Consider the following 41,315-nt stretch of genomic DNA (forward strand, 5'->3'; position numbering starts at 1 on the left):
CTCCTCGACCGACATGCCGGCTCTCCCCTGCGGCAGGCGCGACGCCGCCGTGGACAGGGAACCCGCAGGGAGTAGGGAAAGTTCGCGGGGGAGGGTCTCAGCCGCCCTGGGCGTTGCGCCGCAGCCGCACCAGGGCCCGGTCGAGGGCGCCGAGGAAGGCGGAGCGGTCCTTTGCCGAGAACGGCTTCGGGCCGCCGGTCACGGCGCCGGCCTCGCGCAGGGACTGCATCAGGTCGCGGGTGGCGAGCGCCATGCCGACGGAGGAATCGGTGAAGGCCTTGCCGGTGGGCGCGAGCACGCTGGCGCCCGCCTTCACGCAGCGGCTCGCCAGGGGCACGTCGGCGGTGACGACGACCGCCTGCGGCCCGGCCCGCTCGGCGATCCAGTCGTCGGCGGCGTCGAGCTTGTCGGAGACGATCACCCGCTCGATCCACGGCTCGCGGGGGATGGTGATGAAGCTGTTTGCCACCACCACCACGTGCGCGCCGTGCCGCCCGGCGACGCGGTAGACCTCGTCCTTGACCGGGCAGGCATCGGCGTCGACGTAGATGGTGATCGCCGCCATGGCGTCAGCGGCCGGGATTGAGGAACAGGCTGTCAAATTCCGGCGGCGCGTAGTCCCGGCCGGTGATGTCGGTGATGACGACGTGGTCGTGACCGTCGGCCTCGAGTTCCTGCGCCTTTTCCAGGGCGCCCTCCGGCGAGGTGCGCTGGTGCGAGAGCGGGCCGTTGGCGGTGTGGGCGGTCACGACGAGGTGCATTGTCATCCTGGGTTGGGGACACCCGGGCTTGTCGCACGATCCGGTGCGACGAGGCGAGGGCCCGGGCTGATCCGTCGGGCGGGGGAGGGGAGGGCGGCGGCCCGGCGCTCGAAGGGAGGGCTTGATGCCGGACCGCCGCCGGCACCGCCCCGGCATCGGCCGGCGCGGCCCGGCCAGGGTCGCGGATGAGGGTTAACGGTGTGTTGACGCGGGCGCCGCGCCTCCCCGATCCAGGAGGAGGGCGCCACGCTCCTGTCGCGCAGGCCCCGGGCCTCACGCCGCCGCGGCGGCCACCCCGTGCCCGGCCCTGGCTATGGCGGCCTCGTAGAGCGTGACGTAGCGGGCGGCGATGCTCGACCAGCGATACTCGGACACGTCCTCGCTGCCGGGGGTGATCGTGCCGGCGGCCAGGCGGTCGTAGGCGTCCCGGATCGTCGTGGCCGCCGTCGCGGCGTCGGCGAAATCGCAGAGGGACACCAGGGGATGGCGGCGGCCGAGCCACGCGAAGGCGTCGTTCGGATGGGCCACCGGGATGAGCCCGGCGCTCAGCGCCTCGATGAGCGCGAGGCCGAACCCCTCGTATTCCGAGGCCGAGACGAACAGGCTCGATTGCCCGATCAGCTCGCGGATCGCCGGCACGTCGAGGCCAAGATGCAGCGTGACCGAATCGGTGAGCCCGAGCCGGTCGATCTCGGCGGTGAGCGCCTCGGCGCTGACGTCGTAGGGCACCCCGCAGATCCGCAGGCGCCAGCCCGGGCCGAGCGCCCGCATGGTGGCCAGCACCCGGTCCAGGCGCTTGTTGTGCGAGAAGCGGCCGAGGGTGAGGAGGGCGCGGCGGGGCTCCGGCGAGGCGGCGCCGGCGAACTTGTCGAGGTCGACCCCGTTCGGGATCACCGTGACGCCGCCCGGCGTGATCGGGCCGAACATCCGCGCGTCGCTCTCGCTGCAGGCGACGACCGCGTCATAGGCGCGCACGCTCATCCGGGTCGGGCCGGCGAACCACAGCGCCTTCAGCCGCGCATGCGCGGGGGTGTGGAAGAAGCCTCCCTGCGTCGTCGCCACGATCGGCCGGCGGTGGAAGGGCTTGGCCAGCGCGAAGGCGTCGAAGAAGAAGTCGATGGCGTGGATGTGGACGAGGTCGGCGTCGTCGAGGTGGCGGAACACCGAGGGGGCGATCGGGTAGCGCGAGGAGCCGACATAGGGGATCCGCTCGATGTCGATCCCCTCCAGGCGCTCCCGGGCCGGCAGCCGCAGGTCGGGCTTCGAGAACAGCCGGTCGAGGGTCACCACCCGCACCTTGTGGCCGAGGCGGGTCTGCTCGCGGGCGAGGTTGGCGGCGACGTCCTCGAGCCCGCCGCGATTGGGCAGGAACTGGCGGATCACGTGCAGGATCGAGAGGGGGGCAGCAGGGTTCGGCATGGCGCTCACGGCTCGCAGGACGGCTTGGCCTTGGCGGCGGCCTGGATCGCGGCCACGACCGGGGCGGTCGGCCCGGCGGGGTCGAGCCGCAGCGGATAGTCCGGCGCCCACAGGTCGCCGGCGGCCCAGACGGTCCAGCCGACCCAGGCTCGCGGGTTCGCGTTGAGGTGGCGCAGGATCGCCCCCAGGCGCTCGGCGCAGCCGCGGTTGCCGGGTGCGCCGATCTCGCCCAGGAAGGCGCGGCGCCGGTTCTCGGCGAGCCAGCCGGTCAGGCGCTCCACCGCCTGGAGGGCGTCGGCGCCGCGGCTGCACTCGGCATGGGTGCCGGAATAGTCGGCGTCGAGGTACTGGTGCACCTCGTAGGCGAAGTTGTTGCCGGGATCGATCGTGCCGAGCATGATCGCGGCGTTGTTGCCGGTCGGCAGGTCGGCGGTCCAGCTATGCGCGCCGGTCCACCCTGAGCCCGGCACCAGCACGAGCTGCCTTGCCCCCGTCTCGCGGATCGCCGCGATGGCCGCGTTGGCGGCGATGAGCCAGCGCTCGGCCGGGATGTCGTGCGGCTCGTTCATCAGCCCGAACGCCACCGAGGCATCGCCCCGGAAGTGGCGCGCCAGGCGGCGCCAGATGTCGGCGAAGGCCTCCGGCGTCACCATCTCGGTGCCGATGCGCGCCTTGCCGTAATAGGCGTAGTTGTGCAGGTCGATCACCGTGCGCATCCCGGCTTGCGTCGCGGCCGAGACCGCGGCTTCGAGGCGGGCGAGCTCGTCCGGGTCGAGGGGCTGGCGTAGGGCCGGCTGCAGCCGCTCCCAGCGGATCGGCAGCCGCATCGTCGTCATGCCGAGACCCGCGAAGCGGCCGATCGTCGTCGCCGAGGGATACAGGTAGTCGAAGCCGTAGCGGCCCGGCACGGTGCCAAACTCGGCCCCGCTGATGTTGACGCCGCGCAGGCAGGTGGGGGCTGCCGCGGCGGGGGAGGGGGGAAGCGCCAGGATCAGGCAGGCGAGGGCGAGGAGGCGGCGCATCTCATTCCGCCGCGTGCGCCGGAGCTTGAGGCATGGCTTGCGCCGGCGCCCAGGCCCGGCGGGTGAAGAAGGCGGTCGCGCGGCTGTCGATGTCCCAGTGCGCCCGCACCCAGCGGGCGAGCACCACGTTGATGACGATCGTCCAGCCGACATTCGCCACCGCGACGCCCATGACGCCGAACGGCACCGCCACGAGGCAGAGCAGGACCGCGTAGAGGGAGTACAGAATCGCGTTGCAAACGAGGATGTAGCGCTCGCCGCCGCCGATCGTCAGCAGCGTCGGACCCGGGCCGAAGAAGGCACCCACCACCGCCGACAGGCTGAGCACCATCAGCACGTCGGTGTGGGCGGCGAAATCCGGCTTGAACAGGCCGAGCGCGAAGGGCGCGCCGACCGCCATCACGAGGGCGCCCGCCGACGAGATCGCGAAGCTCGCGAGCGACAGCCGGCCGATCAGGCGCTGCGCCCCCTCCCGGTCGCGGACCTGGAAGTGGCTCGCGATCATCGGCATGCTGACCGTGTCGATCGCCGCGCTCGGCAGGTTGATGAGCGTGGCGTAGCGCAGGGCCACGAAGTAGAACGCCGCCTGCTCCATGCCGAGGGCCGCGCCGACGATCACGGTCTCGAGGAAGGCGGCGGCCGCCACGATCACGTTGTTGGCGGTAAACAGCAGGCTCTCGCCGCGCCAGGCCGGCGCCTTATGCGGGTGCCGGAGACCCCCGCGCCAGGAATCCCAGCCGTGCAGCCCGGCGAGGTGGCGGGCCTGGTAGAGCGTCATCGCCAGCAGCAGCCCGAGCACGATCTCCATCGCGACCGTCGCGCCGGTGAGGAGGCCCGCATAGGCCGCGCCCGAGAGCAGCACCGAGCAGGCGCCGCGCCACACCACCTCGCGGGGCAGCAGCGCGAGCCAGATCCGGCCGTGGACGCGAAAGTAGTTCTGCAAATACTCCGAGAGCGCGAACACCCCCGCGAAGGCGCAGGCGAGGTGGAGCCGGTGATAGGGGTCTGGCAGGGATTCCTCGGCGACGAAGACCACCAGGCTCGCGGCCCCCATCAGCAGGATCGCGGCGGTGACCCAGCCGAGGTTGTAGCGCACCAGGGCGTCGTTGTGCGGCGCCACCCCGTCGCGGGCCCGGTAGTGCTTCAGCACAAGGTTCTGCTGGCCGAGCGCCGCGATCAGCCCGAGCCCGCTGCCGAAAGTGAACAGGAAGACGTAGACGCCGTACTCGTAGGTGGTGAGAAAGCGGCTGGCGACGAGCAGCATCACGAAGCCGAGCACCGCGCTCGCGATGCGGGCGACGAAGGCCGAGGCGAATTGCTGCGTGCGGCCCGACCGGCGCAGCCGCGCGACGAGTGTCAGCATCGTGTCGGTCGCCTCTTACTGGGCGCGGGACGCCACGCGCCCGCCGCTCCGGACCCTTCACGTAGCAGCCATCCCCTATCGGGACTTTAACGCGATCTCCCACGCCTGCGCCGGACACCGAGAATTCAGCGCCGCATCGCGCACGGAATGGTAAGCTTAGCCATTCGCAACGACTCCGATACGTGATTGTCGATATTAGTACAAGCTGTCGTTAACCCTGCACTGAATTAAGACTGCATCTCCGGTGGGGGAAGCTGCATTCACTTTGCGCGGGGTCCGGCCGGCCGGTAATTCTTCACGGATACCGGCAATGGTCTTGCCTCGACACGGATCACTCACCCCCAAACGGAAGCGTCCCATGCTTGACCGCGCCCTCGACCTGGTGCCCGGAGCCGCGAGCGTCGACCGTCTCGACCTCGAAGGCGTCAGCGTCAGCGACCTCACCCGCGACGAGCTGTTCGGCCGCCTGCGCGACGTCCTCGACCGGCGCGGCCAGCTCTGCCTCGGCTTCTGCAACGCCAACATGCTGCTCAAGGCCCTGAGCACGCCGGCCTACGCCGCGGCCCTGCGCAGCTTCACGCTCGTCAGCGACGGGCTCGGCATCGACCTGTGCTCGGGCCTGTTCCGCGGCCGCTTCTTCCGCCAGAACCTCAACGGCACCGACCTGATCCCGGCCTTCCTCGACGCCGAGACGGCGCCGCGCACGCTGTACCTGCTCGGGGCGAAGCCCGGCATCGCCGAGGCCGCGGCGGACAACCTGGAGCGCCGCTACCCCCAGCACCGGGTCGTCGGCGTGCGCGACGGCTACTTCCCGGCCGCGGAGACGGCCGCGGTGATCGCCGAGATCAACGCCGCCTCGCCCGACATCCTGCTCGTCGCCCTCGGCAATCCCGGCCAGGAGATCTTCATCGCCGAGAACGCGCACCGCATCGACGCGCGGCTGCTGATGGGGGTCGGCGCCCTCCTCGACTACGCCGCCGGCGCCTCGGTCCGCGCGCCCGCGGCGTTCCGCCTCGTGCGGCTCGAATGGATGTTCCGCCTGCTGCGCGAGCCGCGCCGCCTCGGGCGCCGCTACACCGTCGACGTCGTGGTGTTCATGGCGACGATCCTCCGCCTGCGGCTGGCCGGCGGCACGCGCGGCCGCCCGGTCCGCATCGCCCGTTCGTGAGCCGGGACCGCGCAAGCGTAGCCGATAATAGAGAGGCTGTTCCCTCGTAGACGATTCGGCAAGCTTGAAGTCCTAGAACGATCGACGACGGCAACGGCTTCGGGCGCGGATCGTCAGACCGGGCGAGGGAAGAGTTCAGATGCTGACCGACGGCGCAAGCAGGGAGCCGTTCGCGGCGGAGCCGGTCCCGGTCGTGCTCGGCGACGCGTTCGGCTGGTTCAGCCCCGGCGCGCGCCGGCGCGGCGTGCTGCTCTGCGGCACCTTCGGGTTCGAGCAATGGTGCGCCTACCGCTCCTGGCGCGAGCTCGCCGCGATGATCGCCGGCACCGGCTGCCCGACCCTGCGTTTCGACTATCCGGGCCAGGGCGATTCGCGCGATCCGGCGGGCCCGGAGATCCCGGCGGCGCTCGACGCGATCCGGTCCGGCATCGCCTACCTGCGCGATCAGGCGGGGGCGGAGGAGATCGTGGTGGTGGGCCTGCGCCTCGGCGCGACCCTCGCTGCGCTCGCGGGCGCGGACATCGACCGGCTGGTGATGCTGGCGCCGTTCGCCACCGGCAAGGCCTATCGCCGCGAGATGGCGATGCAGGCGCGGCTCATCGACGTGATGCCCGACCGCACGCCGATGCCGCAGGAGCCCGACTCGCTGATGGTCGGCAGCTTCCTCCTCGGGCCGCAGACCCTCGCCGACCTCGCTCGGCTCGACCTCGCGGCGGCGGAGCGCGCCCCGGCGCCGCGGATCCTGATGCTCGGGCCCAAGGTCGAGGCCCTTGCCGAGCGCTACCGCGCGCTCGGCAGCAGCGTCGAGACCGGACCGCTGCCCGACCTGACCCAGCTCGTCTCCGATCCCCTCTTCCCCCGCCTGCCGGCCGAGACCTTCGCGCGGGTGCGCGACTTCGCCGTGGCGCAGGCGCCCGCACCCCTCGCCGCCTCGGCGGCTCCCCCGCCCGCCCCGTGCCGGCTCGCCGACGCGGACTGGCAGGAGGAGATGTCGCGCTTCGGTCCCGGCCTCGTCGGCATCCTGTGCCGGCCGCGGGGGGCGTGGGGCGGCGGCACCGTGCTGATGGTCAATTCCGGGCGCAACCCGCGCGCCGGCCACGGCCGGCAGACGACGCGGCTCGCCCGGCGGCTCGCCGCCTCCGGCATCGCCTCGTTCCGCTTCGACCTGCGTGGCGTCGGCGACAGCGCCGAGCGCCCGGACGGCGCCCCGCCGCTCTACACGGTCGACGCGGTCGTCGACGTCGAGGCCGCGCTGACCCATCTCGCGGCGCGCCAGCACACACCTTGCGTCGCCCTCGGCGTGTGCAGCGGCGCCTTCGTGGCCTTCCAGGCGATCTGCCGCGACGAGCGCCTGTCCGCGGCGGTCCTGGTCAACCTGTACTGCTTCGACGTGGCGTCCGGCACCGACGTCGAGACGATGATCCGCGATTCCTTCCGCGGCGAAGTGAGCTACGCCGAGCGGGCGCGGCGGGGCGACCTGTGGCGCCGGATCGCCAGCGGCGAACTCTCCCTCGGCCGGATCCTGCGGGCGGTCGGGCGCGACGCCCGGGCCCGGCTCGCGGCCTGGACGGCGCGCATCCCGGGCCTCGCGCCCGGCGGCGAGACGGTGGCCCGGCGGGTGGCGCGGCTGCGCCGCCGCGGCGCACGGATCCACGCGGTCTACAGCCGGGGCGACCGGGGCGTCGCCACGCTCGCCACCCATCTCGGCCAGTCGCCCGAGGGCGTCGCGCGCAAGCTCGGCTATCCGGTCACGGTCCTGGACGGCGTCGACCACAACCTGAGCCGGGCCGCCGACCAGGAGCGGCTGTTCTCGATCGTGAGGGAGGCCGTCGAGGACGCGCGGCGCGCCCGCCACCCGGAGCCCGAGGCCGGCCCGGCGGCGCGCGCACGCAACCTCCCCGATCCGTCCGGCCGGTCCTCCGTCGCGGCGGTGCAGGCATGAGCGGGGCCGCCACCGCCGGCGGTCCTAGCGCGGGGCGCGCGACCCTCGTCGTGACGGGAAAGCCGGGCGCGCGCTGCGGCGTCGCCGACTACACCGAGAAGCTGCGCGCGATCATCGGCGAGCGCGGCCTCGACGTCCGGGTCGAGCGCCTGCCGACCTGGTCGGTCCGGGGCCTGCTGAGCGTCTGGCGCCGAGGTCTCGGCCAGCGCTCGGTCCTGCACGTGCAGTACCCGTCGATGAACCTCGGCAAGTCGCCGGCCGTCGCCCTCGCCCCCCTCCTCGTCGGCGGCGCGCGCCTCTACCTCACCCTGCACGAGTTCACGATCTTCAACCGGGTCCGGAAGGCCTATTTCCTGACCTTCGCCCTGTCGCGGGCCACGGTGATCTTCTCCAACGAGTTCGAGCGGCGCGCCTTCGAGGCGTTCTTCCCCTTTCGCCGCTGCCGCACCCTGGTGGTGCCGATCGGCTCGAACATCGCGGTCGGCCGGCTGGACGTCCCCTCCGAGGCGCGCGAGCCGACGCTGGTCTATTTCGGCCAGATCGGCCCGGACAAGGGCCTCGAGGATTTTTTGGCGGTGGCGGAGCGGCTGCGGGCCGAGGGTGAGGGGCTTGCCATCGCGGTCATCGGCTCGCCGTCGAGCCCCGATTGCCCGGTATTCCGGGAGGTCTCCGCGCGGGCCGGGCGCCTCGGCCTCCGGCTCGTCCTCGACGCCGAGCCGGAGCAGGTCTCCGCCGAGCTGTCCCGGGCCCGCGTCGCCCTCCTGCCGTTCCCCGACGGGGTGAGCGAGAAGCGCGGATCGGCGCTCGCCTGCCTGGAGCACGGGCTCGCGGTCGTCACCACCCACTCGGCCAAGACGCCGGACTGGCTCGAGGCCGCGACCGTGCCCCACGTCTCGGTCGAGGCCACCGCCGCGGCCATCCGCGCGCTCGTCTCCGCGGATGGCCATCGCGCGGCGCTCGCCGGGCGCGATCCGGACGCCCTGCGCGCCCGCACCTGGCCGAGCATCGCCGAGCGGCACCTGGCGCTGTACGGGCTCGGGTGACTCGGGCTTCCGCTCGATCCCCGTTCCGACGGATCAAGCGGAAGGGGCGCAGCGTCGCTCACGACCGCACAGCAATCGCGAAGCTCTCCAAGTCTCTGTTTTGCCGCCTTTTCTTCGACGAACCGGTGCCCGCTTCGTCGGACAATGCTCTAGCCCGCGCGGGAGAGGGACGCGGCTTCGTCCGCGTGGCCGGCCCGGTGCAGGAAGTCCGGGATCGCCTCGCCGAACACCCGGTCCGCCGCCGCCCGGTCGTCGGCCGCCACCGCCGCCGCCAGGCGGTCGAGCCAGGCGGCGAGCTGGGCGCGGTCGGCGAAGATCGGCTTTGCCGCCATCACCCCGTCGATGCCCTCCAGGTTCACCATCGGCTCGTCGCGGGCGAACAGGATCTCGTTCAGGCGCTCGCCCGGGCGGGCGCCGGTGACGACGACGTCGATGTCCTCGCCGGGCTCGAAGCCGGCCAGGCGAATCATCCGCTCGGCGAGGTCGCGGATGCGCACGGGCTGGCCCATCTTGAGCACGTAGACGGCGGCGCGCTGGTCGCCGGCGCCCGCGGCGCGGGCCTCGCGGTCGGCGTGGGAGGCGGCGGTGAGCACGAGGTCGGCGGCCTCGCGCACGGTCATGAAGTAGCGCACCATGTCGGGGTGGGTGAGCGTAACGGGACCGCCGCGGGCGATCTGCGCCTTGAACACCGGCACCACCGAGCCGACCGAGCCGAGCACGTTGCCGAAGCGCACCGCGACGAGGCGGGTCTCCTCCGGCCTGCGGCCGGCATCGAGGGCCTGGGCGTACATCTCGGCGAAGCGCTTGGTGACGCCGAGCTGCGACACCGGCTCGATCGCCTTGTCGGTCGAGATCATCACCAAGGCCTTGGCGCCGGCCGCCAGCGTCGCGTCGGCGACGTTGACCGAGCCGAAGACGTTGGTCTTGATGCCCTCGCTCCAGTCCCGCTCCAGGTAGGGCACCTGCTTCAGCGCCGCGGCGTGGAAGACGTAGTCGGGCCGGAAGTCCTTGAGCACCCGGATCATCCGGTCGCGGTCGCGGATGTCGGCGATGACGCCGCTCACCCCCTCCTGGCCGGAGAGCCCGGGGCGGCTGAGCACCCCGTGCAGGGCGGGCTCGGAACTCTCCAGCACCAGGACGGCGCTCGCCCCGAAGGCGATCGCCCGCGCGCAGATCTCCGAGCCGATCGAGCCGCCGCCGCCGGTGACCACCACCCGCTGCCCGGTGAGGAAGTGCTCCAGCCGCGGCCGGTCGATGGCGACCGTCGGGCGCAGCAGCAGGTCCTCGATCTCGATCGGGGCGAGCTCCGCCCCGCGGCCGGCGTCCCCCAAGCTCGTGACGCGGGCGAGCGGCAGGCCGAGGCGGCGCGCCCGCGCGATCAGCGCCTCGGGCTCGGCCTCGGGCGCGAGCGCGCTCGGGGTCGCGACGAGGCGGCGGATCGGAACGCCGCGGGCGCCCAGGGCCGCCACCACCTCGTCGAGGTCGGAGACGGATCCCAGCACCTTCACGCCGCGCATGGTCTGGCCCTGCTCCTCGGCGCGGGGCGAGAGGATGCCCTTCGGGTCGAGCTTGCGCACCGCGCCCGATTCGATGGCGCGCAGCACCACCTCGATGTCGTGGCCGCGCCCGATCAGCAGGGTCGGCGTGCTGGCACCACGCGCCGCGCTCTGGCGCGAGCGGCTGTACTTCAGGTAGCGGAACGCCAGCCTCGGGCCCCCGAGCAGGAAGACCTGGAGGACGAAATACAGCCCGATGGCGATCTTGCCGAAGAAGTAGATGCCGAACGCGACCGGCGAGACCAGCACGTAGTCGAGCACCAGCAGCAGCAGCGTGAGCACGGCCACGGCGCGCACGATGTTGGCCAGATCCGGCAGCGAGGCGAAGCGCCACTTGGTCCGGTAGAGCCCGAAGGCACGGTAGACCAGGCCGGCGCAGGCCACGAAGGGCGGCAGCAGCACCGGCAGGTGGGCGAGCCGTTCGGCGAGCAGAGGCCCGTCGAACCGGATCACGAAGGTGAGGAGCACGGCGAGGGCCGTCGCCACGAGGTCGTGGACGATGATCGTCGCGGTCTTGAGGATCTGTCTGCGCATCGGGAGCCGGGCGCGGTATCGGCCGGGGCTTCCGCGGTGTCAACGCGGGCGGTCGCCCCGGTTTCTCGCCCGGCGGGATTTGCCAAACGCCGCCGCTCCGCCATCTGGGCATACAGACAGGGAGCATCGCGGGTGCGCGATGCGCAAGAGGGAGATCCCCGCGCCGCATGCCCAGCCTCGCCTTCTACGGCTCCAGCCTGCTCTCCGCCTACTGGAACGGCGCCGCCACCTACTATCGCGGCCTGATCCGCGACCTCGCCGGCCGGGGCTGGCACACGACCTTCTACGAGCCCGACGCCTTCGAGCGCCAGCAGCACCGCGACATCGACCCGCCGGACTGGGCGCGCTCGGTCGTCTACCCCGCTACCGACACGGCGGCGCGGGCGGTGATCGCCGAGGCGGCCAAGGCCGACGTGGTGGTCAAGGCCTCCGGCGTTGGCGTCTTCGACGACCTCCTGCTCGTCGAGCTGGCGCGGACGGCCCGGCCGGACGCGGTGCGGCTGTTCTGGGACGTCGACGCGCCGGCGACGCTCGCCGAGATCGGCGCCGCCCCCGACCACCCGATGCGGCGGGTCCTGCCCGATCTCGATCTCGTGCTGACCTACGGCGGCGGGCCGCCGGTGGTCGAGGCGTATCGCGGCTTCGGGGCCAGGGCCTGCGTGCCGATCTACAACGCGCTCGATCCCGACACCCACCACCCGGTGCCGGCGGAACCGCGGTTCGCCGCCGACCTCGCCTTCCTGGGCAACCGGCTGCCGGACCGCGAGGCGCGGGTCGAGGAGTTCTTCCTGAACCCCGCCGCGAGCCTGGCCCAGCGGCGCTTCCTCATCGGCGGCAACGGCTGGGAGTGGCGGGCACTGCCCGACAACGTGCGCCGCGTCGGCCACGTGCCGACCGCCGACCACAACGCCTTCAACACCTCGCCCCGCGCCGTGCTCAACATCGCCCGCGACTCGATGGCGGCCACCGGCTGGTCGCCGGCGACCCGGGTGTTCGAGGCCGCCGGCGCCGGCGCCTGCCTCATCACCGACGCCTGGACCGGCCTCGAGATGTTCCTCGCCGAGGGAAGCGAGGTGCTGGTCGCCCGCGACGGAGGCGACGTCGCCGCCCATGTCGAGGCGCTGACGGAGGAGCGGGCGCGGGCGATCGGCGCGGCGGCGCGCCGACGCATCCTGTCCGAGCACACCTACGCGCGCCGGGGCGCCGAGGTCGATCGCCTGCTGCGGCAGGCCCTCGCCGCCCGCCGGGGGGCGCTCGCGTGAGCCGGCCCCTCGACCTCGTGGTCTTGGGCCTCAGCCTGTCCTCGTCCTGGGGCAACGGCCACGCCACCACCTACCGGGCGCTGCTCGGCGCCTTCGCCGCCCGCGGCCACCGGGTCACCTTCCTGGAGCGCGACGTGCCCTGGTACGCCGCCCACCGCGACCTCGCCGATCCGGGCTATTGCGACCTCGTGCTCTACCGCGACCTCTCCGCGCTCGCCGACCTGACGCCGCGGCTCGAGGCGGCCGACGCCGTGATGGTCGGCTCCTACGTGCCGGACGGCGTCGCGGTCGGGCAGATGGCGATCCGAGCCGCCCACCGGGCGGGCCATGTCGCGGCCTTCTACGACATCGACACCCCGGTGACCCTGGCCAAGCTCGCCCGCGGCGACCACGAGTACCTGACGCCGGAACTGATCCGCGCCTACGACCTCTACCTCTCCTTCACCGGCGGCCCGACGCTCGCGCGGCTGGAGCGCGAGCACGGCGCCCCGATGGCCCGCGCGCTGTACTGCTCGGTCGATCCGGAGCGCTACGCCCCGGTGCCGGCGCCCTTGCGCTACGACCTCAGCTATCTCGGCACCTACAGCCGCGACCGGCAGCCGACCCTGGAGCGGCTCCTGATCGAACCGGCCCGCCGGGCGCCGCACCTCGCCTTCGCGGTCGCCGGGCCGCAATACCCGGACGGGATCGACTGGCCGGACAACGTCGCGCGCCTCGACCACGTCGCGCCGGCCGACCACCCGGCCTTCTACGCCGCCAGCCGCTACACCCTGAACGTCACCCGCGCCGACATGATCGCCGCCGGCTACAGCCCGAGCGTGCGCCTGTTCGAGGCCGCCGCCTGCGGCACGCCGCTGATCTCGGATTCCTGGGACGGGCTCGACACCGTGCTCACCCCCGGCCGCGAGATACTGGTGGCGGAGGGCCCAGAAGCGGTGCTGGGGATCCTGGAAGGACGGGACGAGGCCGCCCGGACGGCCCAGGCCGAGGCAGCCCGGGCCCGGGTGCTCGCCCGCCACACCGCCGCCTGCCGGGCGGCGGAACTCGAGGCCGCCCTGCGCGAGGCGGGGGCGGGAGGCTGACCCGCGCCGGTCCTCGGGCGAATCCCTCCCGCGCGTTGCGGCGCCGCCCGGCCCTGGGGTAAGCCGGCCCCAGCCTCGCGCGGGAGCCCCTTGCCATGCAGACCTTCGACTCGGACGGCGTCTCGATCGCCTATATCGACGTTCCTCCCAAGGAGGGCGCGGCCGAGCCGATCCTGCTGATCCACGGCTTCGCCTCGAACCACCTCGTCAACTGGGTCAACACCTCCTGGGTGCGCAGCCTGACCTCGGCCGGGCGACGGGTGATCGCCCTCGACAACCGCGGCCACGGCCGCAGCGGCAAGCTCTACGACCCGGAGGCCTACGGCTCCGACCTGATGGCCGAGGATGCCCGCCGGCTCCTCGACCACCTGGGGATCCCCCGCGCCGACGTGATGGGCTACTCGATGGGCGCGCGGATCACCGCCTTCCTGGCGCTCGCCCATCCCGACCGCGTCCGCTCGGCCCTGCTCGGAGGATTGGGCATCCACCTCGTCGAGGGCAGGGGGCTGCCCGCCGGCATCTCGGAGGCGATGGAGGCCCCGTCCCGCGACGCCGTCACCGAGCCGACGGCGCGGATGTTCCGGGTCTTCGCCGAATCGACCGGCAGCGACCTCAAGGCGCTCGCCGCCTGCATGCGCGGCTCGCGCCAGACCCTGTCGCGGGCGGAAGTCGCGCAGATCGAGGTCCCGGTCCTGGTGGCGGTCGGCACCACCGACACCGTGGCGGGCTCAGGCCCGGCGCTCGCCGACCTGATCCCGGAGGCCAAGGCCCTCGACATCCCCAACCGCGACCACAACCTCGCGGTCGGCGACAAGGTGCACAAGGCCGGCGTGCTGGAGTTCCTGGACAGCCGGCCCTGACCATCGGCCGGGCCGCGGGCGATCCGTGCTCTCGCCGGACAGCCCTGCGCCCGCGGAGAGGGGAGAAGGCTCGCGCCGCGCCCCGATACCTCCGCATCACGCCGGACCGGATTGCCAAACAATCGGTCGTGCGCAAATAAATCATGTCAACCGCGCATCCCGGAAGAGGGAGCGCGCCTCCAGGGAGGACGCCATGTCGACCGACGCCAACAAGGACCTCGCGCGCGCCTACTTCACCGCCTTCCTCGAACGCGACGAGGCGTGGTGGCAGCGGCACGTCGCGCCCGGGTTCGTGCGCCACGATCCCGGCCTGGACTTCGCGGTGCGCGGCCCCGAGGGCGTGGCCCGGCTCGGCGAGGTGCTGCATGGCGGCGTCACCGAGATGAAGCTGCCGATCGAGGACGTGATCGCCGAGGGCGACCGGGTCCTGGTCCGCCTGCGCTTCCAGGGCCGCCACACCGGCGACCTGATGGGGCTCAAGCCCAGCGGCAGGAGCATCGACATCGCGGTGATGGACCTCTTCCGCATCGTCGACGGGTGCCTCGTCGAGCACTGGGCGCTCCTCGACAATCTCGGCCTGCTGAAGCAGGTCGGCGCCCTCCCGGCCTGACCCACTCACATCGCACCGGGAGAGCCCAGCATGTCCGCCCCCCAGATCATCCTGCACCACTACGCCTTCTCGCCCTACGCCGAGAAGGTCCGCCTCGCCCTCGGGCTGAAAGGGCTCGACTGGGGCTCGGTCGACGTCGCGATGATGCCGCCGCGCCCGCTCCTCGATCCGCTCGCCGGCGGCTACCGGCGCATCCCGGTGCTGCAGGTCGGCGCCGACATCTACTGCGACACCCACGCGATCCTGCCGGCGCTGGAGCGGCTGCAACCCGAACCCAGCCTGTATCCGGCCCTCGGGCCGGCGCTGACGGAAGCCCTCACCTACGGCCTCGAACGGGACCTGTGGCTCGCCGTCATCGGCATCACGGTGCACTTCGCCGGCGACCTACCGGAGGCCTTTTTGCGCGACCGCAAGGACGACTACCTCTACGTCGACATCAGCCACGCCGCGATGGAGCCGGACTTCGCCCGCAACGCCCAGCGGGTCGCGGCCTGGACCTCCTGGCTCACGCAGGCGCTGGCGGACGGCCGCCGCTTCCTCGCCGGGGAGGAGGCCGGGGCGGCGGACCTGGCGCATTACCACCTGCTCTGGCTGATGCGCGGCGGCGAGCGGGCCGCGTCGGTCGACCGCTTGCTCGGGCTCGAACCCCTCCACGCCTGGATCGCGCGGGTCGCCGGCCTCGGCCACGGCCGGCGGCGGGAGACGAGCGCCGAGGCGGCCCTGGAGGCGGCGCGCGCCGCCGAGCCCGCCCCGGTCGAGGCGGTCAACGCGGTGCCCGACCTCGTCGCGGCGGCCCCGGGCGATCGCGTGACGGTGACGCCGGACGACTTCGCCCGGGTGCCGGTCGAGGGCCGGCTCGTCGCCGTGGACGCGGGCGGGATCGTCATCCGCCGCGACGACCCGCAGGTCGGGGCGTTGCACCTGCACTTCCCGCGGGCGGGGTTCGTGGTGGCGAAGGGCTGAACGGTTCCGGGTCGATCAACGACCCGGTTGATTAGGCCAGACCGGAGCCCTCCCTGTCATTCCGGGGCCGCGCAGCGGAGCCCGGAATCCAGGCACGCAGCACGTCGAGGTCGGAGCGGGACGTGATCCGCTTTGTCCTGAGCGTTCGGCGGTTCTGGATTTCGGGTTACGCTACGCGGCCCCGGACTGACAGGGCGGGTGTCGCGATCGTCTGAGCTAGGCTGACAGGCCTTCCCGACTTGCGGTTTCCGACCTCCGGGCCGGCGCGCCCGCCCCCCGAGACCCCGTGACGCGGTGAACGCGAATTTAGTGGCCGCAGCGGAAGCGGCGCCTATCTGCGTCGGCGCACCGTATGATCGTGTCGAGTTCGGGATGAAGGGTCGCTCGTCCAAGTCGCCGTCGTGGATCGATCCGTCCACAGCCGGAGGTCGCCGCCTCATCCATATACCCAGCACGAGTATAGTGCATCAATCCGGATCGATGAATGCTGCCTGAGCGGCGCGCCTCGCGCGGCCGGACGGCGGATGCTTGCCCATCACGATCGCGGCGCGCGATCGGCACAGGAGGATCGACGACGTGGAAACCTATAAAGACGTCCTGTCGGGCAAGTGCCCCTTCGGCGGCGACCGCGTCGGCGGTGCGCAGGCCACCCCGCCGACCCTCGAGAACTGGTACCCCGACCGCCTGCGCGTCGAGACGCTGCACCAGAACGGCCCGCAGGCGAACCCGCTCGGGGCCGAGTTCGATTACCGTGCGGCCTTCGCGTCGCTCGACTACGAGGCGCTGAAGAGCGACATCAAGCAGTTCCTGACGAGCTCGGTGTCGTGGTGGCCGTCCGATTACGGCAATTACGGCCCGCAGATGATCCGCATGGCCTGGCACTCCGCCGGCACCTACCGCATCGCCGACGGGCGCGGCGGCGCCGGCCAGGGCCTGCAGCGCTTCGCCCCGATCAGCAGCTGGTGGGACAACGGCAACACCGACAAGTCCCGCCGCCTGCTCTGGCCGATCAAGCAGAAGTACGGCAGCGCCCTGTCCTGGGCCGACCTGATGGTGCTGACCGGCAACGTCGCCCTCGAGATCATGAACTTCCCGACCTACGGCTTCGCCGGCGGCCGCGAGGATGCCTGGGAAGCCGACAACGCGACCTACTGGGGCCCGGAGCTGTGGGACCCGACCAACGTCAAGTCGTTCGACGAGATGGTGAACCGCGACAAGCGCTGGCGGGGCAAGAACGGCGAGGCGGAGTACGACCTCGAGAACCCGCTCGCCGCATCGCACCAGTCGCTGATCTACGTCAACCCGGAAGGGCCCTACGCCAACGGCGATCCGATGGGCTCGGCCCGCGACATCCGGGTCACCTTCACCCGCATGGCGATGAACGACGAGGAGACGGTGGCGCTGATCGCCGGCGGCCACGCCTTCGGCAAGAGCCACGGCATGGTCAAGGCCGACCGGATCGGCCCGCCGCCGGAGATCGCCCCGATCGAGGCGATGGGCCTCGGCTGGCACAACCCGGAGGGCTCGGGCGCGGCCGAGCACACGATGACCAACGGCATCGAAGGCTCGTGGACGCAGGATCCGACGACCTGGGACAACAGCTACCTCGAGAACCTGTTCAAGTTCGAGTGGAAGCAGACCCGCAGCCCCGCCGGCGCCCTGCAATGGGAGCCGGTCGACCCTGACGCGCCGAAGACGCCCGACGCCCACCTCCCGGGCCAGTCCCACCCGCTGATGATGATGACGAGCGACATCGCGCTCAAGACCGATCCGGTCTACCGCGCGATCTGCGAGAAGTTCCTGTCGGACTTCGACTACTTCACGCTGCAATTCTCCAAGGCGTGGTACAAGCTCACCCACCGCGACATGGGCCCGAAGGAGCGCTACGTCGGGCCGGAGACCAAGATCGAGGACGACCTGCTCTGGCAGGACCCGATCCCGCCGGTCGACCACCCGCTGGTGGACGAAGCCGACATCGCCGCCCTGAAGGCGGAGATCCTGGGCAGCGGCCTGTCGGTCTCCGACCTCGCCTTCACGGCGTTCTCGTCGGTCTCGACCTACCGCAACAGCGACAAGCGCGGCGGCGCCAACGGCGCGCGGCTGGCGCTCGCCCCGCAATCGGGCTGGGCCGTCAACCGGCGCACCCTGCCGGTGATCGAGGCCCTGCGCGGCATCATGGCGGGCTTCAACGGCAAGGCCGCCGGGGGCAAGAAGGTGTCGCTGGCCGACCTGATCGTGCTCGCCGGCTGCGCCGCGGTCGAGCAGGCGGCGAAGGACGCCGGTACGTCCGTGACGGTGCCCTTCGTCCCCGGCCGGATGGACACGACGCCGGAGCTCACCGACGAGGAGAGCTTCGAGTGGTTGAAGCCCGTCGTCGACGGCTTCCGCAACTACGTCGACCCGTCCTTCGCCGAGATCACCCAAGGCCGCGTCGCCCCCGAGCAGGTCTTCCTCGACCGGGCCAACCTGCTGGCGCTCACGGCGCCCGAATGGGTGGCGCTGACCGGGGGCGTGCGGGCGCTCAACCTGAACCATGACGGCGGACGCCACGGCGTCTTCACCGACCGCGTCGGCACCTTGACCAACGACTTCTTCACCGTGCTCACCAGCATGGACTACGAGTGGAAGAAGACGGACGCGGCCGGCCTCGCCTTCACCCTCGACGACCGCCAGACCGGCGAGACCAAGTTCACGGCGACGCGCTGCGACCTGATCTTCGGATCGAACGCGCAGCTCCGGGCGGTCGCCGAGATCTATGCCGGCCACGACGGGCAGGAGCGGTTCGTGCACGACTTCGTCAAGGTCTGGCACAAGCTGATGATGCTCGACCGCTACGACGTGAAGCGCAACGAGGCGGGGATGACCAAGGCGGCGTAGACGCGGCGCTGCATCTGCTGAAAGACGTTCCCTCTCCTACGGGAGAGGGAACGCTGCGACTTGCAAGGCCTGGTCGGACCCGCTCCTGGGATTGAAGCTCTCGATGTCATACTGGGCTCCGCTCTCGCGGCCCCGGGATGACGCGAAGGGTGTTCATACCAATTGGCGAGGTCAGGCCGGTCCCTGGTGATCTTGATGTCGGCATGCGCGAGTAAAATCGCGCCCTCAACCCCCCATCATCTTCGGAATCGCCCCGCGCAACCGCGAGTAACCCCGGTTCGACAGGGGCCAGGCCCGCTCGTCCCAGTCCCGGCGGACGCGATGGCAGCCCGGCGGCAGGGCGTCGGCCGACGGCCCCACCGGCGCCCACGCCGTCACCACCGGCAGATCGCCCGCCCAACCCTCCCGCACCGGCCCGGCCGGGCAGCCGAAATGCGCGGCGGCCCGCTCCAGCGCGTCCGCCATCGCCGCCGCATCCGCGGCGCGCACCGGCTCCGCCGCCTCCTCCGCCGAGGCGACGAGGCCGCCCACTCGCGTCACCCGGGCCCCGCCGAGGGACAGGCTCTCCGGGCTGAGGTCGTCGAGGTGGAGGAGCAGGGCGACCGGGCCGTCGGGGACGGAATCGGCCGGTGCCAGCGGCACCTCCCGGGGCGGCGTCTCCTCCTCCAGGGACGCGGCCCCCTCGTTCAGGCCGGAGGGATCGTGGCGCCCGTCCGTGAAGTCGCGGATGTTGTCGCGCCGCGCGACGTAATGCTTGCCCCGGGTGTGCAGCCCCGCGACCCAGCGCCAGGACAGGGTGTTGCTCGCCGGGTCGCCGTCGAGGAGGTGACGCAGGAAGAACGCCGCGCCGAGCTCCCAGGGCAGGCCTAAGGTGAAGATCCAGATCGAGGCGAACCACATCCGGGCGTGATTGTGCAGCCAGTTCTCCTCGACGAGCTGCAACGCCCAATCGTCTAAGCCGTCGATCCCGGTCCGCCCGCCGATTGCCCGCTCGTAGGTCCGGCGCAGGCCGGGCTCGGCGGAAAGCCGCGCGTTCCCTGCGTCGCGCCCGGCGGGGTAGCGCGCCCACACCTCGGGATGGGTCTCGAGATGGCCCTTGAAGTAGGTGCGCCAGAAGACTTCCGACACGAACTTCTCCGCGCCGCGCTCGCCGAAGGCCCGTCGGGCTGCCTGGGCGACCTCCTCCTCGGTGACGAGCCGGCGGCGGAGATAGGGCGACAGCGCCGAGGTCGTCGGCGCATCCCGGCCGCGGTCGGTGTTGCGGGCGGCGGCGTAGTCCGCGCCGGGGCCGGCCAGGAAGGCGGCGAGCGCGTCGAGGCCGGCGGCGCGGGTCAGGGAGGGGAAGTCGGGCATGACCCGGATCTAGGCCGGCCGCGCGCGGGGGCAGCGGCGACGACGGCCTCGTCCGGGCCCTGAGCCGATCGGTCGCGGCGCTTACGGCTCCCCCGGCAGGGCCGAGGCCTCCAGGCGCCGGGCGCTGCGGCCGAGCAGGGCCTCGCGCAGCCGCAGGGCGTCGCCGCGGGCAAGGACCCCGGCGAGGCGGTGGCGCAGGTCGGCGCAGTCGCCGGCAGGGGAGGGCGGCGGCGCCGTCGCGACGGGTGCCAGCGGTGCCGGCCCGGCGAGCGCCCGGTCGAGGAGGGCGCGCATCCGCGCGACGCCGCCCCGGCGGCCCGGCAACGCCTCGGCGGCAGCGAGCAGGTCGCCGTCCCGGCCGATCGCGCGGCAGCTCTCCTCGCCCGCGCTCGCCGCCATCGCGTCGAGGACGAGCCGGCCGAGGGCCGCGAGGGTCGCGTCGTCGGCTCCCGCGAAGGCCGCGCGCAAAGCCCCCAGAGCCTCGGCCCGGATCAGGTCGAGCCCGTCGCTCTCGCTGCGCCCCTGCCGGTAGGAGTCGCGGTAGCGGGCAGCGATGCCGTCGAGCACGCCCGGCCGGGGGCCCGCGAAGGCGGCGAGGAGGTCGACGGCGCGCAGCACCGCCGCCCGGGCACCGCCCGGCGAATCGTCGTCGTCGAGGGTCGAATCCGGCAGGTCGCCCGGCCCGACCAGCCCGGTGACGACCCCGGCGGCGCGCAGGCGGGCCGGATCGGGAATCCAGACGTCGCGCGAGGGCGTGGCGAGGGCCTGCGCGACGAAGGCGGGCTCCAGGCCCGCGGCGAGGTAGAGGCCGCGCTCGTCGCCGGCATCGACCGCGATCATCTGCCCGAACAGCCCGGGCTCGTAGGGGGCGTGGAAGCCGAGGCGGCTGTCGGCCACGATCAGCCGCTCGCGCCCGCGCACGAAGGCGAGGGTGCAGGCCGAGACGCAGTAATCCGGCACGTAGGTGGACAAACCCCGCGCGGCGACGAGTTCGCCGATCGCCGCCCCCTCGTCGACGAGGCCGCCGTCGCTGGTCAGGTGCAGCCGCGTCACGCCCGGATTCGCGTCGAGCAGGCGGCGCAGGCGCTCGGCGGTGCCGTCGTTGAGGTCGCCCCACAGCCGCACGTCGCGCCCGCCCGGGCCGAGGGTGACGCGGGCCGGCGGCCCGTCGGGGCTCGTGTCGAGGACCGCCTCGAGGTTGCGCGACAGGCCCCCGAAGGCCGGGGTCAGGGCGCCAGCCATTCCGGCGAGCCCGAGGCACGCCGCGACGACGCCGGCGCCGGCCCAGGTTCGAGCCCAAGTTCCAGCCCAAGTTCCAGCCCAAGTTCCCGCCCAAGTTCGCACGCTTGCGCGGCCTCGCCGCACACCCGCTCCCCTCATTCCGGTCCCCCATGCCTGGCCGGGCTTTTGCCCTTTGTCCTGGACCCCACTCAGCCACATCGCCGGGGCGATGCGAAGACGTCGAGGTATGGACAAGGGTCAGCAAGATCCGGGCCGAACTGGGGCCGGAGCATGGTTCGTTTCGCCAATGGGTCCGGGCGTGGAAACAGTTCTCAAGAGGGAGGCGGCGCGGGAGAAACTTGCGCTCAGGCCCGCGCCACCGTGTCGCGGCGGCGGAATTGCCTCAATCTTTGAGCGGATCGTGGCCCCAGTTCATGAGGGAGTAGCGCCAGCGCGAGGTCTTGGCGTCCTCCTTCGGCCCTCCTTGCGCGAGGTGGCGCTTCACGTAGGCTGCGACCTTGCGCATGTCGGCGTAGTCGTCGTCGGTGAGATCGGCCTTCTTCGTGTGCTTGATCTCGACGATCCGGCGGCCCTGGTGATGGCCGACCGATTCGCCGCCCTTCGCGCTCTCCTTCTTGGCGCCGTCGCTCCAGCCGACCGATTGGCTCTCCTCGGTGTCGAGCCACTTCTCCAGCTCGCCCGGCGCCATGTTCACCGCCTCGCGGAAGGCCTGGAAGGTCTCCTCGCGGTCGTCCGATTCGCTCTGCTTGCTCACGCGTCGTCTCCCGTTGGCCGTCACGTCGCGCATCAACGCCGCGAGGGGCCCGGCGTTCGTTGCCGGCAGACGGGGCGGGCGGCGGGCGCTAGGGTCGTGGGCCCCCCGCACGGAGCATCGCCATGACGAACACCGACGAACTGCTCTACGAGCTCGATGCCGAGGGCATCGCCCGGATCACCCTCAACCGGCCGCAGGCGCGCAACGCCCTGACCTTCGCGATGTACGAGCGCCTGCACGGCCTGGCCGAGGCGATCGACGCCGATCCGGCGATCCGCGCGGTGGTGATCCAGGGGGCGGGCGGGCGCGCCTTCGCGGCCGGCACCGACATCGCGCAGTTCCGCGCCTTCTCGACGCCCGAGGACGCGCTCGGCTACGAACGGTTCATGGACCGGGTGCTCGGCGCGCTCGAACGCTGCCGCACCCCGACCATCGCGGCGATCGCCGGGGCCTGCACCGGCGGCGGCGCGGCCATCGCGGCCGCGTGCGACCTGCGCATTGCCACGCGGGACGCCCGGTTCGGCTTCCCCATCGCCCGCACCCTGGGCAACTGCCTCTCGGTCGGCAACCTGCGCCGGCTCTCGGCCCTCGTCGGCGCGTCTCGTGTCAAGGAGATGATCTTCACCGCCCGGCTGGTCGAGGCCGAGGAGGCGCGCAGCATCGGCCTGGTGAGCGAGGTGGTGGAGGATGCGGCCGCCCTCGCCGAGCGGGCGACCGACCTCGCCCGCCTCGTCGCCGGCCACGCGCCGCTGACGCTCGCTGCCACCAAGGAGGGCCTGCGCCGGGTGCGCGACGAACCGCCATCCGAGACCGGCGACGACCTGATCCTGCAATGCTACACGAGCGCGGATTTCCGCGAGGGGATGGAGGCCTTCCTCGGCAAGCGCCCGCCGCGGTGGAGCGGGCGGTGATGCGTGATCGCCTGCGCAAACGATTGGGACTTGCTCTGATTCGCTCCGCTTGAGCGACATTGACCCAGAGCCTGTTCGATCGGCTCTTGCAGAATCAAACGGGCTCTCACCGACTTCCGTGCCGTCGGCTACCATGGACACTCTTTTTGGCGTGCGAGGACGCCGCCGCGAAGAGCCTTGCTATCCCGCCCGCGGCCCATCGTGAGGTGCCGGCCGATCGGTGATCGGTTGGCCTCGATGGAGGCCTCCAGTTCTCTCGGAGACTTCTGGACGCCTCCTTCAAGGTCACTCGATCTTCGATCGAATGACGCGTCACGGCGGTGTAGGAGGAATAAAGCTCTACCGATCGAACAGGCTCTGAGCCTGGGAACAGCGCCGAGACTTCCATCGATCGACGGGCCGCCGACGCGGCCTCGCGCTGCTCGTATCTTCGGCGACGTCTACGACACACGCGACGCCATCAAACAATGAGGCCGACGGCGCGTGGCGTCGTCGGCGCGGGCCGGGGCATGAGAGCACCGGATTCGGGACGCGCCGCTCGCGGCGCGTCGGGCCGTCAGTGGATCGGCTGGTCCTTGCGCTCGTTCTGGGCGAGCGAGGCCTCGTAGCTCTCGGCCTGCGCACGGGTCAGGCCGCTGACGAGCACGAGCGTGCCGCGGTAGACCGTGTAGGTGCCGTCCTGGGTGGGCTTGACGCGAATGACCTGGGACATGCGCTGGCTCCCTTGCGCGAATCACGACTGATTTTCTTGGATTTGAACGTGACGTTAACGATTCGGAGGATTCGCGCAAGAGGGGTGACCGCGAAACCGCCGGCTTCTCGACACGATCTTGACCAAAGTACAGTCGGGCGAGGGAGGGCGCCGCGCCGTCTCCTCGTATCGAGCCGACAACGCGCCGGCCAGCCCCGGGATCCGGCACGGCCGGCTCAGGATGTCGAGGAGAAACGCCGCAGGGAGAGCCTGCGGGACATCAGGTTCAGGACGGCGAGCGGACGCTCGACACGTGGATCGTCGGCGCGGTCTGGGCGGAGGGCGCCAGGATCGGGGCCTTGCCGGGCAGCGTCCACCAGCCGACGGCGGAATGGACCGCGAGCGTGAGGCAGAGCAGCACCAGCATCGAGACCGCGTGGCGGGCCATGCTCGGGGTCGCCGCGGGCGCGTGCGGCGCGGCCGGCGCCAGATCCAGCGGCTCGGGCTCCAGCGGGAGGAGCGAGCTGTAACAACCGGCGGGCTGGCCGGTCGGGCGGTGGAAGGGTCCAATGTTGAACATCGGCGTCTCCTGTCGAGGCCCCTGCGACGGAGGGCTATCGGAACCGCCCAAAGTTAACAGCTGCTGAACGAGACGCTAGCCCCGATCACGAAACCGTGAACGAAGATGCTTGTACACCGTCCGTTCAGGATCCGAACGAGGGTGACGGGCCTGCCTTCTCCCTTCAAGACCGTCCTTCAAACGGGGGGGGTCGCGAACAGGTCGGGATGCCGCAGGCGCAGGGTCTGAAGGAGGCAGAGCGTCTTCATGTCCACGACCTCGCCCCGGTCCGCCATGGCGGCGAGGTCGGCGAGCGCGACCTCCACCACCTCGATCGTCTCGTGCTCCTCGGCGAGGCCGCCGCCGGCACCCTCGCGGTCCGAGGCTCGGTAGGGTGCGAGGAAGAGGTCCATCCGCTCGGTCGAGAGGCCCGGCAGCGGCCAGACCCGGCCGACGGGTTCGAGCACCGGCAGGCGCAGACCCACCTCCTCGAAAGCCTCGCGCCGGGCGCAGGTCTCCGGATCGTCCTCGTCCCGCAGGCCCGCCGGGGCCTCCAGCACCGAGGCCGTGCCGTCGACGAAGCAGGGCGGCGTGCGGAACTGCCGCACCAGCAGGGCGACCCGGCGCTCGGGATCGTAGGGCAGCACCGCGACCGCCGGCCCGTGATCCTCGACCTCGCGGCCGATCCGGGTGCCGTCGGGCATCTGCACCTCGGCCACGAGGTAGCGCGCCCAGCCCTCGTAGACCGTGCGGGTACCCAGAATGCGCGGCGGGGTCTCGTCTCGGCTCACGCGGTCCTCTCCTCGGCGACGTCGGGCGCTGCCCCGCGGCGGATCTCGAAGGTCAGGATTCCGTCGTCGCGCAGCATCCGGTCGAGATGGTCGCCGCGCTCGCGCAGCAGGTTGGGAATGTCGATGGCGGCCATCGGGTCGGTGCAGCGCACCGACAGGCCCTCGCCCGGCGCGAGGCCGCGCAGGGCCTTGGCGGTGCGCAGCACCGGCAGGGGGCATTTGAGCCCGCGCAGGTCGAGGTCGTGGTGTCGCATGTCGGCTCGGCTGTCGCCCGTCGCCCTCCGGTTGAGCACATCCGGCGCAGACGAGAAAGCCCGGCGCGGGCATCCCCGCGCCGGGCTCTCGTCATTGCGGGCCGTGCGGCCGATCAGTAGCCGTAGCCGTAGTAGCCGCCGTAGGCCGGGTAGCTGTAGCCGTAGGACGGATAGCTGTAGCCGTAGCCGTAGCCGCCGACCGGAGCGTAGCCGCCGCCGTAGTAGCCGCCGTAGGCCGGGTAGCCGTAGCCGTAGGACGAGGCCGAGCCGGCCGCGATGGCGCCGCCGATGATGCCGAGCGCCGCGCCCGCCGCGAGCGCCCCGCCGGCGCCGATGCCGCGGCGGTAGCCGTAGCCGCGGTAGCCGCCGCGGTACCCGCCGTAATAGCCGCCACCGCGCCAGCGCACCTGGTCGACGGTCGCGCCCGAGCCGGCGATCGCGGCCGAGGTGGCGGCCGGCAGCGGCGCAGCCTGCGCCCCGACGGTCCCAGCGGTCAGGGCAGCGGCGGCGCCGGCCGCGAGGGCGAGGGTGGTGATGCGAGACATTCTTGATCTCTCCGAACGTATGGGGTGCGTGCCCCCGTAGGCCTCAAGAACGGCCAAGGACCGGCCTCTGTTCCAAGATTCGGAGTGAAATGACGGACGGTCAATCCGTAGCGGCTACGCTTGCGTAGCGGGAGATAAGCTTGAGCGTTCGCAAAGGCGCCGCTCGCGTGACCAGCTCGACTGTGGAGGAGGCGTGGCCGGCTCCCCCGGCTGTTCGATGTGCCGCGGCGCGACGAGCCCCTCCGGCTCGTCCCGGGACCATGCATCGGAGCCCGGAACGAGGGGGAGCCTGCCAGGGCCGCACCGGACGATCGCCGCGGGCGGCGCCTCAGAATGCGCAGGCGCCGAAGGCCGGATCCACCGAGCGGTTCCACGGCCCGTCATAGAGCGCGAGCAGGTCCTCGGCCCGGCTCTGCGAGGCGGCGATGGCCTGGAGCGGCGCGAGGTAGAGCGTCTCGTCGCGCCCCTGCGCGTCGCGCCGCGCCCGTGCCCGCAGGCCGGCCTCCGAGAGAGCCAGCGCGTCGCGGGCGAGATCCCGCAGGCGCCTCTTGCCCGCCGGCGCGTCGAGGCCGAGGCGCGGCACCTCGGCCCGCATCGTCTCGCGCTCCTCCGCCGTCAGCTCGCGCACCAGCTGCCAGGCGCCGTCGAGGGCGGCGGGGTCGTAGTACAGCCCGGTCCAGAACGCCGATTGCGCGGCGATCATGTTGGCGTCGCCGACATCGGCCCCGCGCATCTCCAGGAAGCGCTTCAGGCGCACCTCGGGAAAGGCGGTCGAGGCGTGGTTGGCCCAGTCCGAGACGGTGGCGCGCTCGCCCGGCAGGGCGTCGAGCCGCCCCTCCATCAGGTCGCGGAACGAGGCGCCGCTGACGTCGTGGTAGGTCTCGCCGCGCTTGACGAAGTACATCGGCACGGCGAGCAGCCAGTCCGCGTAGGCCTCGTAGCCGAAGCCCTCGTCGAACGCGAAGGGCAGCATGCCGGTGCGGTCGCGGTCGGTGTCGCGCCAGATCTCGGAGCGGCGCGACAGGAAGCCGTTGGGCTTGCCGTCGGTGAAGGGCGAGTTGGCGAACAGGGCGGTCGCCACCGGCTGCAAGGCCAGGCCGACCCGCATCTTCGTCACCATGTCGGCCTCGGACGAGAAGTCGAGGTTCACCTGCACGGTCGCGGTGCGCAGCATCATGTCGAGGCCTAAGCTGCCGACCTTGGGCATGTAGCCCTTCATGATGCGGTAGCGGCTCTTCGGCATCACCGGCGTCTCGTCTTGAGTCCATTTCGGGCTCATGCCGAGGGTGAGGAAGCCGATGCCGAGGGGGTCGGCGGCTCGGGCCACCGCGTCGAGGTGCTGGCTCAGCTCGTGGGCGGTGGCGTGGATGTCCGGCAGCGGCGCGCCGGAAAGCTCGAACTGGCCGCCGGGCTCGAGCGAGATCGCGCCCCCGCCCTCGACCGCCGAGAGGCCGATCACCCGGCCGGCATCCTCGATCGTCTCCCAGCCGGTGATCGCCCGCAGGCCGTCGAGCAGCGCTTCGATGCCGCGCTCGCCCTCGTAGGGCACCGGCGAGAGGTCGGCGCGGTAGAACGGGACCTTCTCGTGCTCGGTGCCGATGGCGAAGGCGTCGTGCGGCTTCTCGCCGGCGGCAAACCACTCGATCAGCTCGGACCGCGCGCTGAGCGGGGTCGCGTCGGACACGTCGCGCGCCATGCGCCACCTCGTACTTAGTTCAAGAAAACGATGTCTCCCGGCGGGCCGGCGACCCACCGTCAAGGTTGCGCTTAGATAGGCCGTGGACGACCGACCCGCAACGCGGCTGCGGCATACCCCCGGGTTCCATCCCGCAAGCCCCCGCCGCAGGGCCCGTCAACCAACCGTTCACCACCACGACCGGATCCGGCGCGATCCCTCTTTGAATTGGAACAAAACAGGAACAAAGATTAGGCCGACGAAAGGGGACAGACCATGAACATACGCAAGATCCTCCTCGCTGTCACGGAGGTCGCCTCGATGGGCCTGCTCACCGGCGCCGTGGTCCTGTGGGCGGTGGCGCTGGCGCCGTTGCACTGAGGGGCCGGCGTTGCCGCGCGGCAACGGAAGGGGAGGTTCCGCGGATTCCGCGGTGAATCCCCAGCGATTTTCGGCCCGGTGATGCGCCCCGGGTCGTGACTCGTGAGCCTCCGCCGGGAATCCTGCCGGGCTTGAGTGCCGGAGTGAGTCGCCTTGCAGATCCTGAAGCCCGTCGGCTACGTCCACCTGCACGTCCACTCCTCCTACTCGCTGCTGGAGGGGGCGCTGAAGATCGGCGACCTCGTCAAGGCGGCGGGCGCCGACCGGCAGCCGGCGCTGGCGCTCACCGACACCAACAACCTGTTCGGCGCGCTCGAATTTTCCGAGAAGGCGGCGGGCTCCGGCATCCAGCCGATCGCCGGGATGCAGCTCAGCGTCGCCTTCGAGGCGGCGGAGGGGGGAAAACCCAACGCCGCCCACCCGCACATCGTGCTGCTCGCCAAGGACGAGACCGGCTACGGCCACCTGCTGCACCTGGCGAGCCGGGCCTATTTCGACAACGAGATCGGCGAGGTGCCGCGCGTTTCCGCCCAGGCGTTGGCGGAGTGCGCCGGGGGGCTGATCGCGCTCACCGGTGGCATGGGCGGCCCGGTCGATACGGCGCTGCGCGCCGGCCGGGCCGAGCTGGCGCTCGCCCGGCTGGAGGCCCTGAAGACCGCCTTCGGCGAGGACCGGCTCTACGTCGAGGTGCAGCGCCACGGCCTGCCCGACGAGCGCATGGTCGAGGGCGAGCTGATCCGGCTCGCCGACCGGCACGGCCTTTCGCTCGTGGCGACGAACGAGCCCTACTTCGCCAAGCCCGAGGATTACGAGGCGCACGACGCGCTCCTCGCCGTCGCCGAAGGGCGCCTCGTCTCCGACGACAAGCGCCGGCGCCTGACCCCGCGCCACGCCTTCAAGACGAGGGGAGAGATGGCGGATCTCTTCCGCGACCTGCCCGACGCGCTCCAGGCCACCGTCGAGATCGCGATGCGCTGCGCCTGCCGGGCGCGCACCCGCAAGCCGATCCTGCCGAGCTTCGGCGCCCCCAGCCTCACGACGCCGGCGCAGGGCACGCCCGAGGGTGCCGCCGTGCAGGCTCTCGCGGCCGCCGCGACGACCGCGGTGGCCAAGGAGATCGCCCCCGACGAAGCGGCCGAGCTGCGCCGCCAGGCCGAGGAGGGCCTGACCGAGCGCCTGCGCCAGCACGGCCCGGCCGAGGGGCTGACCGAGAAGGATTACCGCGACCGGCTCGAATACGAGATCCGCGTCATCACCAACATGAAGTTCCCGGGCTACTTCCTGATCGTCTCGGACTTCATCAAGTGGGCCAAGGAGCACGACATCCCGGTCGGGCCGGGCCGTGGCTCGGGCGCCGGCTCGCTCGTCGCGTGGTCGCTCCTCATCACCGACCTCGACCCAATCCGCTTCGGCCTGCTGTTCGAGCGCTTCCTCAACCCCGAGCGCGTCTCGATGCCGGATTTCGACATCGACTTCTGCGTCGAGGGCCGCGAGCGGGTGATCCGCTACGTGCAGGAGCGCTACGGCGAGGAGCAGGTCGGGCAGATCATCACCTTCGGCACCCTGCTCGCCCGCGGCGTGCTGCGCGACGTCGGCCGGGTCCTGGAGATGCCCTACGGCCAGGTCGACAAGCTGACGAAGCTGGTGCCGCAGAATCCGGCCAACCCCGTGACGCTCGCGCAGGCCATCGAGGGCGAGCCGAAGCTCCAGAGCGCGATCGAGGAGGAGCCGGTCGTCGCCCGCCTGATGAGCATCGCCAGGAAGCTCGAGGGCCTGCACCGCCACGCCTCGACCCACGCCGCCGGCGTGGTGATCGGCGACCGGCCGCTCCAGGAGCTGGTGCCGCTCTACCGCGATCCGAAGACCGGGATGCGGGTGACCCAGTTCAACATGAAGTGGGTCGAGCAGGCGGGCCTGGTCAAGTTCGACTTCCTCGGCCTCAAAACCCTGACGGTGCTCCGCGCCGCGACCGACCTGTTGAAGCTGCGCGGCATCGAGGTCGATCTCCCCTCGCTGCCGATCGACGACACCCTCACCTACGAGCGCTTGCGCAAGGGCGAGACGGTCGGCGTGTTCCAGGTGGAATCGGCCGGCATGCGCAAGGCGCTGGTCGAGATGTGCGCCGACCGGTTCGAGGACATCATCGCCCTCGTCGCCCTCTACCGCCCGGGCCCGATGGCCAACATCCCGGTCTATTGCGAGCGCAAGCTCGGCCGCGACGCCGGCAACGAGAAGAACTGGTACCCGCACGAGAAGCTGGAGCCGATCCTCGCCGAGACTTTTGGGATCATCGTCTACCAGGAACAGGTGATGGAGGTGGCCAAGGTCCTGGCCGGCTACTCGCTCGGCGACGCCGACCTCCTGCGCCGCGCCATGGGCAAGAAGATCAAGGCGGAGATGGACGCCCAGCGCGACCGTTTCGTGAAGGGCGCGGTCGAGCGCGGCCTCGACAAGGCCAAGGCCAACGAGATCTTCGACCTGCTCGCAAAATTCGCCGATTACGGCTTCAACAAGTCGCACGCCGCGGCCTACGCGCTCATCACCTACCAGACCGCCTACCTCAAGGCGAATTACCCGGTCGAGTTCATGGCCGCCTCGATGTCGCTCGACATCGACAACACCGACAAGCTCGCCGAATTGCGCCAGGACGCGCAGCGCCTCGGCATCAAGGTCGAGCCGCCGAACGTGAACCGCTCCGGCGTCACCTTCGAGGTGCATGACGGCGCGATCCGCTACGCGCTGGCCGCGATCAAGGGCGTCGGCCGCGCCGCCGTCGAGGCGATCGTGCAGGCCCGCGGCGACAAACCCTTCCGCGATCTCGGCGACTTCGCCCGGCGCCTCAACCCGAAGCAGGTCAACAAGCGCACGCTGGAAAACCTCGTCGCCGCCGGTGCCCTCGACGCGATCGAGCCCGACCGGGCCAAGGCCTTCGCCGCCGTCGAGCCGATGATGCGTCTCGCCCAAGGTGCCGCCGAGGCCGAGACCGTCGGCATGATGGACATGTTCGGCGGTGTGGCCGCCGCCGAGGTGGCTTTGCGCATCCCGGCTTACGAGAACTGGCCGATGGCCGACCGGCTCAAGCGCGAATACGACGCGGTCGGCTTCTTCCTCTCCGGCCACCCGCTCGACGAGTACGGCGACCTGTTGCAAAAGCTCCGGGTGCAGACCTGGGCCGAGTTCTGCCGCTCGGTCCGCGCCGGCACCTCGACGGTCGGCCGCGTCGCGGCGAGCGTGCTCGACCGCGCCGAGCGCCGCACCAAGACCGGCAACAAGCTCGGCATCGTCACGCTCTCCGACCAGACCGGCCACTTCGAGGCGATCATCTTCTCCGAAGGCCTCTCTCATTACCGCGACATGCTGGAACCCGGCGCCGCCCTGGTGCTCCAGCTCCAGGCCAGCACCGAGGGCGAGGACGTGCGCGCCCGCATCCAGACCTGCGAACCCCTCGACCAGGCCGCTTCCCGCCACCAGAAGGGCATGCGGATCTACCTGCGCGACGAGCGCCCGATCTCCAGCGTGCAGCAGCGGTTGCAGGTGCGCGGGGAGGGGGAGGTGTCGCTGATCCTGATCCTCGATGGCGGGGAGCGGGAGGTGGAGGTGAAGCTCGGCGGCAAGTACCAGGCGACGCCGCAGATTGCGGGGGCGCTGCGGGCAGTGCCGGGGGTGGTGCAGGTGGAGGTGAGTTGAGTATTTGATACGCCGTCTTCCTGTTGAGAGAAATATTGATCATGATATACGTTTGCCGCAATCGGCATGATCATTGTTCAACTTATTATAACGTGGAAAATTCATAAATATATCAAGCATTTATTATAAAATTTACTTACTAAATATATTTGGCGAGATAATTGACAATACGAAAGAAGGGGGATATTTTTCGTAATAGATTGGGACACACTAGGATAGTTTCGCTACAAATTCGGGAGGAATTATGGTTGTGGCTCGCAAGGATAATAGGCAGGTTGCAGAGTATTTGTATAATAAATTTAATGACAGTGAACTTAGTGATGCCCATTCTCTATACAGCTTACATAAAATTATCTCTGAAGCACTTCCTGTTGCAAACTTTGTACCAACCAGTGGTTGGAGTTCATTTGTTGTGCCTTCAGATTATGGGCGGAGTATTCTAAAAGAAATAGATGTTTTATTGAAGCCATATAGTGAGGACGAGATAGCATTTGCGCTCCTTTATAATTTTTTCCACCATGATTTGCTAATAGATGTTCATTCATCGAGTTCTGACAAGCTTTCTAATGTGCTGGCTATCGATATAGCGGCTGGAGCGTTGAGGATACCAGAGCGGTTCGGCAGGGTATTATACGATCGATTTAACGATGAATTGCAAGAAGATCGCCCAGATTTGCTGGACGTTGACAGCGTTGATTTGCTCATCGACAATACGGATCAAGGTGTTTATCAAGTAGGTAATTTTGTTACTGGCCCATTAGGCATTATGAAGAGTAGTGAAAGTCGGTTTCTGCCACCAACCCGGAGTTTGCCCCTTTGGCACTGTACGGACACTGGATGTGGAAAGCTGCATAGTGTCAAAATGCGTCGTCGTTCAACGCGGGCCCATACACTAGCGCAGCAACTAAAAAATGCCCTATCGCGATCGCAAGGGCGTATCTCCGAATGGGAGGGTTTTTTCGCGCGACTTACAGAGCGGGACACGGATCAGCACGGTAGGGATTACTATGATCTGCCAGTATTAATTGCGGAGTGTATTACAGGAATAGACAGAGAAAAGCTTGCATCAGAAGCTCTTCGGGGCGCGACAGGGACCATATTAAGAGCAACGCTTCAGCGCGTTCAAAAGGACGCTGCTCAAGGCAGCCCTGAAGCCGTTGCCAAAAAAATATCATCGTCTGCTCAATTGCAGTTAATTTTGTCCCTGACGGACTCGGAGATAATTGCATTAATAGATTCCGCCGTGCGCAAAAAACTGATAAAAATTCCTGCAACAGAAATTAGATTGCCTAAGTCAAAGCCTCCAAAGCTTTCTACGTTTGATAAATCATCTGCCCTGTGCATTTTTGGAGTAAGGTCCGAGCGCGAATATCCAGCTTTGTTTCTATGTTCTGCTGTATGGGAAGAATATAATCGTGCTGGACAGATCGATGATCTATCTTGGAGGTGCCATAAGGGTGCAAGTAATAGTCCGGCCGGTCCAGGCACTCCAATCGATTACATGAACGATCACGGTCCTCGGGAGACAATCAAAAATTTAATACTTCCGAGCCGGCCTGTTACATTGGCAGTTGCTAAAAACCTGCACCTGATTTTGGATCCGCAAGAGCCTGAAGAGCAGCTAATTGATAGAATGCTATGGAAGTTCGGTTTTTCTCCCTCAAGATTTGAGACAAAATATTCTAGACTTCATCAACAACTAAATCAATTTAGAGATGAGGCTCTAAAGTATAGATCCTCTCTAACGGAGGATGATAAGGATGCAATTCGAAGCAAGGGTGTTAACGTATTCGTTTCTCTTGAAAATATTATTGAAGAAATTATTTCCTATAATGTATGGATACTATCTTCTGATCACTTTGTGGACACAATATTTCAATATACGCCAAAAGAGGCGGTTGCGCAGGTTGCGGAAGTGCTTGGCAAGAGTCGGAAGATAGGCGATAGCGAGTTCGTTTGGAGTGCTGAAGGTAATAATGTTCTAGGCGTGCTTTTAGTATATGCTCGCGCCGCAGCAGATTGGATGGCAGAATTGACGCAGAAAGACAGAAAAGATGCGGAGAGACCATCCGAAGAAATCCCACACTTTGCTGGTGCAAACAATCAACAGTTCTTATTTAGACACTGGGAACTTTGGGCTGATGCATCTTTGCCTCAACTAAAGGAGTTTGCAGAAAAATTCAACGAGTTGGTCTCCAACTTGGAGAGATCAAAGCTGGCAGAAATTCGGAATGGGCTTGATCATTATCGTAACGAAGATCAATTTCCGTCCGTAGACACAATTATTGCTTGCGAATCCCGCTTGGCGGTGGCCTTAAATTCGGCAGATGTAAATCGATTTATTCCAAAATCGTTTTGGATGATTGAAACAAGGAGGGACTCATTCGGATTAGTTGAGTATACGCTCTCCGATTATGCCGATAGGAAGATCATAATTCGAGGTCCGCACCCTCTGAGCGGATTGCGAGATCCCATTTTTTCGGACTCGGTGCTAATTCCATTCGGCAACTTACTTGGAATGCCTGCATCAAGTCTTGTATTCCGCATCCGGGAAGAGAGTGTTTATACTAAATTCTGGGACAATTATCCACGCCGACAAGTCTAAACAAAACATAAAATGGTGAGAAGATTTCGAATGTATCTTCATCAACCTAATATTCCGTTATTATTTGGATAATAAATTAATTTTTTATTAATGCATTTTAGACGCTCTCCAGAGAGCGATTTTATTCAATAAATTTTTTAAAAATCAATGATATTGTGAGAATACCCGGCCAAACCCAACCACCCAGCCAAAACCCCCAACTCCACCCCCAACGCCTCCCGCGCGCCCTCCGCCACCCCCGGCTCCCAATGCACCGCATGGACCACGAGCCGCCCCCCAGCCCGATCTGCCTTCAGATCCACCCGCCCCACCAGCTCCTCCCCGAACAAGAACGGCAGCACGTAATACCCGTACTGCCGCTGCGCCGCCGGGGTGTAGATCTCGATGCGGTAGCGGAAGCCGAACAGGCGCTCGGTGCGGGCGCGCTCCCAGACCAGGGGGTCGAAGGGGGCGAGGAGTGCCCGGGCCTGGATGCGGCGGGGGTACTTCGCGTCGCGGTGGAGGTAGGCGGGGGGCCAGCCGGGCACCTCGGCCGGGAGCAGGATGCCCTCCTCCACCAGCCGGGCGATGGCCGTGGCGGCGTCCGTGGCGTCGAGGCGGAAATAGTCGCGCAGTTCCGCCGTGGTGGCGATCCCGAGGGCCCGGGCGGAGAGGGCAACCAGCTGAGCTTGCGCCTCCGCCTCCGGCACGTCGGGCAGGCAAAAAATGTCCGGCGGGATCACCCGCTCGGTGAGGTCGTAGACCCGCTCGAAGCTGCGCCGCCGGGTCGCGGTGGTGACGTGGCCGGCGTAGAACAGCCATTCGAGCATGCGCTTGGGCTCGCTCCACTCCCACCAGCCGGCCCGGCCGGTCTGGATGTCGGAGGCCGAGAGCGAGCCCTCGTCGCGAAGCCGCGCCAGCAGCGCCATCGCCTCCGCCCGGCGCTCGCCCGCGAAGACCCGCATGCCGGTATAGCCGGCCTGGCCCCGGTCGGCCCGGGCCATGCGCCAGCGCAGGAGCGGATGGAGCGCGAGCGGCAGGAGCGAGCATTCGTGCGCCCAGTACTCGAACAGCCGCCGGTCGCGCTTCGGGCCCCAGGCGCGGCGGTCGAGGAGGGCGGTGTCGTAGGCGCCGAGGCGCGAGAAGGCCGGCAGGTAGTGCGCCCGCACTAGGACGTTGACGCTGTCGATCTGGTGCAGGCCGAGCCGGTCGATCGCGGCGGCGAGGTGCCGGTGTCCCACCGCCGCCGGTCGTGCGGCATGAAACCCTTGCGCCGCCAGGGCGACCCGGCGGGCTTCCTGGGGCGTCAGCCGCACGACCGTCATGGGGTCAGATCTTCCGCACGGCCCCGTGGGCGGCGCTGGTGGTCATGCTGGCGAAGGCCCGGAGCGCCGCGCTCACCTTGCGCTTGCGCGGAGCCGCGGGCTGCCAGCCCTTGGCCTCTTGCGCGGCGCGGCGGCGCTCGATCTCGGCGGCATCGACCGCGAGGTGGATGCGGCGGTTCGGGATGTCGATCTCGATCCGGTCGCCCTGCTCGACGAGGCCGATCAGGCCGCCCTCGGCGGCTTCCGGCGAGACGTGGCCGATCGACAGGCCCGAGGAGCCGCCCGAGAAGCGCCCGTCGGTGACGAGCGCACAGGCTTTGCCCAGCCCCTTCGACTTCAGGTAGCTCGTCGGATACAGCATCTCCTGCATGCCGGGGCCGCCGCGGGGGCCCTCGTAGCGGATCAGCACCACCTCGCCGGCCTGGACCTTGCCCCCTAAGATGCCGTCCACCGCCGCGTCCTGGCTCTCGAAGACGTGGGCCGGGCCGGAGAAGGTGAGGATGCTGGCGTCCACCCCTGCGGTCTTCACGATGCAGCCGTCCTCCGCCAGGTTGCCGTAGAGCACCGCGAGGCCGCCATCCTGCGAGTAGGCGTGGGCGGCGTCGCGCACCACCCCGCCCTCGCGGTCGAGGTCGAGCTCGTCGAAGCGCGAGGCCTGGCTGAACGCGACCTGGGTCGGCACGCCGCCGGGCGCCGCGCGGTAGAACTCGCGCACGCTCTCGCTGCCGGTCTGGGCGACGTCCCAGCGCGCCAGCGCGTCCTTCAGCGTGCCGGCGGCGACGTTGCCGACGGACGTGTCGATCAGGCCGGCCCGGTCGAGCTCGCCGAGGATCGCCATGATGCCGCCGGCGCGGTGCACGTCCTCCATGTGGACGTTGGCGACCGCCGGCGCGACCTTGCACAAAACCGGCACCCGGCGCGACAGCCGGTCGATGTCGGCCATGGTGAAGGGCACCTCGCCCTCGTAGGCGGCGGCCAGCAGGTGCAGCACCGTGTTGGTCGAGCCGCCCATGGCGATGTCGAGGGTCATGGCGTTCTCGAACGCCGTCATCGAGGCGATGGCGCGCGGCAGCACGGAAAAGTCGTCCTGCTCGTAGTGGCGGCGGGCGAGGTCGACGATGAGGTGGCCCGCCTCGACGAACAGGCGCTTGCGGTCGGCGTGCGTCGCCAGCACCGAGCCGTTGCCGGGCAGCGAGAGACCGAGCGCCTCGGTGAGGCAGTTCATGGAATTGGCCGTGAACATCCCCGAGCACGAGCCGCAGGTCGGGCAGGCCGAGCGCTCGATCACCTGCACGTCCTCGTCGGTGACGCGGTCGTCGGCGGCGGCGATCATCGCGTCGACAAGGTCGACCTTCTTGATCCCGGTCGAGAGGTGGACCTTGCCGGCCTCCATCGGCCCGCCGGAGACGAACACCACCGGGATGTTGAGGCGGAGCGCCGCCATCAGCATGCCGGGGGTGATCTTGTCGCAGTTCGAGATGCACACCATGGCGTCGGCGCAATGCGCGTTGACCATGTACTCGACCGAATCGGCGATCAGGTCGCGGGACGGCAGCGAGTACAGCATGCCGTCGTGGCCCATCGCGATGCCGTCATCGACCGCGATGGTGTTGAACTCCTTGGCGACGCCGCCCGCCGCCTCGATCTCGCGCGCCACGAGCTGGCCGAGGTCCTTCAGGTGGACGTGGCCGGGCACGAACTGCGTGAACGAGTTCACCACCGCGATGATCGGCTTGCCGAAATCGGCGTCCTTCATGCCGGTGGCGCGCCACAGGCCGCGGGCGCCGGCCATGTTGCGGCCGTGGGTGGTGGTGCGGGAGCGATAGGCGGGCATGGGAACTCTTCGAGGTGCGATCGCCTCGCGTCATGCCGCCGCCGGCCGGTCCCCCGCAAGTCCCATCGTGCGAGGAAGTCCCTGGATGCAGATCAGGCCCGCTTGGAGCCGCTACTTCGAGCAGCCGATGCAGATGCCCTTCATGATCTGGTCCTCGCGCTTCTCCTCCTGGCGGTTGCGCGGGGAGACGGTGCCGGTGTCGTCCGGCCCGAGGGCGCCCGGTTTCGGCACGGTCTGGCCGACCGCGCTGGTGTTGGGCGCCCGGATCGTCGAGGCCGGCCCGCCGCCGGTGCCGGTCTCGCTCGGCAGGGTCTGGGCGAGGGCGGGGAGGGGGCTGAGGAGCCCGAGGACGAGGAGGGGCGCGAGGAGGCGGGTGGTCATGGAGGGGATCCCTTTCGGGGCGGTGAAGCTGTGTCGAGGAGTCGACGCGGCGGGAACGGCGAAGTTCCCGCATCGAAGGCTCGCGGATGCGCCCGCGCCCCGGACCTCGTCCTCGCCCGAGATCCGCATCCCCGATTTCCGTCCGGATCGGCACCCCTCGTCCCCGGCCCCTGTCCCCGGTCGGGAAGGGAGGACCGTCCTCCTCACTCGATCGCCAGTGTCACGCTACCCAACCCCGGGAACTCCGCCGTCATCCGGGTCGGCGCCGTCACGAAATCCGTGCCGGTGCAGGAGCCGGTGGTGACGACCTGGCCGGCCCTGATCCCGCCGAGCGACCGCGCGCCCTCGTTGGCGAGCCAGACCAGCAGGCGCACCGGGTCGACCGCCGAGTTGCCGCCGGCGTGATCGTGGACGACCCGGCCGTCGAGGGTGAGCCGGACGCGCTGGGTCACCGGGTCGAGGCCGCGCCACGCCGCGAGCCCGGGCCCGAGCACCAGCACGCCGTGGTTCTGCTGGTCGGCGCGCTGGCTCGGAGCATCGACGGCGCCGAAGGCCGAGAAGCGCGTATCGGCGATCTCGATCGCCGGATGCATCGTGGCGATCGCCGCCAGCACCGCCTCGCGGTCGTAGGACCCGGCCTCCGGCGGCAGATCGCGGCCGAAGCGGTAGGCGATCTCGGCCTCCGCCCCGATCACGTGGAACAGCGAGGCCGGCAGCGTGTCGGTCTCGAAGATCGTGTCGGCGTGGAGCGCGGCGCGGGCCGGGTTGGCGGTGGCGCCCGGCGCGCCGACCTTCCAGCCGGCGACCGGGCCGAGCGCGCGGGCGACCGCGTCCTGCACCGCGTAGGCCTCCGCCTCGCTGCCCGGCCGGGCGCCCGCGGGAAGGGCGTCGAGGCGGGCACCGGTGCGGCGGGCGTCGAGCAGGGCGTGGGCCGCGGCGTCGATGTCGAGTGGCATGACGATCCCCCTCAGTAACCGAGCGCGCTGCCGTCCTTGCGCGGGTCGGAACCCGCGGCGAGCACCCCGCGCTCCCGGTCGATCCAGATGATCTGGCCGCCGCCGATCGGGCCGGAGGCCGGGATGATGCGGTGTCCGCGCGCCTCGAGGCCGGCGACCACGTCCGGCGCGAAGCCCGGCTCCATCTCGATCCCGCCGCCATAGGCGAAGCTGCGCGGGGCATCGAGCGCCTCCTGCACGTCGAGGCCGCGGTCGAGGATTCCCGTGAGAAGCTCGACGTGGCCCATCGCCTGGTAATGCCCGCCCATCACGCCGAAGGGCGCTACCGCCGCGCCGTCGCGCATCAGCATGCCGGGGATGATGGTGTGCATCGGCCGCTTCCTCGGCCCGATCGTGTTCGGGTGGCCGGGATCGATGCGGAAGGACAGGCCGCGATTGTGCAGCAGCACCCCGCTCTCCGGCGCGGTGATGCCGCTGCCGAAGCCCTGGAAGATCGAGTTGATCAGCGACAGCGCGTTGCCGTCCCGGTCGACGACGCTCAGGTACACCGTGTCCTTGTGGGCCAGTTCGGGCCAGATCACCGGCTCCTGGGCGCGCGCCATGTCGATGGCGCCGTGGGCGCTCGCCCGCCAGGCCTCGGAGAGCAGGTGCTCGACCGGCACCCGGTTCAGCACCGGATCGGCGAAGAGGGCATCGCGGTGGTGATAGGCCTGCTTGCAGGCCTCGGCGAAGAGGTGGACCCGGTCGAGTTCGGACAGGGCCGCGACGTCGGTGTGCGTCAGCACGTTGAGCATCATCAGCACCGCGAGGCCCTGGCCGCTCGGCGGGCACTCGTAGACGTCGTAGCCGCGGTAGCGCGTCGTCACCGGGGTCACGACCTCGGGCTGCGCGGAGGCGAAGTCGTCGAGGGTGTGCAGGCCGCCGAGATCGCGCAGGCGCGCGACGATGTCCTCGGCCACCGGCCCCTCGTAGAAGCCGCGCGGGCCCTGATCGGCGATGCGCCGGAGCGTCGCCGCGAGCTTGGGATGGCGCATGATCGTGCCGACCTCCGGCGCCCTGCCGTCGATCAGGTAGCTTGCGGCCGAGGCCGGATCGCCGGCGACGCGCTCGACGCTGCGCGACCAGTCGAGGGCGACGCGGGGCTGCACCGGATAGCCGCCCTCGGCGTAGCGGATCGCCGGCTGCAACAGCTCGCCGAGGCTGCGGGTGCCGTGATCCTCGAGGAGCTTGGCCCAGGCGGCGACCGCGCCCGGCACCGTGACGCTGTGCGGCGAGGTCGGGGTCAGCGTGATGCCGCGCTCGAGGAACCAGGCATCCTGCGCCGCCGCCGGGCTGCGGCCGGAGCCGTTGAGCGCGATCGGGGTACGCGCGCCCTTCGGCGCGTAGAGGGCAAAGCAGTCGCCGCCGATCCCGGTCATCAGCGGATCGACCACGCATTGCACCGCGACCGCGGCGATGCCGGCATCGACGGCGTTGCCGCCCGCGCGCAGGACCTCGATCGCGGCCAGCGTCGAGAGCGGGTGCGACGTCGCGACGGCGGCGTTGGCGGCGTAGACGGGCGAGCGCCCGGGCTTCGAGAAATCCCTCACCGCGACGTGTCCTCCTGATGCGCGAACCGGTTGCGCCACCCGCTGGCGGCGCCGGCCTTGCCCCCGGTGTAGGGGCGGCGCCGATCCCCGTACAGGGTATCGCCGTCTGGGCGCCGCCCGTGCCGGCCGCGGTGATGCATCAGCCATACCACTGCGACATGACGCGGGCCCGGACCCCATGCGCCGGGGAATCGTCCGTGCTATGGAGCGGCCGGCGCGATCCCGGCACGCAAGCCGGGACCGCGCGGCGCGGCCCTTCCGCCGCCCCGAGACGAGGTACCAGGGCATCGCCATGCAGGCTGAGATCCCGATGCGCCGCGTGACGGCGATTCGTTGCTATCCTTCCGGCGAGCGCGACGATCCCGATCAGCGCGTGCTCAACGTGCTCGAATGCGGCCACGTCGTCAGCTTCGAGGGCGCGAACGCGGTCGCCGCCCTGCTCGCCAAGCGCCAGCTCTGCCTCAAATGCGCCGAGGAGGCCAGGGCCGAGGCGATCAAGACCGAGGCGTCGCCCGAGGCATGAGCCTTCAGTAGGTCGCCATCGCCTCGGTCATCATCGCGACGAGCTGGTCGGGATCGGACGCGTTCTGGATGCCGGCGACGATCAGAAGGCAGACGGCCAGGGCGAAGACGAGGTAGGCCAGGATCGGCGTCAGGATCTCGGCCCAGTTCCGGGCTGCGTGGATGGCGAGGCACCCTGCCGTGAATCCGGCCGCCTCCGCCACGGGTATCAGCTCGACCATCGCCTCGCTCCGGCATCGCATCATGTTGCGGTGCAACATAGCGCGGTGGCGCGGTTGGCACCACCGCACGGCGCGCATCCGCCTCATGCGGTGGCCGAGGCCGCGCCGTCGCCGCCGCGCGCAGCCATCGCTTAGCTGCCTGAAACCGGGAGGGGAGGGGGCGTCTGTCGCGAGAGCTTCACAAAGGAGTTGACGGGGCCGAATCGGGGGCCTATACGACCACCCATCGGCGCCGGCCGCTTCCGCGGCCCGGGCGCTGAACCGTATTCGAGACAGTCTGGGCCGGCGAGCCTGACCTTGGTCAGGTGCTGGTCTTGTCGTCTCTGATGACCGCCGGATCGCTCCGGCCTGCTCTTTGACAAGTTCATACGAGAAAGAGAAGCGTGGACGGCGTCGTCCCTGCGGGTCGGTTCTTCGGAACCGGTCGTGAGTAGGATGATGCTGGTCTGACGTTTCGGTGCTCACACGATCAGGTGGAAACGCCGGTCGATTGTGTGCTTCCGTTTATGTTGTGATCAGCCTGAGATCTAACTCTTCAACTTGAGAGTTTGATCCTGGCTCAGAGCGAACGCTGGCGGCAGGCTTAACACATGCAAGT

Annotated in this window: 35 protein-coding genes and 1 rRNA gene (1 of these 36 cut by a window edge); 14 read left to right on the top strand and 22 right to left on the bottom strand. The window is 69.6% G+C overall.

Annotated elements, in window-relative coordinates; translation table 11 throughout:
- The 6 genes from ACS5PV_RS21715 to ACS5PV_RS21740 all read right to left on the bottom strand — a co-directional run.
- A protein-coding gene (locus tag ACS5PV_RS21715) for an FdhF/YdeP family oxidoreductase (protein ID WP_455397418.1) crosses the window boundary here: on the bottom strand, window positions 1-15 show its beginning. The gene continues 2,319 nt to the left of window position 1, outside the view; 15 of the gene's 2,334 nt are visible here — the first part of the coding sequence; it begins with the start codon at window positions 13-15; its stop codon lies off the left edge, out of view.
- 82 nt (window positions 16-97) lie between these two features.
- On the bottom strand, window positions 98-565 hold the full coding sequence (locus tag ACS5PV_RS21720) for a YaiI/YqxD family protein (protein ID WP_455397419.1): 468 nt from the start codon (window positions 563-565) through the stop codon (window positions 98-100).
- A gap of 4 nt (window positions 566-569) precedes the next feature.
- Entirely contained in the window at window positions 570-761 is a 192-nt protein-coding gene (locus ACS5PV_RS21725; RefSeq protein WP_455397420.1) for a hypothetical protein, read from the bottom strand.
- Window positions 762-1,034: 273 nt separating this feature from the next.
- On the bottom strand, window positions 1,035-2,180 hold the full coding sequence (locus ACS5PV_RS21730; protein ID WP_455397421.1) for a glycosyltransferase family 4 protein: 1,146 nt from the start codon (window positions 2,178-2,180) through the stop codon (window positions 1,035-1,037).
- Window positions 2,181-2,185: 5 nt separating this feature from the next.
- Window positions 2,186-3,202, bottom strand: coding sequence for a glycoside hydrolase family 5 protein (locus ACS5PV_RS21735; RefSeq protein WP_455397422.1), 1,017 nt, complete (start codon window positions 3,200-3,202; stop codon window positions 2,186-2,188).
- 1 nt (window position 3,203) lies between these two features.
- The gene (locus tag ACS5PV_RS21740; RefSeq protein WP_455397423.1) at window positions 3,204-4,565 is read right to left on the bottom strand and encodes a lipopolysaccharide biosynthesis protein; all 1,362 of its coding nucleotides are present in this window, start codon (window positions 4,563-4,565) and stop codon (window positions 3,204-3,206) included.
- A 358-nt stretch (window positions 4,566-4,923) separates the two neighbouring features.
- Between ACS5PV_RS21740 and ACS5PV_RS21745 the strand changes: the two genes are divergently transcribed.
- The 3 genes from ACS5PV_RS21745 to ACS5PV_RS21755 all read left to right on the top strand — a co-directional run bounded on the left by ACS5PV_RS21745 (window position 4,924) and on the right by ACS5PV_RS21755 (window position 8,718).
- Window positions 4,924-5,733, top strand: coding sequence for a WecB/TagA/CpsF family glycosyltransferase (locus ACS5PV_RS21745; protein WP_455397424.1), 810 nt, complete (start codon window positions 4,924-4,926; stop codon window positions 5,731-5,733).
- 139 nt (window positions 5,734-5,872) lie between these two features.
- A complete protein-coding gene (locus tag ACS5PV_RS21750) occupies window positions 5,873-7,675 on the top strand; it encodes an alpha/beta fold hydrolase (RefSeq protein ID WP_455397425.1) in 1,803 nt (600 codons plus the stop codon).
- Entirely contained in the window at window positions 7,672-8,718 is a 1,047-nt protein-coding gene (locus tag ACS5PV_RS21755) for a glycosyltransferase (RefSeq protein WP_455397426.1), read from the top strand. The genes ACS5PV_RS21750 and ACS5PV_RS21755 overlap by 4 nt, the downstream gene beginning before the upstream one ends.
- A 149-nt stretch (window positions 8,719-8,867) precedes the next feature.
- Here ACS5PV_RS21755 and ACS5PV_RS21760 read toward each other — a convergent pair whose 3' ends face one another.
- A complete protein-coding gene (locus ACS5PV_RS21760; protein ID WP_455397427.1) occupies window positions 8,868-10,808 on the bottom strand; it encodes an SDR family NAD(P)-dependent oxidoreductase in 1,941 nt (646 codons plus the stop codon).
- A 167-nt stretch (window positions 10,809-10,975) separates the two neighbouring features.
- Here ACS5PV_RS21760 and ACS5PV_RS21765 point away from each other — a divergent pair, with 167 nt between their 5' ends.
- The 6 genes from ACS5PV_RS21765 (at window position 10,976) to katG (ending at window position 18,462) form a co-directional block, all read left to right on the top strand.
- Window positions 10,976-12,070: a CgeB family protein gene (locus ACS5PV_RS21765; RefSeq protein WP_455397428.1), complete on the top strand. Its 1,095-nt coding sequence runs from the start codon at window positions 10,976-10,978 to the stop codon at window positions 12,068-12,070.
- On the top strand, window positions 12,067-13,152 hold the full coding sequence (locus ACS5PV_RS21770) for a CgeB family protein (RefSeq protein ID WP_455397429.1): 1,086 nt from the start codon (window positions 12,067-12,069) through the stop codon (window positions 13,150-13,152). The genes ACS5PV_RS21765 and ACS5PV_RS21770 overlap by 4 nt, the downstream gene beginning before the upstream one ends.
- A gap of 95 nt (window positions 13,153-13,247) precedes the next feature.
- Entirely contained in the window at window positions 13,248-14,012 is a 765-nt protein-coding gene (locus tag ACS5PV_RS21775) for an alpha/beta fold hydrolase (RefSeq protein ID WP_455397430.1), read from the top strand.
- Between the two features lie 193 nt (window positions 14,013-14,205).
- Window positions 14,206-14,622 carry an ester cyclase gene (locus ACS5PV_RS21780; protein WP_455397431.1) on the top strand — a complete coding sequence of 139 codons (417 nt, stop codon included), beginning with the start codon at window positions 14,206-14,208 and terminating at the stop codon, window positions 14,620-14,622.
- Window positions 14,623-14,652: 30 nt separating this feature from the next.
- On the top strand, window positions 14,653-15,585 hold the full coding sequence (locus ACS5PV_RS21785; protein WP_455397432.1) for a glutathione S-transferase family protein: 933 nt from the start codon (window positions 14,653-14,655) through the stop codon (window positions 15,583-15,585).
- Between the two features lie 576 nt (window positions 15,586-16,161).
- Window positions 16,162-18,462, top strand: a complete 2,301-nt coding sequence (gene katG / locus ACS5PV_RS21790; RefSeq protein ID WP_455397433.1) for a catalase/peroxidase HPI — start codon at window positions 16,162-16,164, stop codon at window positions 18,460-18,462.
- 225 nt (window positions 18,463-18,687) lie between these two features.
- Here katG and ACS5PV_RS21795 read toward each other — a convergent pair whose 3' ends face one another.
- The 3 genes from ACS5PV_RS21795 to ACS5PV_RS21805 all read right to left on the bottom strand — a co-directional run bounded on the left by ACS5PV_RS21795 (window position 18,688) and on the right by ACS5PV_RS21805 (window position 21,811).
- Window positions 18,688-19,815 carry an FAD-binding domain-containing protein gene (locus tag ACS5PV_RS21795; RefSeq protein WP_455397434.1) on the bottom strand — a complete coding sequence of 376 codons (1,128 nt, stop codon included), beginning with the start codon at window positions 19,813-19,815 and terminating at the stop codon, window positions 18,688-18,690.
- Between the two features lie 81 nt (window positions 19,816-19,896).
- Entirely contained in the window at window positions 19,897-21,057 is a 1,161-nt protein-coding gene (locus ACS5PV_RS21800; RefSeq protein ID WP_455397435.1) for a hypothetical protein, read from the bottom strand.
- 382 nt (window positions 21,058-21,439) lie between these two features.
- On the bottom strand, window positions 21,440-21,811 hold the full coding sequence (locus tag ACS5PV_RS21805) for a DUF3140 domain-containing protein (RefSeq protein WP_455397436.1): 372 nt from the start codon (window positions 21,809-21,811) through the stop codon (window positions 21,440-21,442).
- A gap of 122 nt (window positions 21,812-21,933) precedes the next feature.
- On the opposite strand from ACS5PV_RS21805, the gene ACS5PV_RS21810 reads away from it, so the two are divergent.
- The gene (locus tag ACS5PV_RS21810; RefSeq protein WP_455397437.1) at window positions 21,934-22,722 is read left to right on the top strand and encodes an enoyl-CoA hydratase/isomerase family protein; all 789 of its coding nucleotides are present in this window, start codon (window positions 21,934-21,936) and stop codon (window positions 22,720-22,722) included.
- A gap of 556 nt (window positions 22,723-23,278) precedes the next feature.
- Here the strand turns inward: ACS5PV_RS21810 and ACS5PV_RS21815 are convergent.
- From ACS5PV_RS21815 to ACS5PV_RS21840, 6 genes are all read right to left on the bottom strand, one after another.
- Window positions 23,279-23,434, bottom strand: coding sequence for a hypothetical protein (locus ACS5PV_RS21815; protein WP_455397438.1), 156 nt, complete (start codon window positions 23,432-23,434; stop codon window positions 23,279-23,281).
- 265 nt (window positions 23,435-23,699) lie between these two features.
- The gene (locus ACS5PV_RS21820) at window positions 23,700-23,993 is read right to left on the bottom strand and encodes a hypothetical protein (protein WP_455397439.1); all 294 of its coding nucleotides are present in this window, start codon (window positions 23,991-23,993) and stop codon (window positions 23,700-23,702) included.
- 176 nt (window positions 23,994-24,169) lie between these two features.
- A complete protein-coding gene (locus tag ACS5PV_RS21825) occupies window positions 24,170-24,763 on the bottom strand; it encodes an NUDIX domain-containing protein (protein WP_455397440.1) in 594 nt (197 codons plus the stop codon).
- Window positions 24,760-25,017 carry a sulfurtransferase TusA family protein gene (locus tag ACS5PV_RS21830; protein WP_455397441.1) on the bottom strand — a complete coding sequence of 86 codons (258 nt, stop codon included), beginning with the start codon at window positions 25,015-25,017 and terminating at the stop codon, window positions 24,760-24,762. Before ACS5PV_RS21830 ends, ACS5PV_RS21825 begins: the two co-directional genes overlap by 4 nt.
- A 113-nt stretch (window positions 25,018-25,130) precedes the next feature.
- Window positions 25,131-25,562: a hypothetical protein gene (locus ACS5PV_RS21835; RefSeq protein ID WP_455397442.1), complete on the bottom strand. Its 432-nt coding sequence runs from the start codon at window positions 25,560-25,562 to the stop codon at window positions 25,131-25,133.
- Window positions 25,563-25,890: 328 nt separating this feature from the next.
- Window positions 25,891-27,258: a glutamate--cysteine ligase gene (locus ACS5PV_RS21840; protein ID WP_455397443.1), complete on the bottom strand. Its 1,368-nt coding sequence runs from the start codon at window positions 27,256-27,258 to the stop codon at window positions 25,891-25,893.
- 513 nt (window positions 27,259-27,771) lie between these two features.
- Between ACS5PV_RS21840 and dnaE the strand changes: the two genes are divergently transcribed.
- A complete protein-coding gene (dnaE, locus tag ACS5PV_RS21845) occupies window positions 27,772-31,305 on the top strand; it encodes a DNA polymerase III subunit alpha (protein WP_455397444.1) in 3,534 nt (1,177 codons plus the stop codon).
- Between the two features lie 250 nt (window positions 31,306-31,555).
- Window positions 31,556-33,910 carry a hypothetical protein gene (locus tag ACS5PV_RS21850; RefSeq protein WP_455397445.1) on the top strand — a complete coding sequence of 785 codons (2,355 nt, stop codon included), beginning with the start codon at window positions 31,556-31,558 and terminating at the stop codon, window positions 33,908-33,910.
- Between the two features lie 137 nt (window positions 33,911-34,047).
- Here the strand turns inward: ACS5PV_RS21850 and ACS5PV_RS21855 are convergent, their stop codons facing one another.
- The 5 genes from ACS5PV_RS21855 to ACS5PV_RS21875 form a co-directional block, all read right to left on the bottom strand.
- A complete protein-coding gene (locus tag ACS5PV_RS21855; RefSeq protein ID WP_455397446.1) occupies window positions 34,048-35,214 on the bottom strand; it encodes a winged helix-turn-helix domain-containing protein in 1,167 nt (388 codons plus the stop codon).
- 4 nt (window positions 35,215-35,218) lie between these two features.
- Window positions 35,219-37,048, bottom strand: a complete 1,830-nt coding sequence (gene ilvD / locus ACS5PV_RS21860; protein ID WP_455397447.1) for a dihydroxy-acid dehydratase — start codon at window positions 37,046-37,048, stop codon at window positions 35,219-35,221.
- Between the two features lie 111 nt (window positions 37,049-37,159).
- Window positions 37,160-37,429: a hypothetical protein gene (locus tag ACS5PV_RS21865; RefSeq protein WP_455397448.1), complete on the bottom strand. Its 270-nt coding sequence runs from the start codon at window positions 37,427-37,429 to the stop codon at window positions 37,160-37,162.
- A gap of 203 nt (window positions 37,430-37,632) precedes the next feature.
- Window positions 37,633-38,385: a 2-keto-4-pentenoate hydratase gene (locus ACS5PV_RS21870; protein ID WP_455397449.1), complete on the bottom strand. Its 753-nt coding sequence runs from the start codon at window positions 38,383-38,385 to the stop codon at window positions 37,633-37,635.
- 11 nt (window positions 38,386-38,396) lie between these two features.
- Window positions 38,397-39,974, bottom strand: a complete 1,578-nt coding sequence (locus ACS5PV_RS21875; protein ID WP_455397450.1) for a gamma-glutamyltransferase family protein — start codon at window positions 39,972-39,974, stop codon at window positions 38,397-38,399.
- Between the two features lie 292 nt (window positions 39,975-40,266).
- Here ACS5PV_RS21875 and ACS5PV_RS21880 point away from each other — a divergent pair, with 292 nt between their 5' ends.
- The gene (locus ACS5PV_RS21880; RefSeq protein WP_455397451.1) at window positions 40,267-40,497 is read left to right on the top strand and encodes a hypothetical protein; all 231 of its coding nucleotides are present in this window, start codon (window positions 40,267-40,269) and stop codon (window positions 40,495-40,497) included.
- A gap of 4 nt (window positions 40,498-40,501) precedes the next feature.
- Here the strand turns inward: ACS5PV_RS21880 and ACS5PV_RS21885 are convergent, their stop codons facing one another.
- Window positions 40,502-40,717: a hypothetical protein gene (locus ACS5PV_RS21885; protein ID WP_455397452.1), complete on the bottom strand. Its 216-nt coding sequence runs from the start codon at window positions 40,715-40,717 to the stop codon at window positions 40,502-40,504.
- Window positions 40,718-41,253: 536 nt separating this feature from the next.
- Here ACS5PV_RS21885 and ACS5PV_RS21890 point away from each other — a divergent pair.
- Window positions 41,254-41,315, top strand: a 16S ribosomal RNA gene (locus ACS5PV_RS21890); the annotation flags it as partial.

The sequence above is a fragment of the Methylobacterium sp. Gmos1 genome, from assembly GCF_053764715.1.

Coding starts and splice junctions, on each gene's coding strand:
- ACS5PV_RS21800 (WP_455397435.1), bottom strand. CDS start 21,057: ATGGCTGGCGCCCTGACCCCGGCCTTCGGGGGCCTGTCGCGCAACCTC.
- ACS5PV_RS21795 (WP_455397434.1), bottom strand. CDS start 19,815: ATGCCCGACTTCCCCTCCCTGACCCGCGCCGCCGGCCTCGACGCGCTC.
- ACS5PV_RS21880 (WP_455397451.1), top strand. CDS start 40,267: ATGCAGGCTGAGATCCCGATGCGCCGCGTGACGGCGATTCGTTGCTAT.
- ACS5PV_RS21830 (WP_455397441.1), bottom strand. CDS start 25,017: ATGCGACACCACGACCTCGACCTGCGCGGGCTCAAATGCCCCCTGCCG.
- ACS5PV_RS21720 (WP_455397419.1), bottom strand. CDS start 565: ATGGCGGCGATCACCATCTACGTCGACGCCGATGCCTGCCCGGTCAAG.
- ACS5PV_RS21760 (WP_455397427.1), bottom strand. CDS start 10,808: ATGCGCAGACAGATCCTCAAGACCGCGACGATCATCGTCCACGACCTC.
- ACS5PV_RS21755 (WP_455397426.1), top strand. CDS start 7,672: ATGAGCGGGGCCGCCACCGCCGGCGGTCCTAGCGCGGGGCGCGCGACC.
- ACS5PV_RS21820 (WP_455397439.1), bottom strand. CDS start 23,993: ATGTTCAACATTGGACCCTTCCACCGCCCGACCGGCCAGCCCGCCGGT.
- ACS5PV_RS21750 (WP_455397425.1), top strand. CDS start 5,873: ATGCTGACCGACGGCGCAAGCAGGGAGCCGTTCGCGGCGGAGCCGGTC.
- ACS5PV_RS21855 (WP_455397446.1), bottom strand. CDS start 35,214: ATGACGGTCGTGCGGCTGACGCCCCAGGAAGCCCGCCGGGTCGCCCTG.
- ACS5PV_RS21785 (WP_455397432.1), top strand. CDS start 14,653: ATGTCCGCCCCCCAGATCATCCTGCACCACTACGCCTTCTCGCCCTAC.
- ACS5PV_RS21835 (WP_455397442.1), bottom strand. CDS start 25,562: ATGTCTCGCATCACCACCCTCGCCCTCGCGGCCGGCGCCGCCGCTGCC.
- ACS5PV_RS21765 (WP_455397428.1), top strand. CDS start 10,976: ATGCCCAGCCTCGCCTTCTACGGCTCCAGCCTGCTCTCCGCCTACTGG.
- ACS5PV_RS21840 (WP_455397443.1), bottom strand. CDS start 27,258: ATGGCGCGCGACGTGTCCGACGCGACCCCGCTCAGCGCGCGGTCCGAG.
- ACS5PV_RS21810 (WP_455397437.1), top strand. CDS start 21,934: ATGACGAACACCGACGAACTGCTCTACGAGCTCGATGCCGAGGGCATC.
- ACS5PV_RS21725 (WP_455397420.1), bottom strand. CDS start 761: ATGCACCTCGTCGTGACCGCCCACACCGCCAACGGCCCGCTCTCGCAC.
- ACS5PV_RS21745 (WP_455397424.1), top strand. CDS start 4,924: ATGCTTGACCGCGCCCTCGACCTGGTGCCCGGAGCCGCGAGCGTCGAC.
- ACS5PV_RS21870 (WP_455397449.1), bottom strand. CDS start 38,385: ATGCCACTCGACATCGACGCCGCGGCCCACGCCCTGCTCGACGCCCGC.
- ACS5PV_RS21740 (WP_455397423.1), bottom strand. CDS start 4,565: ATGCTGACACTCGTCGCGCGGCTGCGCCGGTCGGGCCGCACGCAGCAA.
- ACS5PV_RS21775 (WP_455397430.1), top strand. CDS start 13,248: ATGCAGACCTTCGACTCGGACGGCGTCTCGATCGCCTATATCGACGTT.
- ACS5PV_RS21730 (WP_455397421.1), bottom strand. CDS start 2,180: ATGCCGAACCCTGCTGCCCCCCTCTCGATCCTGCACGTGATCCGCCAG.
- ACS5PV_RS21780 (WP_455397431.1), top strand. CDS start 14,206: ATGTCGACCGACGCCAACAAGGACCTCGCGCGCGCCTACTTCACCGCC.
- ACS5PV_RS21815 (WP_455397438.1), bottom strand. CDS start 23,434: ATGTCCCAGGTCATTCGCGTCAAGCCCACCCAGGACGGCACCTACACG.
- ACS5PV_RS21865 (WP_455397448.1), bottom strand. CDS start 37,429: ATGACCACCCGCCTCCTCGCGCCCCTCCTCGTCCTCGGGCTCCTCAGC.
- ACS5PV_RS21885 (WP_455397452.1), bottom strand. CDS start 40,717: ATGGTCGAGCTGATACCCGTGGCGGAGGCGGCCGGATTCACGGCAGGG.
- ACS5PV_RS21735 (WP_455397422.1), bottom strand. CDS start 3,202: ATGCGCCGCCTCCTCGCCCTCGCCTGCCTGATCCTGGCGCTTCCCCCC.
- ilvD (WP_455397447.1), bottom strand. CDS start 37,048: ATGCCCGCCTATCGCTCCCGCACCACCACCCACGGCCGCAACATGGCC.